Below are 57,671 nucleotides of genomic sequence, written 5' to 3'. Positions count from 1 at the left end.
GGCCCACCAGGCAAGCAGCGCGGTGATGCCCAGGCCGAAGATGGTGCCCAGCAGCGCCGTGGAGGTCCGGGCCGAGAAGCCGTGCGCGAAATACAGCACCCCGATCATGATCACGGTGGAGCCAACCAGGGCCAGCAGGAGCGGGGGCTTGCCCTCCACCAGGCCCGGCAGCATGAAGCTGGCCAGCACGAAATAGGCGCCCACCAGCCCCACCAGCGCACGCAGTCCCCGCCAGCGGGCGACGGCGATCACCACCCCCGCGTACAGCAGGGCCAGCAGGACGATGGGAAGGGTCCGGACGAAGTCCACGAAGATGTAGGCGGGAGAGCCCTGGGCGGAAGCCGCGCCGTGGGCGTTGGAGAGGTTCAGGTAGCGGATCTGGTCGCCGGGTTTGACGCCGTGGGATTTGGCGACGTCAGGGTTGATGACCACTTTGACGGGGCTGCCGCCCTTGTCCGGTTCGGTGAAGGCGAAGGTGCAGTTGGAGCCCTCCGGCTGCTGGCCGCTCCCCTGCGGCGCCGGCTGACCGCTTTGGTCCTGGGTGGCCACGCCCTGCATGCAGCTTTCCGTGGCTACCCGCTGGATGGTGCCGGTATCGAAGGTCACGCCGGGCGCGGCCGAGTAGGGGTTCGCCAGCGAGATGCCCTCCTTGCTCCCGGACGGCCACAGCATGGCCATGCCCGCAAGCGTGAGCAGGGTGATGGGGATCAGGACGGCGGCGAGGATCCGGTTGGCCCTCCGCCGGGCAGCCATCGCCGCGGCTGTCGGCTCCGAATGACCTGTGGAAGCGTGGGAGTGGCCGGCGCCCATCAGCAGAAGAACCTCATACGTTGAACTCTACGTGCGGCACCTTAGGGTTTATAAATGGACCATTCGGACTGGGAGGTACCGGCATGGGCAATGGCGGAACACGGAATACTGACAGCGCACGGACGGGGCAGGCGCCCGCATCCCCGGCGCAGCGCCCTGTACTGAGCGTGCTCGAGGCCTCCGGGCCCACCCTGGGCGTGGCGCTGGTCCTGCACGGCGGCAAGGCCCGGAGCAGGGAACCCGTGGAGGCCCGGCACCTGAGCCCTGCCCGGATGATTCCGTTTGCCCGCCACCTGCACCGTGCCGGACGCAGGCACGGACTTGCCGTGTGGTCGCTGCGCAACAGTGTGCGCGGCTGGAACGGCCCGGACATGTCGCCGCTCCAGGACGCCAAATGGGCGTTGCAGCAGATCGGGCAGGCCCACCCGGGCGTGCCGGTGTTCCTGGTGGGACACTCCATGGGCGGCCTGACCGCCGTCTGCGCCGCCGACCATCCCCAGGTGGAGGCCGTGGTGGCGCTCGCCCCGTGGCTCAGCCCGGAAACCCCGGCCGAACGCGTGGCACGCCGCAAGGTCCTCATTGTGCACGGCACTACCGACCACATGACCAGCCCGCGGCAGTCACTCGCGTTCGCCCGGCGCGCCTCCTCCGACGCCGCCAGCATGCAGTATGTGTCGCTGAAGGGCGTAGGGCATTTCATGCTCCGCAAGATCAGGATCTGGCACACCCTCGCCACAGGCTTCGTCATCCGGGCCTTCGCGGAGAGCACGGGCGCGCCGGTGCGGCCGGCACGGGCCTACGCCCAGCTGCTGCCTGAGGGGTCCGTCCACGTCACCCACTGACCGGATGCCCGGCCCGGCCGGCGTCCACCCACGCCCGGTACCAGCCCCGACCCTCCGAAAGGAGCAGCATGCCCTGGCGGCCGCCGCCCAATGACCGCTTCTACCGGCTGATCGTGCGCACCGGCCTGGCCCTGCGCCGGATGTTCGGCATCAGGGTGATCAGCACGGGCCTGGAGAACCTGCCCGCGCCCGGCCCCCGGGACGGGATCTCCCGGGCCGTGCTCCCGGGTACGGGGGCGGTTTTCGCCATCACCCACTTCGGCTACCTTGATTTCGCCGTTGCCGAACTGCTGCTGTGGAAGCATGCGCGGGCGCAGCTGAGGTTCCTGATCCACCAAGGGGCCGCCGACCACTGGTTTGCCGGCCCGGCCATCAGCGCCAGCGGGCACGTGGTGGTGGGCTACGCGGACCGTTCGGAGGCCTACGGCGAGGCCGTGGCGAAGCTCCGGGCGGGCGAATACCTGGCGGTGTTCCCCGAGGCCGGGGTGAGCCGCAGCTTCACGGTCCGGGAGTGCCGCACCGGTGCCGTGCGGATGGCTGCCGAGGCCGGGGTGCCCATCTTTCCCGTCTCGGTGTGGGGCGCGCACAGGCTGATGACGCGCGGCCATGGCTTCTCCCCCCGCAGGGCCCGGGGCGCCCCTGTCAGAATCCATGTCGGCGCACCGCTGGCGTACACGCCTGATGTGGACGTGGAAACAGCGACCGGATCCCTGCGGCGCGTACTCCAGGACGGCATCGGGAAGTGCATCGTGGATTTCCCGCTCAGCCCCGCCGCAGGCGCCTGGTGGATGCCGGCCCACCTGGGCGGCGGGGCCCCGACGGACGCCGAACGGCAGGCCCTGGACGCGGACGACGCCGCCCGCGGCCGCCGTCGTGGTCCCCGCCGCAGCTGACCAACCGTGGTGCCTGCCCCGGCGGGGACTGGGTCAGTCCGAGACCACCAGGGTTTCCGCGGCGGCAAGCCGGGCCTTGCCGCTGTCCAGCAGGGGTTCGACGGCGGCCCGCAGCGCCGTCATCGAATCGTCAAGTTCGAGCATGACGGGGTGCTGGTACGCGATGAGGGACAGCATGTCGCGGACCGCTTCGGCGGCGTCGTCCGCGGCCAGTGCGGGCTCGTGCCCCACGAAGACGTCCGTGGGCGCCCCGGGCGCGGCTTCGTCCTGCCCGGCCGGGCCCTGCCCGGCGTCGGGGTCTGACGGATCCGCGGCGGCCGGTGCCGCATAGCTGACCGCAAAGGCCCGGATGCGGCCCTTCTTGCTGGGCGCAATGCCCTGGCCGAACGCGGATTCGGGCTGGGCGCGGAGCACGATGGCCCCGTGCGCGCCGGTGAGTTCGTCCAGGAACAGCTTCTGCACCTGCCCCACGGACAGCACGCCCGGCGAATCCCAGCCGTGGATGGCGGTGTAGTACCGGCCCACCACGTCGGTCAGTTCCACGGATCCGGTGGCCAGGTCCATCACGACGTCGGACCCGGCGTTCTCGCCGCTGACGGGCCGGCCGCCGTGGTCCTTGTCCGGGAACACCGGGAGCTTGAGCGCGCCGGGCTCGACGACAACCAGGCGCGAGCGCTGGATCGGCGACAGGCCGGCGGCCTCTGCGAATGCCGCTCCGGGGGTGCCGGGCTCCACCTTGGCCCGGAGCTTCGTCACGCCCGACGGCGCGTGGGAGGCTTCGCGGCGCAGCATGGCCAGGAGCGTGGCACCGATGCCGGAGCGCCGGTGGTCGCGGGCCACCTCGATGTACGTCCAGAGCCGTTCGGGGTGCAGGGAGGCCTCGTAGACGACGCCGGCGGCCACGGGGATGCCGACGCCGTCGATCACGTCCTCGGCCACGATGCAGCGCCGCCACGGGTTGCCGCCGGCACCGTTGGAGGACGGCGCGAGGGCGCCGCGGAACTGGCGGGCCTGCGCTGTTTCGGGGCCGCCCCAGATTTCCAGGAGGGCGAGGTCGTCGCCGTCCCGCCATTCGCGGTATTCGATGGCCATGGCTAGGCGCCGATCAGCCGTGCGGCCAGGTAGCCCTCCACCTTGTCCAAGGAGACGCGTTCCTGGCTCATGGTGTCCCGCTCACGGATGGTCACGGCCTGGTCCTCGAGGGTGTCGAAGTCCACGGTGATGCAGAACGGGGTGCCGATCTCATCCTGGCGGCGGTACCGGCGACCGATCGCGCCGGCGTCGTCGAAGTCGATGTTCCAGTTCTTGCGCAGCTGCGCGCCGAGGTCCTTGGCCTTCGGGGACAGGGCCTCGTTGCGGCTCAGGGGCAGCACGGCGGCCTTGACCGGGGCCAGGCGCGGGTCAAGCTTCAGCACTGTGCGGACGTCCACTCCGCCCTTGGCGTTAGGAGCCTCGTCCTCGGTGTAGGCGTCGATCAGGAACGCCATGAAGGACCGGGTGAGGCCGGCGGCGGGTTCGATCACGTAGGGGGTGTAGCGCTCGTTGGTGGCCTGGTTGAAGTAGCTCAGGTCCGTGCCGGAGGCCTTGGCGTGCGTGGACAAGTCGAAGTCCGTGCGGTTGGCGATGCCTTCCAGCTCGCCCCACTCGGAGCCCTGGAAGCCGAACCGGTACTCGATGTCCGTGGTGCCCTTGGAGTAGTGGCTGAGCTTTTCCTGCGGGTGCTCGAAGAAACGCAGGTTTTCCTCGCGGATGCCCAGGCCGGTGTACCAGGCCATGCGCTCTTTCATCCAGTACTGGTGCCATTCCTCATCGGTGCCGGGCTCGACGAAGAATTCCATCTCCATCTGTTCGAATTCACGGGTGCGGAAGATGAAGTTTCCGGGGGTGATCTCGTTGCGGAAGGACTTGCCGATCTGGCCGATGCCGAACGGCGGCTTCTTCCGGGACGTGGTGAGCACGTTGTTAAAGTTCACGAAGATGCCCTGGGCGGTTTCGGGCCGCAGGTAGTGCAGGCCTTCCTCGCTGGCCACCGGGCCCAGGAAGGTTTTCAGCAGGCCGGAGAACTCCTGCGGTTCGGTCCATTCGCCGCGGGTGCCGCAGTTGGCGCAGGCGATGTCCTTCAGGCCGTTCTCGGCGGGGCGGCCCTTCTTCTCCTCGTACTCTTCCTCGAGGTGGTCTGCGCGGTAACGCTTGTGGCAGGACAGGCACTCCACCAGCGGGTCGGAGAAGACCTCGACGTGGCCGGAGGCTTCCCAGACCTGGCGGGGCAGGATGACGGAGGAGTCCAGGCCCACCACGTCCTCGCGGCCGCGGACCACTGACTGCCACCACTGGCGCTTGATGTTTTCCTTCAGCTCCGCACCGAGCGGCCCGTAGTCCCAGGCAGAACGCGAGCCTCCGTAGATCTCACCGGCCTGGAACACGAAGCCCCTCCGCTTGGAGAGGGAGATGACCTGGTCGAGGACGGATTTTGCTGCCATGGGTGACTCCAATTTCTACAGGGCCGCTGGGTGCGGTCCGCGGTTGTTCTTGCGCCCCGGGCCATGCATGCGGCACGCCCGAAAGGCCTGGGGACGGTTGAGGGAAGATGCGTGAAAAGCTGCGTGTCCTAGCCTACCGGCCGGCGCCCGCGCAGCGCGCCCCGCGGCCACGGCAGCGTTGCCAGGATGATCGCCGCCAGGGTCAGGACGGTGCCGAGGATGGTGGGCAGCGCCACGACGCTGCCCGGTGCGGGGAAGAAAACGTCCAGTGCCAGGGAGCCCAGCAACTGGCCGGCGATCATGCCCAGGCCCGTCACCAGCACTCCGAGGGTCCTGACCAGCAGGGCACCCAGGCCGATGAAGACGCAGCCCATGGGGCCGCCCAGGTAGTACCACCACTCCCCCGGCAAGGGATTGCCGGGCCCGGCCACCGCCACTTTGACGGCGAGCACCACCCACAGGACCATGCAGCCGGCAACGAAGTTGACCAGGGTGGCGGCGATCGGGGTCCCGTAGTGCACGGTGGCGGTACCGTTCATCGCCTGCTGGAAGCTCATGAGGAACCCTGCCGCGACCGGCAGCAGGACCGGCAGGAGCAGGGCGGCAGCACCGCCGTCGGACCCGGTGCCGGACGCCGCGAACCGGGGCGACACGGCCCAGGCGACGGCGGCAATGGTCAAGATGCAGCCGACGACGCGGATCCCGGTGACGGATTTCCGGCCGGCCGGTCCCAGGCCCAGCCTGTCCACCAGCAGGCCGCTCACCGTCTGGCCGGTGACGGTGGCCACGGTGAACAGGGCCACGCCGAGGATCCCCACGGTGAAGGACTGGGCAAAGACGAAGAATGCACCGATGGCACCGGCCAGGACATAGACACGGGGGAAGGCCCGGTTCCTCACGGCGGGGACGATGCGGGCCAGCCCGGCGCGGCCGCGGGGCAGCACGAGGGAAATCAGGACCATGACGGCCAGGCCTGTGCTGAAGCTCACGGCAGCTGCCGCGATCCCGTCTCCCAGCCTGGCACCCAGGGCTCCGTTGATGCGGCCCTGGACGGGAATGGCGAGGCCGGCGCCCACCGCCAGGGGCAGGCCTGCGAGAGCCGGAAGGCGGGAAGGGGTGCTGGTCACTGAATCCACCTTACGTCAGGCATTATTGCCTTATGAGCAACCCCGTTGACGACGTCCCCATCCGCGACAGCATGATCCGCCTTGGCCAGCTGCTCAAGCTGGCCAACCTCGTGGAGGACGGCGTGGAGGCGGCGGACCTGATCAGGAACGGGCTGGTGAAGGTCAACGGCGAGATCGACGACCGGCGCGGACGCCAGTTGCGCAACGGCGACACGGTGACCGTCAACAACCAGACGGTCCGGGTGGTGGCGCCGGAGGACTGACGGTTCCCGGTCAGGCTGCCGGGCCGGGCACCCTGCCGCGGCCCGGCGTCGGACCGGCTACTTCTTGAGGACCTCGTGGGTGAGGAATTCGCCGACGTGGCCGATCTCCTGCTGGTTGATGCCGTGCCACATGCCGGTGTACAGCACCTTGGTGAGCTTGACGTGCCGGCGCACCCAGCCCATGGTGTATTCGATCTTGTCCTGCGTAATCACCGGATCCTGCTGGTCCCTGCCCCAGAACATGGGCACCGTGCCGTCAAGTTCGGCGTCGCGGAAGGTGGGATCGTCCCCGGCGTCCACCACGAAGCCTGAGAGTCCGACGACGGCCGCGAAGTCCGTGGGCCGCTGGCGCAGGAGCGTGGTGGCCATGGCCATTCCCATCGAGAAGCCCAGCAGCGAAACGGACGGGTGGCCGGCCCTGATGGTGTCGATCCAGTCCAGGACGTAGGCGGACGCTTCCTTGACCCGGTCCAGCGAGTAGTCGATCGAGGCCGTCAGCGGGAACCAGGTGAAGCCGGGGCCGGTGGCTATGGGTGCCCGCACCGAGGCGACGGCAAAGTCCCCGGGCAGCATGTCAGCCAGGCTCAGCAGGTCCTGTTCGTTGGCTCCGTAGCCGTGCAGCAGCACCAGCAGCGGCTTGCCGTCGCGCTGGTCTTCCGGGTGGGACCACAGGACAACGGGGGCAGGAAATACTTCGGCTTCAGTCATGGTTTTCATTCTTACAGTTACCGGAAAGTAGCAACCTACGTTCGCGTAGCCAGAGAGGCGAAAGGCAGGATAGGGACGTGACTGACGCAAGTGCCATCCAGACCCCGCCCGCCCGCTCCGGATCCCACCCCTGGACCCGGTACGTGGCCATGGGCGATTCCTTCACCGAGGGCATCGGCGACCCCGAGCCCTCGAGCCCCGGCGGTTACCGCGGCTGGGCCGACCGGGTGGCTGAGGAACTGGGCCGCACCCAGCCGGACTTCGCCTACGCCAACCTCGCCGTCCGCGGCAGGCTGCTGCAGCAGATAGTGGACCAGCAGCTGGCGCCGGCGCTTGAGTTGAAGCCGGACCTCGTGACGCTGTCCGCCGGCGGCAACGACCTCATCCGGCCCGGCGGCGACCCGGACGCGCTGGCCGAAAAGCTGGATTCGGTGGTCCAGATCCTGTCCATGGGCGGCGCCACGGTGGTGCTGTTCAACGGCCCGGACACGGGGTCATCGGTGCTGAGCAGGATCCGCAGCAAGGTGGCCATCTACAACGAGAACCTGCGGACCGTGGCTGCCCGGCACGACGCCGTGATCGCCGACATGTGGTCCCTCCGCCAGCTCAGTGACCCCCAGATGTGGGACCAGGACCGCCTGCATTTCTCCCCGCTGGGCCACCACACCATCGCGTCCATGGTGCTCGATTCACTGAACGTCGAGCACGGGCTGGAACCCCTGCGCCCCAAGCCGCTGCCGCCGAGCACCTGGCGGGAAGCACGGGCCGGGGACCTGGTGTGGGCGCGGGAATACTTTGTGCCGTGGGTGCTCCGGCGCCTGCGCCACCAGTCGTCCGGCGACGGCATCACTGCGAAGCGGCCGACGCCGGGTCCCGTCTTCGGCCCGGGCGTTCCGCTGGGCTCGGGGGAAGGTCCGCTGGGGACCGCCGACGCCGGGCGGCGCCGGATTTCCTGAGCCAGGCACGTGCCGCCCGCCACCGCCTGATACGGTGCGGGCTGTCCGGGCGGAACGGGTGCCGGGCCGTGACCGTTTAAGCTGGAAAGACCCGTTCGAGAGGCGCAGCACCGTGAGCAGCTTGTTTTTCTGGATCATCATCCTGCCCTTTGTGATCCCCATGGCCATGCGCATGTACAGGAAATCCGTGGCGCGGCGGAACAGTGGGCAGTACCCGGGCGGCCCGTTCGGGCCGGGCCGGTTCGGTTCGGGCCAGTACGGCCCGGGCCAGTTTGGTTCGTCCGGCCCGCAAAGCAACCAGCCGCGCGACGGCTACACCCAGCAGGACTACTTTGCCGGCGGATTCCGCCGGATCGGGCAGCAGCAGCCCATGGACACGCCGCCTCCCGCGCCGCACCAGTACGGCCAGCCGCCGATGCCGGGCCAGGGCAGCGGACCGATCGGCCAGGCGCCCTACAGTGACCAGGGATTTGGCGGCCAGGCGCCCTACGGTGGCCAGCCCCAGTCCAGCCAGCCGCAGTACAACCAGCCCCGCATGGAAGAGCCGTCCGCGCCGGCCACTCCCCCGCCGCCATCGGCACCACAGGGGTTCCGCGCCCGGAAGCTGGCGGAGCTGGACCAGAAGTACAGCAACGGCGAGCTGTCCATGGAGGACTACATGGCCCGCCGCGCGGAGATCATGAACGGCTAACCTGGGCCGCCGAATCCCTCAAGCGTCCCGCGGGCGCCATCACAGGGATCATCAATCAGAGGCTTGTTCGCGCACGCTGGCCCTTGAGGTTAGGATCCGCGGACAAGCCTCTGATTCATGCGCAGGCCTTGCTGCTAGGCCAGGAGATCTGACCGGAGCTGCGCTCCCAGCTGGCCGATCTCGGTGAGGAAGCCATCGTGGCCGATGGGTGCCTGGATCAGGTGGACGTCAACGTCCCCGGGCAGGGCCTCGGCCAGCTGCCGGGACTGGGCCGGGAAGTAGAGCCGGTCCGATTCGACGGCGGCCACGAAGAACCGCGCGGTGGTGCGGGCCAGGGTTTCTGCGAGGGTGCCGCGGCCGCGGCAGACGTCGTGGCTCATCAGCGCCTCGGTGAGAGCGATGTAGCTGTTGGCGTCGAAACGCTGGACAAGTTTGCTCCCCTGGTGGTCCAGGTAGCTTTCCACCTGGTAGCGTCCCCGGCCGGCAAGGACCCCGCCCCGCAGCGGCGACTCGGACGCCTGCGCTTCGCGGCCGAAGCGGCTCTCAAGCTCCGCAGCCGACCGGTAGGTGATGTGGGCGATCCGCCGGGCCAGCGCCAGTCCGTCCTCGGGGCAGGGACCGCCGTAGTAGTCGCCGGAGTTGAAGTTCGGGTCCTGGCGGATGGCCAGGGTCTGCGCATGCGCGAACGCGATCTGTTCGGCCGTGCTGGCGGCTCCCACCGCTATGACGGCGCAACGCTGGACGCGTTCCGGGAAAGTGACAGCCCATTCCAGGGCCCGGGCACCGCCCATGGAGCCGCCCAGCACCGCGTACCAGCTGCTGATGCCGAGCTGGTCCGCCAGGCGGGCCTCAGCCTCGGTGCTGTCACGCAGCGTGATGAGCGGGAAGCGCGAGCCCCACGGCTGGCCGTCCGGGGCGGCCGACGACGGCCCGGTGGATCCGTAGCAGCCGCCCACAATGTTGATGGACACCACGAAGAACCGGTCCGTGTCCACGGGTGCGCCCGGGCCGGCAAGGTGTTCCCACCAGCCTTCCTCGTCCGTGTCCCCGCGGGTCACGTGGGTGCTCCCGGTGAGCGCGTGCTCGATCAGGATGGCGTTGCTGCCGTCGGCGTTCAGGGTTCCCCACGTTTCGTACGCCAGGGTGACGTCCGGCAGGAAGCCGCCGGATTCGAGTTCCAGGGAACCAATGGAAGCGTAACGGACAATCCCGTGTTCGGGTGCGGTGGTACGGGTGACGGTAACCGTCATGGCAAGACCTCTTCTACGCGCTTGCCCACCGGGAAATGACCGGCAGGCCAGGTCTTCACCCGGGGCACCCCACCGCGGAAGGAGGGTTGCCGGCCAGCAAGCCGGGGCTGTCACTGGCACTCATGACCTGGTTCGAGTGTACGAAACACCCCCCGCCGATCGCCAAGCGTGTGACCGGTTATGACTTGCCGGGTTGTGGCGGCGCTTGCCGGCTGTTCGGGCGGGGACGGCGGCCGGCGAAGGTGCCGGCCGCCGTCGTGCGCGGTTTCCTACTGGTCCGCGGCGCCCTTGGCGGCGCGGAACCCGGCCTCAAGGTCGGCCAGGATGTCATCGATGTGTTCGATGCCCACCGAGAGCCGAACCAGGCCGGGAGTCACGCCAGCCGCTGCCTGCTGTTCTGCGCCCAGCTGGCTGTGGGTGGTGGACGCCGGGTGGATCACCAGGGAGCGGACGTCGCCGATGTTGGCCACGTGGGAGTGCAGTTCCAGCGCATCCACAAAGCGCTGGCCGGCCTCGGCGCCCCCGGCAAGGTTGAAGGCGACGACGGCACCGGTCCCCCGGGGCCCGTACTTGCGGCCGCGTTCGTACCAGGGGCTGGACGGCAGGCCCGCGTAGGCGACGGATTCGACGTCGTCCCGTCCTTCCAGCCAGGACGCAACCGAAGTGGCGTTGGCGACGTGGCGTTCGACGCGGAGGCTCAGGGTTTCTAGGCCCTGCGCGATGAGGAACGCGTTGAACGGTGACACGGCCGAGCCGAGGTCGCGCAGGAGCTGCACGCGGGCCTTGAGGATGTAGGAGAGGTTGGCGCCAAGGAGTCCGTTCTCGCCGAGGTCGCGCCCGAACACCAGGCCGTTGTAGGTGGGGTCCGGGGTGTTGAATCCGGGGAACCTCTCCGGGTCCTTGCTGAAGTCGAACCTGCCCGAATCGACGATGACGCCGGCGATGGCTGAACCGTGCCCGCCGAGGTACTTCGTGGCGGAGTGGACCACGATGTCCGCGCCCCATTCCAGCGGGCGGATCAGGTACGGGGTGGACAGGGTGTTGTCCACGATCAGGGGAACGCCGGCCTGGTGGGCCACCGCTGAAATACCTTCGATGTCCAGGACGTCCTGGCGCGGGTTGGATACGACTTCGCCGAAGAACAGCTTCGTGTTGGGCTGCACCGCGTCGCGCCACTGGTCAAGGTTGTCCGGGTCCGCCACGAAGGTCACGGAAATGCCGAACTTTTTCAGCGTGTGGGCAAACAGGTTGTACGTCCCGCCGTAAAGGCTGGGGCTGGCCACGATGTGGTCCCCGGCCTCGGCGATGTTCAGGACCGCGAACGTCTCCGCCGCCTGGCCGGAGCTGAGCAGCAACGCGCCGAGCCCTCCTTCGAGGCTGGCGATGCGCTGCTCCACGGCTTCCTGCGTGGGATTGCCGATGCGTGTGTAGATGGGCGCCAGCTCGGACAGGGCGAAGCGGTTGGCTGCGCTTTCGGCGCTGGGGAACACGAAGGACGTGGTCTGGTAGATGGGCAGGGCGCGGGCTCCCGTTGCGCCGTCGGGCTCCTGGCCTGCGTGGATCTGGCGGGTTTCGAAGGACCAACCGTTGGACATTCAAGGCTCCTTTGACATGGGCCCGGCAGGCACTTGGCACCGCGGGCCGCGCTTGCCATCCGGCCCTTTGCCGGACGGCCAGGTCCTCACCCGGGGCACCCCACCGCGGATGGAGGGTTGCCGGCCAGCGAGCCGGGGCTTGGCGCTGGCACTCATGACCTGGGCCAAGTGTAGGAACAGGACGACGGCGGCGGACAGCATTGTGACGAACAAGGTCCTTGGTGCCTGGTCCAGCGCGAAGCCCGGGGCAGCGCCCTGGAGGCGTCTGCGGGAAGCATGAAAATGGAAAAATCGAGTAAGGCAAGCCTAAGCTGAGAGCCTGATCACAAAGTGCCAAGATGATGGCATGCGCATGGATCACGTCTCTTACGCCTGTGAACACGATGGCCTGGCGGCCACCACCGAACGTATTTCTTCTGCCCTCGGCGTTGAGGCAGTGAAAGGCGGGGTCCACCCGCGGTTCGGCACCCGGAATATGATCATCCCGCTCGCGGGACACAAGTACCTCGAAGTGGTGGAGGTCCTGGACCACCCCGCCTCGGACAAGGCACCCTTCGGACAGGCTGTCCGCGCCCGCTCCGCTGCGGGCGGCGGCTGGATGGGCTGGTGCGTCGAAGTTGACGACCTCGCCCCGTTCGAGGAGCGCCTTGGCCGCTCCGCCGTCAACGGCAACCGCAAGTTCCCCGATGGCCGGGAACTGGTGTGGAAGCAGATCGGAATCCTCGGGCTCATTGCCGACCCGCAGGTCCCGTACATGCTGAAGTGGGAAGGCGACCCGTCGCGGCACCCGTCCAATGCCTACGACAGCAGCATCAAGATGAGCTGCCTGACCATCGCCGGTTCCGCGTCGCGGGTTACCGAGTGGCTGGGCGAGCCGGTGGAGAAGCCGCTGGAAGATGTGGCTGTTGAATGGGTAGCCCCGCACGGCACACCCGGCATCCTCTCGGTCACGTTCGAAACCGCCAACGGGGCCGTCACCATCTGACCTCCCTCCCCTGGTCCGGTACAGCCGGAACGGGGAAACCGGGCTTGCCCCAGCCCGGAAAAGCTTCGGCCGCTATCAGCAAGTGACAATGGCGTCACCTGCCGATAGCGGCCGAATCCCTTTCCCGGCGGCTCCTGCAGCCGATGCTGCCCGCCGTTATGCTGGGCGCCTTTGTGCTGGGCGCCCGACGAAAATGTCGGTGCCTCCACCCATGATGTTCCTATGGAAACCGGCGCAGGAACCGCAGCTACCGAAGGCATCTGTGCCACCGTTGCTGCCCTCGCCGCGCTTGATGCCGAGGAAGCTGGCTTGGCAGCTTCCGGCCCGCGCGGCGCTGTTGCCGGGGACAGTGAGGATGTTCTTCACCGGGCCTATGTGATCCGGCTGGAACGGGCAAGCCTTGCAAAGAAACTGGAGGCCCAGGCGGCGGCCGTCAAGGCACGGAGCGTCACCGAGGCCATTGATCTGCAACATGCCATGACACCTCCGGACGCGCCCCTGCACGAGCGGACCTACACCGATATGTCCACGGTGGAAGAGATAGCGGGGGTCCTCACCATCAGTTCGGGGGCCGCGTCCGCGTTCGTGGCCCAGTCCCGGCAGGTGTGTTCGCTGTCGCCGGTCATGGATGCCCTGTCCGCCGGGGCCATGTCCTGGCCGCAGGCGAAAATCTTCGCTGACGAAACCGAGGCCCTGGACCATTCAGCTGCGGCCGCTTTGGTGGAGCATTTCCTGGACCCTCATGCGCCCAACCCGGCCAGGGGGTGCCCCGCGTCGGAGCTGGTGCCCGCCCGATTGCGGGCGAAAGTTCGGGGCTGGCGGGAGCGCCATCATCCGGAATCGATCGAGAAGCGCCACAGCCATCGATTCGCGGACCGGCGCGTGGAATGCACTCCGGACCGGGACGGGATGGCCTGGATCTCCGCCTACCTTGGCGCTGACCAGGCTCTGGCGATCAGCAACGACCTCACCGCAACCGCCCGCAACTTCCAAGGACCTGCCGAACCCCGCACACTCACCCAGCTCAAAACCGACATCTTCGCTGCAATGCTCCTCACACACCGGACAGCCCCCGGCCCCGCAGCCCCTGGCAGCATCCCCACCCGTGAGCTGGACGATGTGATCGGGATCGCCACCTTCGGAGGCCCACATGAACCCGCAGCAGAGTTCAACAGCTTCGATGCCGCCCCACATGGCAGTGACCGTCCGGGAATGGCTGAACCGGTCGTTGGCGGAACCGCCACGGACCCGGCCGCCGGCAAGGTCCGCACGCCCCGCGCCGAGGTTCTCGTGACGGTCCCGGTGTTCGCGCTTTTTGGCCTCACCGATGAACCGGCCGAACTCGACGGCTACGGACCCATCCCCGCCTCCATGGCCCGCGAACTCCTCGCCGGCGGCGCCGAATCCTTCCGCCGAGTCCTGCTCGACCCCCGCGACGGGACACCCCTGGAAATCGGCCGCATCAGCTACCGCCTCACGAAGGCCATGAAAAAGGCGCTGCAGCTGCGGGACGGCAAGTGTGTCTTTCCCGGCTGCAGCAACAACTCCCTCGACAACGACACCGACCACCTCACAGCCTGGCAGCACGGCGGAACCACCGACGTCAGCAATCTGGCACAACTCTGCCCTCGGCACCACCGCCTGAAACACAACAGCAGGTGGACACCGACACCAGCGGCCACGGACGAACCGCCCGGCTGGACCTCACCCACCGGCCGCCACTACACGGCCGAGCAACCCGACCGCGAACCACCGAAGTGGCCAGCAGGTATGGGTGTGGCGCCGCCCGGAGTGGCAGAACCCGCGCAAGGACCGGGTCCCGACCCTGGCGGTCCCGGTTCAGTGCCGGCCGCGACGCCGTGGCCCCGTCCTGAGTGGTTCGATACGGCACCGCCCTTTGTCGAGGCTTCGTGGGAAGAATCCCAGGGCCTGGACCTCACCGATGCCGCCGACTACGAACCCGACGACCCCGGGTGGGAGGCCTTTTACGCCGAACCCTTCATCCTGCCACCCGACCCGCAGCCGGAGCGGCTGTTCGTGTTGGAAGCGGCTGCCCCTAGCCCGAGGGCTTTTATCACCCGAGTCCTACAGCCTTCCCAAAGAGGCTGAACCCGACGAAGGCCACAATGTCGAGCAGTGCGTGTGCAATGACCAGCGGCATGACGCGTTTTGTCCGGGTGTAGATCCACGCGAAGACGATGCCCATCACCACGTTCCCGATGAACGGGCCAAAACCCTGGTACAGGTGGTAACTCCCGCGGAGCACGGAACTGACCGCAATCGCCATCGGGACACTCCAGCCGAACCTGCCGAACCGGTTCAGCAGGTATCCCACCACGATGACTTCCTCCACCACTGCGTGCCGGACCGCGGAAAGGACCAGTACCGGAACCGTCCACCAATACGCGTCCAAAGCACTGGGAATGATGGCGGTGGTAATGCCCAGTGCCCTGCCCGCGGCGTAGAGCCCCAGGGACGGGATGCCAATCAAGGCCGCCAGCCCGAGCCCCTGCACCGCATCTTTTCCGGGACGTGCGAAGTTGAAGCCCAGCTTCCGGAATGCGGACCCCTGGTTGCCGGCATCTCCCGGCGCCTGCCGCTGGTCAGTCAGGAAGTAGAGGACCAGCAGGACCGGGACCAGGGCAAAGATGATATCCAGGAGCTGATAGGTCAGGTCGAAGTATTCCCGGGTGCTCTGCGATCGGTTAAGGGTGGACGTTCCCTCGGCCAGCGGCGCCCTCGTCATCTTGTCCAGCAGTTGAACTACCGAGTACACGGCGGACTGCCCCAGGGACAGGCCCAGGACAATCCAGACTTCGAACGTCAGCCGACGGCGGGAGGGAACCAGCATGTACCCATCTTGCCTGCCGTTTCTGGGCCAGAGCTGATGGCGCCGCTGCCGAAACAGCAGGAATCCTCCACGCGTGGATACCATCTGCTGTGAGAATCATCATTTGAGGCGCCGGCATGCGAGGCCTCACGCTGGCACATGCCCTGCAGGGGCAAGCCGACGTGGTCCTGCTCGAGCAGGATCCCCATGCAGCGGCAGCGGCCGGGTATCGCATCAGCATCAACCATCAGGCCTGCAGGCCACTGAAGGACGCGCGGCAGGCGTTCCCGCCGGCACCCGGTGCGCCTACAGCGCGGGGGCGACGATGACTTCGGTGCCGTTCGCCTCGAAGGCGGCCTTGTCCCAAGCCGAAATGCCGGAATCCGTGATCAGGCGGGTGAAATCGTAGCCGTCCATGGTGGCGAAGGCCCGGACCCCCACCTTGGATGAGTCCGCGATGACGTAGGACACCCGTGCCCGGCTGGCCAGGAGGGCATTCACCGACGCCTCCCCCTCGCCCGTGTTGGTGGGCCCCACCTCTGGATCAATGCCGTTCACTCCGATAAAGGCGATGTCCAGGACCACCTTTTGCATGATGATGTCGGTGTAGGGCCCCACCAGTTCATAGGACCTCGGGTTGAGGATGCCGCCGGTGACCATCACCTTGATGTTGGGGCGGACAGCCAACTGCCCGGCGATGTTGATCGCATTGGTGACCACGGTGAGGGTGGGCTGGTTCGAGGGTGCGTTGAGGTCCTCGCGGGTGGCGAGGATCTGGGCCAGGGCCGTGCTGGTGGTGCCGCCGCAGAGCCCGATCACGGCGCCGGGTCGGATCAGCGCCGAGGCGCAGCGGGCAATCTGTTCCTTGGCCTCCGCGTGGTCGTCCCGGTTGTAGCGGCCGGGCAGGTCGTAGGCAAGGGCGCCGGTGGTGGCGCCGCCGCGGGTGCGGGTCAGGAGCCGCCGCTTGGCCAGGCTGTCAAGGTCCCTGCGCGCGGTGGCCGGTGAGACCCCCAAGGTGCTGACGATTTCGTCGACTTCCACCTGGCCCGTCCTGGCCAGCAGGTCGAGGATGGCTGTCAGGCGGTCGGTGCGGGTCATGCGGGGCCTCTCAGTACAACAGCCACCGTTCCGGTGACGTTTTCTGATCATAACAGAGACAAAATGATCAACTAACGTCAAAAAGCGCGGATGGCCCGCCAGTCCCTACCGCTCGCGGACTCCGGCCCGCCACACAGCGTACGTCAACGGCATGCCCGGGCGGTAAGCGAGGTGCGTGGCGGAGGGCGCGTTCAGCACGTGCAGGTCCGCCCGGTGTCCGACGGCGATGGAACCCACGGCGCGTTCGCCGTCGGCATCGGCCCCCTGGTCTTTGTGCAGTGCCAGGGCCCCGCCATACGTGGCGGCGCGGACGGCTTCGTGCACGCTGAGCCGCATCTGCAGGACCGCGGTGGCGACGCAATAGGCCATGGAACTCGTGTATGAAGTTCCGGGGTTGCAGTTGGATGCCAGGGCCACCTGGACGCCTGTGTCCAGCAGGGCCCGCGCCGGGGCCAGCGGCTGGCGGGTGGACAGGTCGCAGGCCGGCAGGCAGGTGGCCACGGTACCGCGTTCCCCTGTTCCGGACGTGGCGTCCCAGCCGGACCAGGTCCCCGCCAGGGCCTCGACGTCGGCGCCGGAAAGGTGGTTGACGTGGTCAACGCTGGCCGCCCCCAGTTCCACAGCCAGCCGCACCCCAGGGCCCTCGCCCAGTTGGTTGCCGTGCACGCGGAGCCCCAGCCCGGCGTCCCGGCAGGCTGCCAGGACGCGGCGGGACTGCTCCTCTGTGAATGCCCCCGTTTCGCAGAAGACGTCGGCCCACTGCACGAAGGGGCGCACTGCTGCCAGCATCGGACCACAGACGAGGTCGGTGTATTCCCCGGCGTCCATCCCGGCGGGAACCAGGTGGGCGCCGAGGTAGGTAGCCTGGTCCGCGACCGTGGAGGCGATGCGGGCACTGCGGGCTTCCTCCTCCACGGTGAGGCCGTATCCGGTTTTGGTTTCCAGGTAGGTGGTGCCCTGCGAGACCGCCTCGGCAACCCTGCCCAGCGCCAGCCGGGTAAGGTCAAAATCCGACGTTGCCCGGGTGGCGTCCACCGTGACGGCGATTCCGCCCGCCGAATAGGACTCCCCCGCCATCCGTGCCTCGAACTCTGCTGTCCGGTCGCCGGCGAACAGCAGGTGCGTGTGTGAGTCCACCCAACCGGGCAACATGGCGCGGCCGCCTGCGTCAACAGCGTCGTCCGCAGCCGGGGCGGAGGCCGCCGACCCGATCCAGGCGATGCGTTCGCCTTCCACCACCACCGCCGCGTCCTTCAGGACCCGGTGCTCCAGGTCCTGGGTCATCAGCTCGGCGATGTTGGTGATCAGGGTGCTCATGCCACCATTCTTCAGCGCCGCACGGACCAGCGCGTGGCTGCGAGCGCCTGCGCTGTCCGGGATTCCGGATCCGGACCGCCGCTGCCGGACAAGGCGGCCAGGATCTGCCCCGACGCCAGCTCCGCCATGGCGGAGGAGGTCTGGAAGCCGTACCCGCCCTGTCCGGCCAGCCAGTAGAAGCCGGGGGCTTCAGCGTCGAAACCCGCCACCGGGACCCCGTCGGCCGCCTCGGTCCGAAGACCCGTCCAGGCACGGCGGACGCCGGTGATGCCCAGCGTCGTGACGGTGTTCAGCCGCTCCACCAGCCTCTCGATGTCCCCCGGCCGGGGCCGGGCGTCCTCGGCGCCGCTGGGCACATGTTCGGACGGCGAGATGAGCACATCGCCGTCTTCGCGCCGGAAGTAGTACGTGTTGTCGGCCGCCGCCACCATGGGGCTGCCTTCAGGGAGAGGACGCTCGACGGCGGCAACAGCCGCCGTGCGCCGGTAGGGCTGCAGGCCCAGTTTCTCCACACCGCTCAGGACGGCAAGTTCATCCGCCCAGGCTCCCGCAGCGTTGACCATCACGGTTGCGGCAAAGCCTTCGGTGCCGGCGCCGGCCTGCCAGCCCGAGCCGAGGTGCTGGGCCGAATGCACCCTGGCCCCGGTGATGATGTCCGCCCCTGCCTCGACGGCCCGACGGCGGTGGTCCTCCAGGAGCAGTGGCGCATTGCTGCCGAAGGAACCGGTGTCCAGGCCTGCCGCGGCGAAGGAGCCGGGAACCAGCGCAGGGCACAGCTGCAGGGCTTCGTCCACCGTAATGGGCCGCATGGCACCGCTGGCCTCCGCGGCGAGTTCCTCCTCTGTCCCGATGAGCATGAAGCTGCGCGGGGCCAGCACCGGCTCGGGCAGTTCGGCGTCCCTGGCTGAGATCAGTTCCAGGGTGCGGGCCGTCAGTTCCTGCACCACGGGGGGACCGTAGCTGGGAATGAGCTGGCGGGCCGAACGGGAGGACGTGTGGTACGCCAGCTCCTGTTCAGCTTCCACCAGGGCAACAGTGCACCGCCCGGCGAGCGCGGAGGCGAGGGACAGGCCGGCAATGCCGCCGCCGACAATCAGGACATCGTAATGAGCTGCCATGCCATCATCTTTGCAGAGATGCCCCGCCGTGTGGGGGCAGCGTCCGGCCGGTGCGTGGAGCCGTCAGCCTGCGACCTCCGCGCGGCTGGCGACGAAGGCGCTGACGCAGGCTTCGACGTCGTCCGCGGAATGCGCAGCCGACAGCTGCACGCGGATCCGTGCGGCACCCCGCGGGACCACGGGGAAGCTGAACGCGGTGACAAAGACGCCATGCTGCAACATCCGGTCGGCGACCTGGGCGGCCAGGACGGCGTCGCCGAACATGACGGGGACGATCGCGTGCTCGCCGGGCAGGAGGTCAAACCCCTCCTCGGTCATCCGCCGGCGGAACAGGGCGGCGTTCTCAAAGAGCCGGCTCCGCAGGTCCGCCGAGTTTTCCACGAGGTCCAGGGCCTTGATGGTGGCAGCGACGATGGCAGGTGCCAGCGAGTTCGAGAACAGGTAGGGGCGGGCCTTCTGCCGGAGCATGGCCACGATCTCGGCGCGGCCGGAGACGTAGCCGCCGGACGCCCCGCCCAGGGCCTTGCCGAACGTGCCCGTGTAGATGTCCACCCGGCTGGACACACCGGCGTGCTCGGGCGTTCCCGCTCCGGTGGCACCCATGAAGCCGACCGCGTGGGAGTCATCCACCATGACCAGGGCGTCGTACTTGTCGGCGAGGTCGCAGATGGCCTCCAGCGGAGCGAGGAAGCCGTCCATGGAGAACACGCCGTCAGTCACGATGATCTTCCGGCGGGCATCGGAGGCTTCCTGCAGCCGCGCCTCGAGCTCGGCCATGTCCTGGTTGGCGTACCGGTAGCGCCGGGCCTTGCAGAGCCTGATGCCGTCGATGATCGATGCATGGTTCAGGGCATCGGAGATGATGGCATCCTCGGGGCCGAAGAGGGACTCGAAGACGCCGCCGTTGGCGTCGAAGCAGCTGGAGAACAGGATGGTGTCCTCGGCACCTAGGAAGCGTGAGACCCGAGCCTCGAGTTCCAGGTGGAGGTCCTGGGTTCCGCAGATGAAGCGGACACTGGCCATGCCGAACCCGCGCTGGTCCATGGCGTCCTTGGCGGTGCCGATGATCTCTGGGTGGTCGGCAAGGCCCAGGTAGTTGTTGGCGCAGAAGTTCAGGACGTCGGCGCCGGCCGCGCCGATCCTCCCAGCGGTGATGTGGCTGGACTGGGGCGAGCTGATGCTCCGCTCATCCTTGTAGAGCCCGGTGGTGCGGATGTCGTCAAGCTCGCTGCGGAGCTGGTCCTTGATGGAGGTGTACATGGTGTTCCTTAGAGTCGGGTCCAGTCGAGGACTACTTTGCCGCCGCTGCCGCTGCGGGCGATCTCAAAGCCCTTCTCCCAGTCTGTGGCCGGCAGGGTGTCCGTGACCACGGCGGAGATGCCGGCGTGCAGGACGGGGTTGGAGGACAGCATGGCGCTCATGGCGTACCAGGTTTCGTACATTTCCCGGCCGTAGATGCCTTTGAGCGTGAGCATGTGGGTCACCACTTTGCCCCAGTCGATGGTGATGTCCTGGCTGGGCAGGCCCAGCATGGCGATCCGGCCGCCGTGGTTCATGTTGTCGATCATCTCCGGCAGTGCTGACGGGTGGCCGGACATTTCCATGCCGATGTCGAACCCTTCGCGCATGCCCAGTTCGCGCTGGGCGTCGCGGACCCGGGTCGTGGAGACGTCGATGGTGAGGTCGGCGCCGAGCCTGGCGGCCAGTTCAAGGCGGGGGCGTGAGACGTCGGTGATGGCGATCTTGCGGGCTCCGGCGTGCCGGGCGACGGCGATGGCCATCAGCCCGATGGGCCCGGCGCCGGTGATGAGGACGTCCTCGCCCACCAGCGGGAAGCTGAGCGCGGTGTGCACCGCGTTGCCGAAGGGGTCGAAGATCGCGCCGAGTTCGGGGGTGACCGAGGCATCGTGGTGGACCCAGACGTTGGTTTCGGGAATGACCACGTACTCGGCGAAGGCACCCTCCCGCTGGACGCCGACGCTGACGGTGTGGATGCACATTTGGCGGCGGCCGGCGCGGCAGTTGCGGCAGATGCCGCAGACAATGTGCCCCTCGCCGGAGACACGGTCCCCCACCTTCACGTCGCGGACGTCCGCGCCAACCTCCACCACCTCGCCGTAAAACTCGTGCCCGGCGATCAGGGGGGCCTGGATCATGCCCTGCGCCCAGGCGTCCCAGGACTGGATGTGCAGGTCGGTGCCGCAGATACCTGTGGTCATGACGCGAATCTTCACGTCGGCCGGGCCGGCCACGGGTTCGGGCCGATCCACCAGTTCGAATCCGGCCTGCGGGCCCGCCTTGTACAGAGCCTTCATCGGCTTCCTCACTCCTCGTCACGTGCTCGGCAGGATGCTGCCTTCCCCTATTACAGACCTGGCGACGCTTTAGCACAATGGGAATCTTCTCAATCGACGATGTAGCTGCAGCTAATGCATAAACTGGGTTGATGGAGATCCACCAGCTTGAAATCCTCCGCGAACTGGGCGCTTTAGGCAGCGTCAAGGCGGTCGCGGACACCCTGATGGTCACGCCGTCCGCCGTGTCGCAGCAACTGGCACTGCTGCAGCGGTCGGTGGACGTGCCCCTGACCCGGAAGGAAGGCCGGAACCTGGTCCTCACCGAGGCGGGCCAGGTGCTCGCGGACGCCGGGGCCGCCGTCGTCACTGCCATGGCCGATGCCAGGGCGGCGATCGGCAGCTACCACGGGTCCGGCGGCGGGCGGGTCACCGTGAGCGGCTTCCACAGCGCGGGGCAGGCGGTGTTCGCCACGCTGGCCCGGCTGTTGGACGGCCCCGGCCAGCCCCAGCTGGAACTCTCCGACGAGGACGTGGCCCAGCAGGATTTCCCGGCGCTGACCGCACGCTACGACCTGGTGCTGGCCCACCGGATGGACCACAGTCCACGCTGGCCCACCGAACGCGTGACGGTGGTCCCGCTGCTGCACGAGCCGCTGGACGTGGCGCTGCCGGCAGCGCATCCGCTGGCGGGGAAAGCGGCGGTCACCGCGGACGACGTCGGCGGCGAGGCCTGGGTGACCAGCCACGCCGGCTACTCCCCCGCGGACGTGCTGTCCGCCGTCGCGGCCGTCTCCAGCAGGGAACCCAACATCGTGCACCGCATCAACGACTACTCCACCGTGGCGGCGCTGGTGGCCACCGGCGGCGTGGTGGGCCTGCTCCCCCGCTACACCGCAGGCCCGGTCCTGCACCCGGACATCGTCCTGCGGCCGCTCAAGGGCATCAGTACCCGACGGCGGATCGACCTGCTGGCCCGGCCCGAAAACCTGAAGCGGCGCTCGGTCCTGACCGTCTGCGAGGCGCTGCAGGACATCATGGCGGGCCTGGTGAAGCAGGGCTGAGGGCACCGCACCGGGCAGGTCGCCGCTCAGGCACCAGCGCCGGACGACGTGCCGCCGGCGTTGCCGTGGCCGTGCCCACGCCCCAGGCCCTTGCCATGGCCGTTCCCGTGGCCCCGTCCCAGGCCAAGCCCGGGATGTCCTGCCGCACCCTCGACGATCGTCCGGGCGGTGACCCGGCCGCCGTCCTTGATCCCCGAGATCCGGACGACGTCGCCGGCGGCGATGTCCGCGATGGTGCCGTCCGCGGGCCGCAGCCGCCTGCCGTCGTCGTCCGTAGAGCCCTGGTCCCCGGACGCGGGAGGCACTGAACTGATCCTGGTGTCCGCGGTGACCGCGTACTCCTGCGAGAAGCCGTCCTCGCTCTTGACGGTGACGGACGTGCTGCCGGCCGCTTCCACCGTGCCCTGCTGCTGCAGGACGGTCTGGAACGTGCCGTCTGCCTTCCTGACCACGCTTTCGCCATGCTGGAACCGGGGCCGCTCGGCCTTGTCCTGCCTGGATTGCTTCTCCTGCCCCGGCGGAGGGGCCGGGGCTGACGACGAATCGGACGGCGACGGCGACGGCGAGTCCACGGACCAGGCCAGGGCCGCCCCGGTGCCGGTCAGGGCAAGGGCTACCGCACCCGCGATCAGGGCCTTCCGCACTCCGGGGTACTGCGCTGCCATGCCCGCCACGTCCTTCCGCCTGTGGGCCGGGACGCCAGTGCCCCGACGGCTCCAGTGTAGGGCCGCGGAACGCCGGTGAACACGGGTAGTTGGCGCGTTGTGGACGTGAGTACTTAAAGCGCAACCGGGTAGCAGTATGTGCCGTTAATGGGGGCGCAAAACGGCACTTACTGCTACCCGGTTGGGTGGGGGTGTCAGGCGGTGACGCCCAGCTTCTCGAGGATCAGTTCGCGGACACGGCCGGCGTCGGCCTGGCCGCGGGTGGCCTTCATGACCCCGCCCACGATCGCCCCGATGGCCTGGACCTTGCCGCCGCGGATCTTCTCCGCGACGTCGGGCTGCGCGGCGAGTGCGGCGTCGATGGCTTCCAGGAGGGGTCCGTCGTCGGACACGACCGCAAGGCCGCGCTCTTCGACGATCTCCTCCGGGGTGCCTTCGCCGGCGAGGACGCCGTCCAGCACCTGGGAGGCCATCTTGTTGTTGATCTTGCCGTCCTCCACCATTTTCGCGAGTTCCACGATGGTGGCGGGCTGGACGCCCAGCTGGCCCGGATCGACGTCGGCGGCCTTGGCACGGCCCACGATCTCGCCCATCCACCACTTGCGTGCCACGGAGGCCGACGCGCCGGCGGCAATGGTTTCCTCGATCTCGTCCAGGACGCCGGCGTTCACCACGTCGCGGAATTCAAGGTCCGAGTAGCCCCAGTCGGCCTTCAGCCGCTTGCGGCGCTCGGCGGGCGGTTCGGGCAGGGTGGCGCGGAGTTCTTCGACCCATTCACGGGAGGCCACCACCGGGACCAGGTCCGGTTCCGGGAAGTAGCGGTAGTCGTCGGCGTCGGACTTGGCGCGGCCGGACGTGGTGGTGCGGGTGTCCTCGTGCCAGTGCCGGGTCTCCTGGATCACCGGCTCGCCGGAGTCCAGGACGGCGGCGTGGCGCTGGATTTCGTAGCGGACGGCGTGTTCGACGGCGCGCAGCGAGTTCACGTTCTTGGTCTCGGAGCGGATGCCGAAGCGTTCGCGGCCGTGCGGACGCAGGGACACGTTGGCGTCGCAGCGGACGTTGCCGCGTTCCATGCGGGCATCGGAGACGCCGAGGTTCTTCACGATTTCGCGGACGGCCGCCACATAGGCCTTGGCCAGTTCGGGAGCCCGGGACCCGGCGCCCTCGATCGGCTTGGTGACGATTTCCACCAGCGGCACACCGGCGCGGTTGTAGTCCACCAGCGAGAAGTCGGCGCCCTGGATACGGCCCGTGGCGCCGCCCATGTGGGTCAGCTTGCCGGCGTCCTCTTCCATGTGGGCACGTTCGATCTCGACCCGGAACACGGTGCCGTCCTCGAGTTCGATGTCCAGGTAGCCGTCGTACGCGATGGGCTCGTCGTACTGCGAGGTCTGGAAGTTCTTGGGGGTGTCCGGGTAGAAGTACTGCTTCCGGGCGAAGCGGCAGGACTCGGCGATCTTGCAGTTCAGCGCCAGGCCGATCTTGATCGAGGATTCGATGGCCGTCCGGTTCACCACGGGCAGGACGCCGGGCATGCCCAGGTCCACCTCGTTGACGTTGGTGTTCGGCTCGTCACCGAAGACGTTGGGCGCGGAGGAGAACATCTTGGTCTTGGTGTTGAGCTCCACGTGGACCTCGAACCCCAGGACGGGATCGTACTTCTCCATGGCCTCTTCGAAGCTCAGGATGGTGTCGGTGCTCATTATTTTGCCTCCTGGGCTTCAAGGGCCGGCGCAGCGGCGAGGTCGGGGGCCTGGGCCAGGAGCGGGCCGCCCCACTTGGCTTCAAGCAGCGATTCCAGCACGGCACCCACCCGGTAGAGGCGGGCATCTTCGCGGGCCGGGGCCAGCAACTGGATGCCCACGGGCAGTCCGTCCTCGTCGGCGAGGCCGCCGGGCAGCGACAGGCCGGGGACGCCGGCGAGGTTTGCCGGGATGGTGGCGACGTCGTTGAGGTACATGGCCAGGGGGTCGTCCAGCTTTTCCCCGAGGCGGAACGCCGTGGTGGGCGCGGTGGGCGAGATCAGGACGTCGGCCTTTTCGAAGGCGGCCTCGAAGTCGCGCTGGACCAGGGTGCGGACCTTCTGCGCCGATCCGTAGTAGGCGTCGTAGTAGCCGGCGGACAGGGCGTAGGTGCCCAGGATGATGCGGCGCTTGACCTCGTCGCCGAAGCCTGCGGCGCGGGTGGCACCCATGACGCGTTCGATCGTCATGGGGCCCTCTTCGGGGAGGACGCGCAGGCCGTAGCGGACGCCGTCGAACTTTGCCAGGTTGGAGGAGGCCTCTGACGGCATGATCAGGTAGTAGGCGCCCAGGGCGTACTGGAAGTTGGGGCAGGACACCTCGACGATTTCCGCGCCGGCTTCCTTGAGCAGTTCCAGGGACTCGTTGAACCGGTTTTCGACGCCGGCCTGGTAGCCCTCGCCGTGGAGTTCCTTGATGATGCCGATCCGCAGGCCTTCGATGTTGCCGGTCTTCGCGGCGGCAACGAGGTCGGCAAGGGGTTCGGGCAGCGAGGTGGAATCGCGGGGATCGTGTCCGCCGATGACCTGGTGCAGCAGTGCCGAGTCCAGGACGGTGCGGGTCACGGGCCCGATCTGGTCCAGGGAGGAGGCCATGGCGATGGCGCCGTAGCGGGAGACGCTGCCGTAGGTGGGCTTGACGCCCACGGTGCCGGTGACGGCGCCGGGCTGGCGGATGGATCCGCCGGTGTCCGTGCCCAGGGCAAGGGGGGCTTCGAAGGCGGCGACGGCGGCAGCGGACCCGCCGCCTGACCCGCCGGGGATCCGGTCCAGGTCCCAGGGGTTGCGGGTGGGGCCGTACGCGGAGTGCTCGGTGGAGGAGCCCATGGCGAATTCGTCCAGGTTGGTCTTGCCCAGGATGGGCATCTTCGCGGCGCGCAGGCGCTCCACCACGGTGGCGTCGTACGGGCTGTGCCAGCCCTCGAGGATCTTCGAGCCGGCCGTGGTGGGCTGGCCGATGGTGACGATCAGGTCCTTGACGGCGATGGGGACGCCGGCCAGGTAGTGCAGGGCCTCGGCGTCGGCACCGCCGGCGGCGCGGATGGCGTCCACCTCGGCGGCAACGGCGAGCGCTTCCTCGCCGTTGGTGTGCAGGAAGGCGTTGACGCCGCGTTCCCCGCCGTCCACCTGGGCGATCCGGTCCAGGTGGGCCCGGGTGACGTCGACGGCGGTGACCTCGCCGGCGCGCAGCTTCTCGGCGAGCTGGGCGGCGGACAGCCGGATCAGGCTTTCGGCGCTGGTGTTCTGTTCAGTCATGGTTATGCCTCATCCAGGATTGCCGGGACCTTGAAACGGTTGTCATCGGAGTCCGGGGCGCCGGACAGCGCCTGCTCGGCGGTGAAGGTGTGCCCCACGACGTCCTCGCGGAAGACGTTGGTGAGCGGGATGGGGTGCGAAGTGGCGGGAACGTCGTCCCCGGCGGCTTCACTGACGGACTTGACCGAATCAACGATGACGGCGAGTTCCCCGGCCATCCTGTCCAGCTCTTGGGCACTCATCTCAATGTGAGCGAGCCGCGCGAGGTGCGCAACATCGTCACGGTTGATCGCAGCCATGGATCTCCCCTGCAAAAGTTCGGATTGGTTTCCGATCCATTCTAGTGGGGAAACGCAGATGCCCGTCTGACGGCCCCCAGCGGGCGTCAGACGGGCACCTTTCGTTGCCGTTGGCCACCCCGGAGGGTGGCCGCAGGCAGCAACAGACTAACCGATTCCGATGGCTCCGGTCAGCATGCCGATTCCCAGCATGACCAGGGACACCACTGCGGCGCGCCAGAGAACCTTCTTGTGGTGGTCGCCGAGGTCCACCTTGGCGAGGGAGACCAGCAGCAGGATGGCGGGCACCAGCGGGCTCTGCATGTGGAACGGCTGGCCGGTGATGGAGGCGCGGGCCATCTCGGCGGCGCTGATGCCGTAGTGGGCGGCGGTTTCACTCAGGACGGGCAGCACACCGAAGTAGAACGCGTCGTTGCTCATGAAGAACGTCATGGGGATGCTGAGCAGGCCGGTGATGACACCCATGAGCGGGCCCATGCTGGACGGGATGATCTGGACCAGCCAGGCGGACATGGCTTCCACCATGCCGGTGCCGGTCAGCACGCCGGTGAGGACCGACGCTGCCATGACCATGCTGACCACGGCCACGATGGAGGGGGCGTGTGCAACGAGCTGGGCACCCTGGTCCTTGACCTTGGGGAAGTTGACCAGCAGGGCGATGGCGGAGCCAACCATGAAGACGTACGGGAGCGGCACGAGGTCGGCGATGAGCATGCCCATGACGGCCACGGTGAGTGCGAGGTTGAACCAGAACAGCTTGGGGCGCAGGGTGCTGCGGTTGGGGTCCAGGGCGGTGTCCGCCATGGCCGTGTCGTGCTCGTCCACCAGCGTTTCGGTGCGCTCCAGGACAGCTACGGAGCCGTCGCCGGAACCGGCGGGGACTGCCCCGCCGGGTGTGCCGTCCGTGCGTCCACGGCCGGCGGACGCGCCGGTGCCGGAACCCGTGGCCCCACCCGAAGCAGCAGTGCCGCCGTCGAACCCTTCAGCGGTATCCGGCACGCCCCAGATCTCCGGCTGGGTGGCGCGGAGGCGGTTACGTTCCTGCAGGCCGAGGATCCAGGCGAAGGCGAGGACCACCACGATGCCGCCGATCAGCGAAGGGAGCATGGGTACGAAGACGTCGTTGACGTCGATCTTCAGGGCGGTGGCGGCGCGGGCGGTGGGGCCGCCCCAGGGGACGATGTTCATGGTGCCGTTGGCGAGGCCGGCCACGCAGGTAAGGACCACCGGGCTCATTTTCAGGCGCAGGTAGATCGGCAGCATGGCCGCGGTGGTGAGGATGAAGGTGGTGGAACCGTCACCGTCCAGCGAGACGGCGGCGGCCAGCAGTGCCGTGCCCAGGACCACCTTGGCGGGGTCGTTGCCCAGCTTGCGGAGGATGAACTTCACCAGCGGGTCGAACAGCCCGACGTCGATCATCAGGCCGAAGTAGATGATGGCGAACATCAGCAGGGCCGCGGTGGAGGTCATGGACTTCATCGAGTCCAGGACCATGTCACCGATGCCGAGGCCGGCACCTGCAAAAAGACCGAAAACGGTGGGGACGATGATCAGCGCCAGCACTGGCGTCAACTTCTTCGTCATGATCAGCACCATGAACACCGCGATCATGGCGAATCCAAGTATTACCAGCACAGCCGGCTCCTTCTTGTGAACGGCACCACAGCGTTGTGATGCGTGCTACAGACTGTAGGGTGGCGGGCGTCACGGCAGTGCCTTTGGCTCAATTGATTGGCATACTGCTTATTGGGAGCATTTTGCTCATTGTGCTCACGTACTTTGCCGCGTTGATGGCGCGGTCCGGCCATACCCCGCTCAAGGAGGATCATGCAGCGCCCCGTGCCGCGCCCGCCGCTGCGGTTCTCCACCCAGACCCTCCTGCTGCAGGTGGCGGTGGTGCTGCTGGCGGTGCTGCTCAGCGCGGCGGTACATGCGTGGCTGACCTATGACCGGGTGGGCAGCGATGCGGAAAACCAGGCGCTGACGCTGGCCAGGACCGTGGCGTCCGACCCCGATGTGCGTGCCGGCGTGCTGGCCATCAGCGCCGAGGAGGGGACTCCCCCGTCTGCCGAGCTGGTGGGCGGTCCGCTGCAGGCCTCCGCGGAGGCCGCCCGCATCCGCACCGGCGCCCTGTTCGTGGTGATCACTGACGAGCAGGGCATCAGGCTGGCGCACCCCGACCCGCAGCGGCTGGGCGAGAAGGTCAGCACGGACCCCTCGGAGGCTCTCGCCGGACGGGAGGTCACCACCCGCAACACCGGCACGCTGGGACCCTCGGCAGGGGCCAAGGTTCCGGTCTACGCGCCGGACAACGCCACGGTGGTGGGCGAGGTGAGCGTGGGGTACTCGATGGAGACCGTGGGCCAAAGCGTTGCCCGCGACATCGGCCCGGTGGCCCTGACGGCAGCCGGAGCCCTGCTGGCCGGCGTGCTGGGGTCGTTCCTGCTCCGCCGCAGGCTGCAGCGGCTCACGCTGGGCCTGGAGCCGGAGGAGATCAGCACGCTGGTCCACGACCAGGTGGCGGTGCTGCAGGGCGTGGACGACGGCGTCATCGGCATCGCCGCGGACGGCCGCGTCAGTGTCTTCAACGCCGCAGCGCAGCGCATGCTGGGGCTTCCGGATCTTGCCGGGACCCGCTGGGAGGACGCGCCGGTGCCGGAGAGGCTCAAGTCCCTCACCCGGCCTGAGCACGCCGGCGCCGATGCCCTGGAGCTGGTGGCGGACGGGCGGGTCCTGGTGGCCAATGCCCGCAAGGCCCTGCACCGCAGCGAGGACCTGGGGTGGGTGGTGATGCTCCGGGACCGCACCGAATTGCAGGAACTGACCCGGCAGCTGGACGCGGTGGGCACCATGTCCACGGCGCTCCGGGCCCAGCGCCACGAGTTCGCCAACCAGCTGCACACCCTGGCCGGGTTCATGAGCATCGGCCAGCACCGGCAGGCGCAGGACTACCTGGCCACGCTGGCTGCAACGGGGCCGCTGAAGTTCCCGGTGGAACAGGCGGAGCTGCTCCAGGACCCTTACCTCCAGGCGTTCGTCGGCGCCAAGGGCGTGGAAGCGGACGAGCGGGGCGTGTCGCTGCGGATCGGCCCGGAAACGCTGGTCCGGGGCCACGTGACCGAGGCGCAGGACGTGACCACGGTGCTGGGAAACCTGATCGACAATGCGGTCAACGCCGCAGTGGCCGGCTCAGCCGCCGACAAATGGGTTGAGCTTGAGGTGCTGGATGCACCGGGCGACGACGACGGGACGCTCCACGTGGTGGTGGCCGACTCCGGCGACGGGCTGGCGGAAGGAACCCTGACCGAGGCCGTGTTCGCGGAAGGGTTCACCACCGCCACTGACGGCCTGTCCCGGAACCACCGTTCCGGCGGCCAAGGGTTCGGGCTGGCGCTGGCCCGGCAGCTGGCCCGCCGGCGCGGCGGGGACGTGACGGTCCTGGACCGTGGCCGCAGGGGCGGTCCGGGGGCGGTGTTCATGGCTACCCTGCCGCGCACTACGGCCGGCCATGCCGCAAGGACACCGGAGGACAGGACACCGGATGCTGGAAAGGATGGGAATGGCTGACGATTTCCGGGTGCTGATCGTGGATGACGACTTCCACGTGGCCAAACTGCATGCAGCGTACGTGGACTCGGTGGCCGGTTTCATGGCCCTGGCCCCCGTGGGCACGGCGTCCCTGGCGCTGCAGGCCATCCACAGCCTGCGGCCGGACCTGGTGCTGCTGGATGTGTACCTGCCGGATGCGTCCGGGCTGGACCTGCTGCAGCAGCTGGACGTGGATACGGTCATCCTCAGCGCCGCCTCCGACGCCGCGTCGGTCCGGGTGGCGTTCCGCCGCGGCGCCCTGGGTTACCTGTTGAAGCCGTTCACGGCTGACGGGCTGTCCCAGCAGCTGCGGTCCTATGCCCGGTACCGGCGGCTCCTGTCCCAGTCGGGCGCCTTGGACCAGGAGTCGGTGGAGCGGGCCAAGAGGTCGCTCATCCCGGGCGACGTCACGCCGTCGGCAAAGCCCCGCTCCGCCACCGAAGCCGCAGTGCTCGAGTCCCTGGAGCCCGGCCAGCAGTATTCAGCCGCGGAGGTGGCGGCCCGTGTGGGCGTGTCCCGGGCCACGGCGCAACGGTACCTGTCATCCCTGGCGGACGACGGCGCCGTCGACATCCAGCTCCGGTACGGGACGACCGGCAGGCCGGAGCACCGCTACGGCCTGCCGGGAGCCTGACCACGGTCCGGCAGCCCGCCTGACCGGCATCAGGGGACCCGGACCAGGGCGGGCTTAGGCGCTCTTCTGGGCCACCAGTTCGATCTCCACCAGCATCTTCGGGTCCAGGAAGGGCAGGACGTGGACCAGCGACAGGGTGGGGCGGATGTCACCGAAGACCTCGCCGTGGGCGCGGCCGGCTTCCTCCCACTGGCTGATGTCCGTCAGGTAGAGCTTGGACTGCACCACGTCCCCGTAGCCGAATCCGGCGTCGGCCAGGACCTTGCCGAGCTTCTGCAGGATGTACTGGGTCTGGGTGTAGAAGTCCTCGCCCACGATCCCTTCGTCACTGCTGGCTGCCGTGGCGGAGATGTAGAGGGTGTTGTCCACCTGGACGGCGCGGGAGTAGCCGAGGGCCTGTTCCCAGACCGAACCGGTGCCGTAGGTTTTGCGCATAGGGGTGCCTTTCAACGTTTGAAGTCGGGTCGGGCACCACTGTAGGGCGGCTACAGGTCCAGCCGGTAAACCAGCAGTTTTATGTCGGTTCCGGGGACGAGCCAGTCGCGGTCGGGGACCCGGCGGAAACCCGTGGTGCGGTACAGCCCGTGGGCGCTTTCCCACGTCTGGCCGGTGGTGAGGGCCACCGCATTGATGCCGGGGAGGGTGCGTGCGTGCCCGATGATGGCCTCCACCATGGCGCGGCCGGCACCGCTGCGCTGCACGGCCGGGTCCACCACCAGCATCCGGAATTCGAGCTCGTCGTCCAGTGCGATGTCGGCGTAGGGCTCCCCCGCCACGGCCAGCGTCACCGATCCCACCACGGTTCCGCCACGCTCGGCCACCCAGATCACGGCCTGGGCTGCCCGCTGCGCCACGTCCTGGACCTTGACCATGTACGGGTGCGCGGCGTCCTCGAAGTAGCCGGCGGCAAGGTAGGAGTCACGCGTGATGCGGGCCACGGCGTCGTAATCGGAGGCGACGGCGGGGCGGATGGTTATCTGCTGGTGCACCTGTCAATGGTAGTGGCGCCCGCCGCTGCCGGTGCCGCAGCAGGCGCTTTCCGTGATTGAACTATCACTCCGGCCCACCCGGCCGGCGGACGCCCGGCCTGCAGCGTGCGGAGGCAGGCGTGCCGAGGCACGGCGTGCGCCGTCAGAGCGGGAACCGGCCGGAGAGCTCCAGCCCGGCGGCGCAGGTCCAGGCGTCCAGCCGTTCCTGGTCTGAGGGGCCCCCGTCCAGCGGGCTGGTGAGCCGAGGGCGCCGCACCCAGCAGCCTGCTTCTTCGGCGATCAGCGCCCCTGCAGAGAAGTCGTGTTCGTTCAGGCCGCGTTCGCCGTAGGCGTCGTGGGTTCCGTCAGCCACCATGCACAGGTCCAGCGCTGCCGAACCCAGCCGGCGGACGTCGGCAAACCCTTCGGCCAGCTCAGCGAACTGGGCCGCCTGCTGGGACCGGACCAGGGGGTCGTAGCTGAAGCCGGTGGCCAGGATCTGGCCCTTCCGTCCGGGCACGGGCCCGTCCAGCCGGGTGGTCCGGCCGCCTTCCTCCAGCCAGGCGCCGGACCCGCGCGACGCGTAGTAGACGCGGCCCAGGGCCGGTGCATGCACGACGCCGGCCAGCCAGGTGCCGTCGGCGTCGGCCACTGCCACGGAGGTAGCGTAGTAGACGATGTTGCGGATGAAGTTGGTGGTGCCGTCCAGCGGATCGATAGACCAGCGGTAACCGGTGGGTGTTTCGGGCCGGGTGGTGCCGTGTTCCTCTCCGGTGATGCTGTCCCCCGGTCGGGCGGCGGTGATGATGTTCCGCACGGCGTTCTCGGCCGCCACGTCGAACGCGGTGACCCAGTCGCCGGCTTCACCCTTGTTGCTGACGCCGAGGGCGTCGCCGTTGCGGCCGGCCAGGACCTCCGCTCCCGCTGCGGCTGCCCGCTTGGCCACGTCAAGGAGTTCTTCCGGGGCCGTCATGCGTTTTCCCCCACGGCTGCTGCGTTCGCCTCCGCCGGAGCGGCGCTCTCCTCCGGGTCGTCGTCACCGCCGGATCCCGCGGTGTCCCCCACCGCGGCGGGGCCGCCGTCAAGGAGCAGCCGGAACCCGTCTTCGTCGAGCACGGGAATGCCGAGCTGTTCGGCCTTGTCGAGCTTGCTGCCGGCGCTTTCGCCGGCCACCACGTAGCTGGTGTTCTTTGACACGGACCCGGCGGCCTTTCCGCCGCGGACCAGGATGGCTTCCTTGGCCACGTCCCGGCTGAAGTTGGGCAGCGACCCGGTGACCACCACCGTGAGCCCTTCCAGGGTCCTGGGCGTGGACTCGTCCCGTTCGTCCTCCATCCGGACCCCTGCGGCGGCCCACTTGTCCACGATCTGGCTGTGCCAGTCCTCGGCGAACCACTCCTTGAGCGCGGCGGCGATGGTGGGACCGACGCCGTCCACGTGGGCGAGGTCCTCCTCCGAGGCGGCGCGGATGGCCTCCATGCTGCCGAACGCCTGGGCAAGCGCGCGGGAGGCCCGGGGACCGACGTGCCTGATGGACAACGCCACCAGCACACGCCAGAGCGGTTGGCTCTTGGCCTTCTCCAGTTCCTTGAACAGTTTCTCCGTGCTGGCCGTCGGCTTGGACGGGGACTTGGCCGTGCCCTTGCTGTAGAAGTACGGCACCAGTTCGAACTCGCCGGTGCCGACGCCCTTGGAGCGCTTTTCGCGGCGGATCCTCACGTCGGCGAGGTCTTCGCGGGTGAGGTCGAAGAGCGCAGCTTCGGAGGTCAGCGGCGGCACGTCGGGTTCGGCGGGCTGGGTGAGGGCGATGGCAGCTTCCCACCCGAGCGCCTCGATGTCGAACGCTCCCCTGCCTGCCAGGTGGAACACCCGCTCGCGGAGCTGCGACGGGCAGGATTTGCCGTTGGGGCAGCGGATGTCCACGTCCCCTTCCTTGGCCGGCGCGAGCGGCGTGCCGCAGGCGGGGCATTCGGTGGGCATCACGAAGTCGCGGACCGGCGGGTCCTGCTGGTCACGCAGGGCCAGGACGGGGCCGACGATTTCCGGGATGACGTCGCCGGCTTTGCGGAGGACCACGATGTCGCCGATCTTCACGCCTTTGGCTTTGACCACGTCCTGGTTGTGCAGGGTGGCCATCTCCACGGTGGAGCCGGCCACCTTGACCGGTTCCATCATGCCGAAGGGCGTGACCCTGCCGGTGCGGCCCACATTGACCTGGATGTCCAGCAGTTTGGTGTGCACTTCCTCGGGCGGGTACTTGTACGCCACGGCCCAGCGCGGCACGCGCGTGGTGTAGCCCAGCGCCCGCTGGGTGCCGAAGTCGTCCACCTTGATCACGATGCCGTCGATCTCGTGGAGCAGTTTGTGGCGCTGCTCCCCGTATTTGGCGATGAAGGCGAGCACGTCGGCGCGGCTCTCCAGCACCTCGAAGTAGGGGCTGACGGGCAGGCCCCATTCCTTGAGCAGGGCGTAGGTTTCGGACTGGCTGCGTGCCTGCAGGCCTTCGCGGGCGCCGATGCCGTGGACGAACATCTTCAGGGGACGCTTGGCGGTTTCCGCCGGGTCCTTCTGGCGCAGCGATCCCGCCGCGGCGTTGCGCGGGTTGGCCAGGGGGGCCTTCCCGGCTTCGATCAGTGCTTCGTTGAATTCGGCGAATGCCTTGGACGGGATGAAGACCTCGCCCCGGACTTCCATTTCGGCCGGGAATCCGTCCCCGGTGAGCTCCTGGGGGATCTCCTTGATGGTAAGGACGTTGTGGGTGATGTCCTCCCCCGTGGTGCCGTCGCCGCGGGTGGCTGCCCGGACCAGCTTGCCGTCCCGGTACAGCAGGTTGACGGCCAGTCCGTCGATCTTCAGTTCGGTGAGCCAGGCGGCCCGCGCGGTGCCGTTCCCCAGCTTCGCGATCCCGGCCTCGGCCCGGTTGAGCCACGCTTCGAGTTCCTCAAGGGAGAACACGTCCTCGAGGCTGTACATCCGCTGCAGGTGTTCGACGGCGGCGAAGGCCGCGGACACTTCCCCGCCGACCTCCTGCGTGGGCGAGTCGTTGGACACCAGTTCGGGGTGCAGCGCCTCGATTTCCTCGAGCCGGCGGAAGAGGGTGTCGAACTCGGCATCGGAGACCAGGGGCTCGTCCTCCTGGTAGTACGCGAACCGGTACTTCCTGATGAGGTCGGACAGGTTCTCATACTCTTCACGGATGGCGTCGGACGGGATGGTTTCCTGTCCGTCCTGCCCGGTCCCGGTGGCGGTCTGTTCTGCGGTGCCTTCTCCTGTGCTCACAGACCTATCTTGCCCTACGGGTGCGACAGGCAGCGGCGTCAGTGCGAGCGCAGGCGGTTCCTGGCCCACCAGGCGAAAGCTCCGCCGCCGGCGCCGACCAGCAGCACTCCCGCCGCCACTGCCGGCAGGTCGGGCCCGCCCTGCCCGAACATTTCCGCGCGGGATACCGCGGCCGCCTGGGTTGGCCGGGCGGACCGGGTGGCAGGGGTGTCCCAGGCGGAGTCCGACGACGGCGGGCCGGTGGGGCTGCCGGGACCTGGCGGGCCGGCTGCGGGTTCGGCAGGATCCGTGGAGGGCCCGTTGCCGGTGACCGGTCCCGTGCCGGTGGGGGCCGGCCCGGCCGGCGCGGTGCCGGCGGGTGCGCCCCCGGCCGGGTCAGTCGTGGGGGTGCCCGGGGCGGGGTCCGTGGATCCTCCGCCCGGGGTGCCCGGCTGGGCGGGCCGGTCAGGGGTCCTTGTCCTGGTGGGTTTGGCCGTCGAGGGCTGCGGGCTGCCGGATTCCGGGGTTGTCGGTTCGGGGCCGGCGGGGTCCGGGTTTGTGGGGTCGGTGCTGCAGCCCCCGTCGCAGGCAGGGTCCGTGGTGGCGGTTGCCGTCGGTGCCGGTTCGGGCGGGTCGGCCAGGGTGGGTCCCGCAGTGGGGAGGGCGATCGAGGCGGCCAGGACGGCCGATGACGCCGTAGCCAGGACAGCGCGGAGCGCCGGAGAAGAGGGGGGCATTGGTACCTTTCAGTGCCCGCAGTCCCCCGCTGCGGCTTTCTGGTTCCGTTTCAGTCTTCTACAACGCGCCGGAGGGCCGCAAATCCATTCGATGGTGCGGCCCTCCTGCTATGGGTGCGTCAGTCGCGGTTCTCGGGCGGCAGTGCCACCTGGATTTTCCGCGCCTTTCCGCGGCCCACAATGTAGCCGCGGCCGGGAATGAATTCGGGGCTGACGCGGCCCAGCGAGGTGTTCAGCAGGCTGTCGCCCTCGATGTCCCCCGGGTTGAGCAGCAGCCCGCGCCGGCCGGATTTGAAGGGCTGGGCGAGTTGCCAGGCCGAGGACCAGGTAGAGGATTCCGACTCGCCTATCACCCACTGGTCCGCCTTGATGGACGCGGTGACCAGCTGGGCCATGCCGGACTCGGCCATGGTGTCGGTGAACTCGGTGAGGCCCTCGATGAAGATGGCGAGCTGTCCCGGGTTGCCCGAGGAATGCTCCACCAGGTCCTCCACCACATCGGCGAGGTCATCCGGGCCCACCACGGACCTGTTCCACAGCGGCAGTGACGCCACGGCGGAGCGCCGGGCACCGATGTAGATCAGCTCCGTCTGCGGGTTGGAGCGCCGCAGCGCGTAGGCCAGGGTGACCAGCGCCACCGTCCGGCCGGCACCGGGAGGCCCGCCCAGCAGCAGCGGCCCGCGGGCCAAGATCTCCGCCGGTTGCAGCGTCTCGTCGTCCACGCCGATGACGGGCAGGCCCGGGCTGCCGGCCGGCAGGACGTCCAGGTCCACCTGGTCCGGGAGCCGTTCGATGCCCGGTGCGGTGTCCAGCCCCTGCCGAAGCATGGCTTCGCTGAGCTTGTGGACCTCGCGGGCCTGCAGCGCCAGGTTGGAGTTGCCGCCCAGCACGGCCAGCTGGACCTCCAGCCCGTCCAGCAGGCCACGACCCGGCGGGGAGGCGGCGTTCAGGACATCACGGGGCACGTCCATCGAAATGTAGTCGTCCTCGGAGGACATGCGCAGCACCAGCCGGCGCTGGATGGAGGCGAGCAGGGATGCCGGGACGGCGTTCGGCCGGTCGCCGGTGACCACCAGGTGGATCCCGAGCGTGCGGCCATCGGTGGCCAGCTGGAGGAAGATGTCCCACAGGCCGGACAGGCGGCTGTGTTCGTAAGCTTCCCGGAAGGCGGACATGCCGTCCACGAGGACGAAGATCCGCTTCTCGTCTGGCCGGTTGGCGAGCCGGCGGTATTCGACGATGGTGGAGGCGCGGACTTCGGCGAACCGGGCGGAGCGCTGCTCTGCGATGTCACGGAGGAGGCGCAGCAGGCGCCCCACCCGTTCGACGTCGTCGCCGTTGATGACCTCGCCCACATGCGGCAGTTCTTCGAGCATGCTCAGGCCTGAGGAGCCGCAGTCGATGCCGTAGACGTGCACGGGGCCGCCGCGCGGCGTGACGGCGGCGGCGATGGCAATGCCGCGCAGGGCAGCGGACTTGCCGGAGCCGCCGGTGCCGTAAATGGCCATGTTGCCGTCCCGGTCCGGTTCGTAGAACACGGTGGGCTGGTCCTGGCGGGCAGGATCGTCCGCCACGCCCAGCAGCAGCTGCTCGTCGGTGCGGGGGTTGGGCAGCTTGGAGAAATCGTAGGTCTTGGCCAGTTCGTCCAGCCACGGCTTCCGCGGCGGGGCGATGGCCAGGGTGTCGGCGGCCCGGACGATGTTGGCGGTCATCCGGGCAATGTCGTTCGGGCCAGCAGGTTCGGCCGAGACCGGTTTCTCCGGGGCCGGCGCCTCCCAGCTCGCGCCGGAGCCGAACGCCATTTCCACGATGTCGATCTGTGGCCGCTGCGGCTTGTCCGTGGTCCAGCCGCCGGCGTAGCCGGTCTGGAAGCCCTGGATCCGGCCGGGCCCCGTCTTGGCGGCGCCGCGGCCGGGGATGCCCGGGTCGAAGTAGGCGGCATCGGGAACGCCCAGGATGTCGGTGGCGTCGTCCTCATCGGCCATTCGCAGCGCCACCCGGAGGTTGGTGTTGGCGCGCAGGCTGTCCTTGATGACGCCGGCGGGCCGCTGGGTGGCGAGAATCAGGTGCAGGCCCAGGGAACGGCCCCGGGCTGCCACGTCCACCACGCCGTCCACGAATTCGGGCACCTCGTTGGCCAGGGCGGCGAATTCGTCCACGATGATGATCAGGTACGGGGGCGCTTCAGGGTCCGCTTCGCGCTGCAGCGCCAACAGGTCCTTGGCCTTCTTGCGGTTGAGCAGCTGTTCGCGGTGGTGCAGTTCGGCGCGCAGCGATGTCAGGGCACGCCGCACCAGGTGCGGGGACAGGTCGGTGACCAGCCCCACGGTGTGCGGCAGGTTGATGCAGTCCGCGAAGGCGGCGCCGCCCTTGTAGTCCACGAACAGGAAGCTGACCCGGTCCGGGCTGTAGGCGGAGGCCATGCCCATGACCCAGGACTGCAGGAACTCGGACTTGCCGGCACCGGTGGTGCCGCCCACCAAGGCATGCGGGCCCTCGTTCTTCAGGTCCAGGTACAGCGGTTCGACGCCCTTGGACCCCACCAGGGCGCGCAGGGTGCCGTTGTCCTTGCGGTTGGGAACGGCGGTGGAGTGCACTGAGTTGTTCTCGGACCAGCGCTCGGCCACTGCCTGCGGGTTGTCCAGGAAGTCCTTGCCGATCAGCGTCGCGTAGGACACGGCGCGGGGAAGGTCGGAATCGTCGTTGACGGGCTTGCCCACGTCCACCACCGGTGCGAGCATCCGTGCCAGCTGCCCGGCAAGTTCGGCGTCGACGCTTTCGCAGCTGACCGGATAGGTGTGCCGGCCCAGCCGGACCTGGCCGGTGGTGGTGCCGTGGTCCCCGTCCACCACCATGAAGTCGCGGCAGGCGGCAGGGAGCGACTGGATGTCCGTGGCCACCCACAGGACGTGGACGCCCGAGTCCGGTCCGCGTTCGGCGAGCCGGGTGAGGCGCCCGCGGTCAACCGGAGCATCGTCTTCCACGATCAGCAGCACCGCGGGCAGGACGGGCTCTTCGAGTTCGTGCTTGGCCGGGTCCATCTCCTGGCGCAGCTCCGGCGCCCGGCGCTTGACCGCGGCCTCCCGCGCGTCGAGCAGGTCCTCGAGCCGGGCCAGCAGCGAGGAGCCGCCGGCGGAACCTGCCGCCAGGTGGTCGCCAGACAGCGGGCTGTGGCCGGAGCCGACGTGCGGCAGCCACTGGAGCCAGTCCCAGCGTTCCCGGGACTGGGCGGAGGTGATGGCCGTGAGCACCACCTCGGCGGGAGAATGCAGGCCCACCAGCTGGAGGACCATGCCGCGGGCAACGTCATCCACCAGGCCGCGGGCCCCGGCAATGCCGAGGGACCCGGAGGTGCGCAGCTGGGAAACCACCGGGACCCCCTCGATCTCCCGGAACTGCTTCAGGCAGTCCTGGATTTCGCGGGCGTACTGGACCTCGGTGTCGTTGTTGGAGGGCTCTTCAAGCCGGACGCGGGACGGGGCGGTGCCCAGGCCGAACCGCAGCCCCAGGAAGGACTTGTGCTCCGGCCGGTGCGTCCACAGCAGCGGGCCGAGCTTGTAGATGGCGTCCACCGTGTCGTTGACGGACGGCGCCTCCTGCAGCCGGACGGCCCGTTCAACCTTTTGCAGCTCGGTGATGTCCTCCCGGAAGGCAGCCATGGAGGCACGGAAGTGCTTGTGGCCTTCCTTTTGCTGGCGCCGGTTGCGCATCTTTTGGTCCACATAGTGCCCGATGATGAACAGCGGCATCATCATCATGAAGATCACCGAGAGCGGGTTGCGGGTGATGGCAAAAATGACGGCGCCCATCATCAGCGGCGCGATCAGCATGATGTACGGGAAGGGATGGTCCTCGGGCCGCTTGGGGCCGGAGGGCACCACGCGCTTGGGTTCCTCGAAGCGGGGAACGACGCGCGGGGACCGGTTGAAGTCCACCAGGGGCGACGTCGGTGCTGCCGCGCGGTTGTGCCCCAGCGGCACCACCGTGACGGTGGTGTCGCCCAGGGTGACGGTGTCGGACGAGTTCAGCCGGGCGCGGGTGACGGGCAGGCCGTCCATCAGCAGGCCGTTGGCGGAGTTCGTGTCCACGATCTCCACGCCTTCGGCCACCGTGATGCGGGCGTGCCGCTTGGACGTCAGCGGGTCCGTGAGCCGGATGTCCACGTCCCGGTCCCGGCCGATGTAGCTGGTGCCGGTGGGCAGCGAAAATTCCTTGCCGACGTCGGGCCCGGACAACACGCGCAGGGTCGCCGCCGCGGGCCCGCGGTTGCCCCCTGCGTCGTGGAACTGGCTGCTCACCTGGGCGAGCGAGACCACGGAGCCCGGGCGCAGGCCGGATTCCAGGAGGTTGTCCTCGCGGTCCAGGACGTTGCCGCTGATGCCGCCGCCCACGAAGGCTTCGTCGATGCGCAGCGACAGGTTCTCCGGGGCGGGAAGTCCCTTGCGGTCCGGGTCGGCGGCCCACAGCACGGTGGCGATGTCCGCCACGGTGGCGAGTCCGTCCACGGTCACGGCCAGGTCCTTGGCCTCGGCGGGCTCCCGGCGGAGTGTCAGCCGGATCCTCATCCTTCGTCCACGCCCCTCATCTTCTCGAGCAGGTACAGGTCATCGGCGGTCACCAGGTGCGAGGTGACGGCGTGTTCCACGAGCCGGGCGCGCCGGTTGGTGGCGAGCTTGCCGCCGCCGCCGCGCAGCCCCACCACGCCCACGCGGTCCAGCTTGTCGCAGACGTTGTCCAGCTTGCGGTTGAAGCGGGTCAGCGCCCAGCCAAGGGTCTTGGCTGCGGCGGCCGAGGACGGGATGGCGCTGAACCCGGTGCCCTCGCGGCGGAGCATCGGTTCCGCCAAGGCCACGATTAGTGCCTTCTGGGAGTCGGTGAAGACCACCGGGCCGATGGTGGTGTCCCCGTTGCTGTCCCCTTCCCGGGATTCCTGGCGGAAGGACGGGGTCTTCAGGTGGACCGCGAATTCATACGTGGTGGGCCCTGCGGTGAAGATGATGTTGGTGTGGCTGAACACCAGCGGGATGCGGGCTCCGGGAGCCAACCAGGCCTGCATGCCGCCGGAGGCGTCCGCCACGGTGGCGGAGAGCATGCTGCCCACGTTGCTGAGCCACCAGATGCCGTCGTACCGGGCCACCTGCAGGAACTGCCGGTGCAGGTAGGGGTTGTCGTCCACTTCCAGGTCGCCTTCGCGTCCGATGTTGAAGACATCCTCATCCGAGGGCTCGTACCATTCACCACAGAAATCTATTGCTAGATCCCCCATGTTCTGTGCCTCCTCAAGGGCGAAAAGAATGTTGTTGCCGGCATGGCGCCCGGCGCACGGTGTGTCACTGGCCGGTGCAGGCGATGGAACCTTGCTCCAGCGGGGAAAAAGCGCCGTCGCTGCGGACGATCATCACCTGTAAACAGGTCTGGCCGGAGGGGCTGGCCTTGACCTGGACCGGCGGCTGGGCGACGGACTGGAACTCACCGCCGCCGCCAATGGTGTAGACGCGCCACTTGTACGTGTCGCCGTCCTTGGGCTGCGGGTTGGTCCAGGTGAAAGAGACGTTGCCGTCGGTCCCCGCTTTGCCGGCAAGGCCTTCGACGTCGGGGACTGTCCCGTTGTCCAGGGCGTCCGCCGGCGGCTTGGTGACCTGCTGGGTTGCCACGGTCTTGGGTGCCTGTGCCCCGGTGTTGGCCAGGACGATGCCCACTGCCGCGGCGATGGCCAGCACGGTGCCGCCCGCGATGGCCAGCCACAGGTTGCGCTTGCCGTGGTCCTGGGCGGGGGCTTCCCCCTCCTGCTCCACGGCTGCGGGACGGTGGATGGTGGCGTCGGCGGACCCGGTGGGAGCGTCGTCTGCGGCGTCAACGGGAGCCCCGTAGGTGGGTGCCGCCGCGCTGCCGCGCAGCACGGTGGATTGGGCCCACTCATGCCCGGAACCGTCCGAGGCTTCCTTTCCGAACACGCTTCCGGACATGCGCGCCTGGGTTGCGGCGGAGTGGGCGGCATCCGTGGACGGTGGCCAGCTTCCCGCAGCGGGAGGGCTGAAGCGCGACGGCGGCGCCCCGGCCCGGGTGCCGGTGCTGCCGGCGGCGGTGTTGCCTGTTTCGGGGTTCCCGGCGCCGGGTGCCTGCGGCCAGGTCCGTGCCGGAAAGGTGGGGGCGCTGCCGGTCCGTTCAGGGTCGATGGAGGCGATGCTCCGGACCCGGGTCTCCTCCGTGCCCTCGTCAGGGTGGCTCTCCTCCTGGTGAGGTTCTTCGAGGACCTCGAAAGGGGTGACGGAGAGGTTGAGTTCGGCCTGGATGCGCTGCAGGGCAAGGGCAAACGCGTGCGCGGAGGAGTACCGTGACTGCGGTGACTTGGCCATGGCGGTGGCCAGTGCCAGTTCCAGGGATTCGGGCACGTCCGCCCGGCCCAGGCGCGGCAACGGCGTGTTGCTGATCCTGTTGATGAGTTCGCGCTGCGAGTTGTCCGCTCCAGGCATCACGAACGGGGACCGGCCGGCCAGCAGCGTGTAGAGCGTCGCTCCGAGCGCCCAGACATCCACCATGACGCCGTCCACGTTGCCGTCACGGAACTGTTCGGGCGGGGACCAGGGTATGGACATGCCGGAGTCGTCATCGCTGTCCCCGGCCAGGGTCCCGGAGATGCCGAAGTCCGTCAGCGCCGGCCGGTTGTAGTCCGTCACCAGGATGTTGGCGGGTTTGATGTCGCGGTGCGCGATGCCGGCCCGGTGCGCGGTTTCGACGGCGGAAGCCACCTGGATGCCGACGGCCAGGACCTCGTCCACGCTGAAACGCTGGCGGCGGTAGCGGACGTCCAGGCTGGGCCGGGAGCAGTACTCCATGGCGAGGTAGGAGTGCCCGTCGTCGGTGACCTCTGCCTCGAAGATGGTGACGATGTAGGGGTGGGAGGACAACTGGGCCATCAGGTTGGCCTCGGACTCGAAGCGGCGGCGTGCGCCTTCGGTTTTCAGGTCCGAGAGCAGGACCTTGACGGCCACCTTCCGGCGGGGCCGGTCCTGTTCGTAGAGGTAGACGTCGGAGAACCCGCCGGAGCCGAGCAGGCTGATGTAAGTGAACCCCGGGATGCGGGGCGGCGGCGCTACCGGCCGTTTGGAACTCAAGGAATCTCCTCAAAACGCAGCGAGATGTTGTCGCCCAGTTCGGCGATGTCGCCGTCCAGCAGGATGGCCATCTCGTTCTGGGCAAGCCTTCGCGGCGGCTGGCCTTCGCGGACCAGGACTGTGCCGTTGGTTGCCTTCAGGTCGCAGAGCATGACGTGCCAGCCCTCGAGCCGCACCTCCACATGGGACCGGGAGATGTCGCCGCCCGGGCTGGGCACCTGGACCAGGCGGGGCATGACCCCTCCCTGGACCCTGGAAACGGAGGGCTGGCGGCCGATGACCAGGGACTGGTCGAGGTCAAGGAGTTCTCCGGTGGACAGACGCATCCGGCCCAGGCGGGGGCGTGCCACCTGGACGGCATCCTGGGGCAGGGGCGCTCCGCAGGCGGTGCAGGCCGACCGGATGGGCGGGTTGGCGTGACCCTGGGGGCAGACCCGGGCCAGGACAAGCGGTCCGGCGGCCGGGTTGGCCTGCGGTGCGGCGCCGGGACCGGCAGACGGTGCACCCTGCCCGCCGGCTCCGGCAACGCTGCTCTTCATAACGGTCTGCCCGTCGTGGTCGTCGTCGAAGGCCGCAGGTGTTGCGGGAGGCGATGCCGGTGAAGCCGCGGCCGGCGCCTGCGGCGGGGTCGCCGGTGCGGGCGCCGCCGGGGCAGGCGTGAACGGCGGAGGCGAGGGCGTGAACGGGGCAGGCGGTTCCGGGGTGCCGGCCCCTCCCCCGGTACGCCACGGAACGGACTCGATCAGCAGGCCAGTAGCGGGCCGGGCGGCTTCCGGGGCTGGTTCCGCGTCGGCCTCCTGATCCGCCGGCCTACCGTCCGCAGCGTGGTGGTCGGGGGCGGCCACAGCGTCGGCCGCCTCCAGGGCAGCCTGCGGGGCGGGCGCGGCGAGGGCGGGCGCCTCCTGCTGCTGGTCCTCCGGATCTTCGCGGACGGCTGCGTCCTCGATGTTGCGCATGACGGTGCGTTCCCAGAGGTGGTCGTACGAGCTGGTCTGATCAATCGCCGGGGCAGCATCGGCTTCCCCGGGAACGTCCGCGGCCGGAACGCCTGTACCGTGTGTGCCGGTCCCGGCGGCGCGGGAATCAGCTGGCTCCTGGCCGTCGATGCCCGGTGCAGGGGCGCCCGGTTCGGAGGCAGTGGAATCAGCCAAGTCGGAGTCGGACGCCCCGCCGTCCGCTGCGTCCGGCGTGTCCGCACCGGTTGCGGAGCCGGTTCCGGGGCGGCCGGCTCCGGCATCGTTGGAGCCCGGTGGCGTCCCGTCCAGGTATTCGCCGTCCTCGTCGAGAACCGCGTAGACGGTCTCGACGGACACTTCTGCCGGCCCGGGGGCGATGGTTGCTTCGGACGGCTGGTCGGGGACCACCTCGGCCACGCCGGAGGAATCCACGGCAACGGCCGCCACGGGTTCAGCGGCAGCGGGCGCGTCCGCCTGCACCTCCCCGGCGGGCATGTCCGCAGAGGATGCTGTACCGTCCGGGCCGTCGTGGTCGGTCCCACCCTCGTCGGGCACGCTGTCCGCGGGCTCTCTTTCCCCAGGCACGCTGCCGACGGGTGCCGCGGCACCGGCGCCTGCAGCAGGGGCCTCGAGGGCGCCGTGGCCCAGGTCGGCACCCAGGTGCAGCGACTGCAGCAGGACCATGCCCTCAGCCAGCCGCAGCGGCAGCCGGCTGCCGGTACCGGCGCCGGGAATGGACAACGTACCGGCGCCCGGCGCGGCAAAGCTCCGCTCGCTCCAGGTGGTGACGTCGCGGCCGTCCAGGTCTACGGTCCCGTCCGGGGTATCGACGGACAGTTCCAGTGTCCCGCGCAGGAACACCCGCAGGGGGCCGGTGAAATCCAGGATGGCAAACGGCGGGATGCGGGAGAGGTTGCCGCCGGCGCTGCCCGTGATGGCCTGCAGCACTTCGTAGACTTCCGGCTTTCCGGCCAGGAGGTTCCACACTTCTTCCGCCAGGCCGGGTGCCGTGTCCGGGCCGAGGACAACGGCCGTGCGGGACCGGACAATGCCCAGCCAGTCGCCCGGGACGTAGCTGGCGCCGGTCATCGCGGGGCCTCCGTGCTGTCCTCGGAATCCCGGCCGTCCTGTTCCTCTTGGGAAAGGGGCCCGGTGGTGGCCTGGGGGGCCTGGCCGCGGGGAAGTGTCACCTCGTCTTCGGCGGACGCGTCGTGGCGGGGCGCTGTGGTGGCGGCGCCGGCGTCGTTCATGACGTTCCTGGCGTCCACCACGATGACCGTGATGTTGTCCCGGCCACCGCTGCGGAGCGCAGCCTGGATCAGCGCGTCCACGGCGTCCTGCGGGGTACCGGCGGTGCTGAGGATGCGGTGGATGTGTTCGTCCGCCAGCTCCGAGGTCAGCCCGTCCGAGCAGACCAGGACGCGGTCGCCCTCCTCCACGGGCAGCAGCCAGTAGTCCGCCTCGGTCTCGTCCCCGGTTCCCAGCGCGCGCGTAACCACGTGCCGGCGGGGATGCACCGTGGCCTGCTGCTGGGTGATCTCACCGGCGTCGACGAGTTCCTGGACCTCCGAATGGTCCACGCTGATCTGCTCGAACCTGCCCTGGCTCAGGCGGTAGGTGCGGGAGTCGCCGATGTTCATCACCAGCCAGTACGGCATGCCCATCTGTTCCACCACCACCGCGCCGGTGAGGGTGGTGCCGGCACGGGCACCGGTGGCTTCCCTGATGCTGTTGTCAGCGCGCAGCAGGTACTGCTGCAGGACCGCGGCCGTGATGCTCCGGTCCCCCGTGGCGATCTGCGGGATGCCTGCCAGCGCCCTGACGCACATGCCGCTGGCGATCTCGCCTGCCTCATGGCCGCCCATTCCGTCAGCGACGGCGAAGACGGGGTCCGAGGCGATGAAGGAATCCTCGTTGAGCTCGCGGCGGAGTCCCCGGTCCGTTCCGTAACCGCAGCTGAGGCTGAGGCCCGTCCCCTGCTGCGTGGTGGAGGGAACACTGGCGGGCTGTTGGTTCATGCCTGTCCTAGGTAAAAGGTCCGGTCGCCGAAGTGGACGCTGGAGCCTGGGGAAACGAAAGTCGGGACGCCTGCCGCCAAGGGGGTGCGGAGGCCGTCGGGGGTGGTCACGGCGCTGCCGTTGGTTGAATTCCGGTCGGTCACCCAGATGCCCGCGCCATCGGTCAGGAGGTGCAGGTGCGTCTTGGAGATGGACCGTCCGGGATCGTCGACGGCGAGGAGCTGCGCATGCTGTTCGCCCGCCGAGCCCACGGGGTTGCGGCCCACCAGGACGCTGCGGTCGAGCTGGAAGTCGCGGCCGTCGTCGAGCCTGATGCGGAGCACCGCAACCGGAGCAGGTCCGGCGGTGCCCGGACGCACCTGGGTGCGCTCGACGTCGTCGTCCGCGTGGTGCGGGACGGGCTGCCCGTTCGCGGGCGGCACTGCTCCGGCGGGCGGCGCGAAGGAATCCGGCGCCGTGTAGGACATGGTCTGCCCGGGCATCGTCCGCCCCTCGGGTCCTGGGGCCGGGGCCGGCTGCGGAACCACCGGCGCCGGTGCGGCGGGCATCCGGTACTGCTGCTGTCCCGCGACGGCTCCGGGCTGGCCGGGCTGGAAAGGCTGGCCTGACTGGCTTGGCACGGCGGGTGCCTGCGGGGTGATGACCTGCGCGGTACGCGCCCCGGCCACCGGCGACAGCACCGGCTGGACCGGTGGCAGGTCGAGGGGGGCGAAGCTGTACGGACCCTGGATGCCGCCGGTGGTGATGGGGTCCCGGCCGGCCTTGACATCGAAAACGAGGGTCTTGGCGGCCTTGTCATGCCAGCCTCGGAGGCTGCGGTCCTTGTCCCAGGTGTTGGAGACCACCACCAGCACCGCCCAGGCTGCTGCCACGAGCAGCAGCGGTCCCAGAATGAACAGCGCCGCGTCGAACCATTTGAAGACCACCACCAGGACGGCGGCGAGGACGGTCAGCAGGGCCCCTGCCCCGGTGAGCAGGCCGCGCACGAAGACGGCGCCGGCGCCGGGGGCGTAGCCGTCGTTGTCGGCGCTGCGGATGCCCATCAGCAGGTTTCCCGGCGTCTTCCCGGTCCGCGCTTCCAGCCCCAGGAGCACTGCCGCGTACACGAGGCTGATGCCCAGCCCGATGCCGCCGAACAGCACCAGTGACGCCGTGTCGTAGATGATGAACCCGCCGCTGCGGGTGCGGGTGATCCCGGCAAAACCGATGGCGAACGTCACCACCAGCACCGCGACGGGAAACAGCCAGTCAAGGACGGCAGCCCCAAGCCGCTTGCCCGCGGTTGCCGGGACAAGCTGAAGGTTTGATGCCATTCCTGTTCCTCCCCCTGGCGCGGCGGCCGCCCCTGCCGGACCGGCAAGGCTCCCCTGCCCTGCTGCCGCGTTCGCGATGCCCGCGGCACCGGCTGCCGGGGGCATTTGTACTACCGGGATAGTACCGGGAATCGGCGGGCGCTGCGCATCCGCGGGCGTGGCCCGGACCTCGAAACCGGGGTACGGCGCGGGTGCGGGGCCCGGCAGCGGCCCCGGGACGATGCCCGGGACCGCTTCCTGGTTCCGGAGGCTGCGGGCGGCCCTGTTGGCCAGGGGCGCCCCGCATGAGGTGCAGAACGCGGCGCCCGTGCGGATGTCCTGGTGGCAGCGCGGGCATCGCTCGGCGGTGGGGGTCACTGCTGTTGGGATCCTTGCGTCGGGGGTTCTTCCGTTGTACCGGCGGGCCGGGCGCGCCGGCCCGACCGTTCCGCGGTTCCGGCGGGTGTTCCGGTGGAGGTTCCGGTGGAGGTTCCGGCGGGTGTTCCGGCCGGGCCCGGGTTATCCGGGCCTGCAGCCGGGCGGCGGCCCGGCTTGCCGAACAGCGCCGGCAGTGCGAAACGTCCGGTTCCCCCGGAGCCGCTGCGCGCGGCCATGGCGTTGCGGGCGTCCGAGAGGAGCGACCGGGGCGAGAACCTGGCCTGCTGGCGCCGCCAGAAGCCGACCGTGGAGGTCATCTCCTTCAGCGAGCCGTCCACGATGGTCCAGTACTCGCGGACTTCCTCCTCGCTGGGCTGCCCGGCGCCGAAGATCGACGCGTCGGCGCGGCGCGCCAGCATGGTGGTGGTCGACTGGCTGGCGGGGAACGCTTCGGCCAGGACCGCAGCGCTCTCCCGGCGGGTGGCACGAGTGTCGACGGCGGCACCCATGTCCGTTGCCAGGCTCACCACCTCGCTCCATCCTCCGCCGACCCGCTGCGCAGGGTGGCCGGCGCTGAAACGGGCCTTCCGGCGTCGTGATTTCAGCAGGGCGACCAGCAGCAGCGGCAGCGCGAGGATGGACAGCGGGATCAGTGCCACGCCCAGGGCGCTGAGCAGGGCGCCCCAGAACAGCCACGGGTTGTTCTTCTTCTGGTCCGCGTCCAGCGCGTCCGGTGAGGAGTCCGGCGGCAGGTCCGCCGGTTCCTGCGGCGGGGGCGGCGGCTGCAGCACCTGCGGCTTGGGCTTGGACTTGTTTTCCGGATCAGGCGGGATGGGGACGTTGTCCTTGGGCGGCGTGGGGTCGAAGCTGACCCAGCCCACGCGTTCAAACGCCACCTCTACCCACGCGTGCACGTTCTTGCCGGTGATCTTGACTTCGCCGGCGCCGTTCTCGGGGCTGGTGGGGTCAGGGTAGAAGCCCATGACCACGCGGGACGGGATGCCAAGGTGGCGCAGCATCAGTGACATGGCCACCGCGTACTGTTCGTCATCGCCGAGCATCTGCTTGGCCGTGAGCAGGTTGCGGATGCGGGCCGAGCCGTGTCCGGAGACGCTGGGCAGCTGCCCTTCGCTGACCAGGCCGTTGCTGAACGCCCCGGTCTTCTGGAAGTGGGCCTCGATCTGGCGGACCCGGTCGATGGCGGTGGGCGCGTCGGCCGAGAGGTCGTTGGCCTGCGAACCGACCACGGGCGGGACCTCCAGCGGATCCGGAAGGGACACCTGGGCGAAGTCGTACTGCGTCAGCTGCCCATGCTCGAGCTTGACGGGATCGGAGACCTGCACGCTGTAGGAATCTCCGCGGGTCAGCCCGTTGGTGGTGACCGCGGTGTCCGTTCCGGAGTTGAAGTACAGGCCGGACGCCGCGGCGGAACCGGCCTGGTCGAAACTGATACCGGTGGTCTTGCGGCCGCCGGGGACGAAGAACCCCTGGTAGTCCTCGATGCTGATGTCGATGGAGTAGTCGTTCGTGGGGACCACGCTGGAGGTGTCCGCCAGGGTGTTGATGGACTCGGCGTCGCCGACCTTGCTGAAGTTGCCCGAGCCGTTGGGATCCATGTTGTAGTTGGTCCCGTTGAAGGCGTCCAACGCACCAAGCCGTACCCTGCCGTCCCGGGGCAACCCCTTGACGACGAACAGGGTGTCGTCCTTCTTGTCCTTGACATAGGTGCGGAAGCTGGCCAGCGGGGTGATGTAGTCCTTGGGATCAAACGGCGGGACCACCACGTTGCGCAGCACCTTCCGTTCATTCCCCGCAGTGACCAGGGGTGCGGACACGGCGGTAATCCCCACGCTGACGGCGATGACGCCGGCTGCCATGCCGAGCCTGCGGAGCGTGGCGCGCCGTGCCGTGGCGGAGTCCGCCTGGGGGCTGTTGACGGCCACCCTGCGGGTGGAGCTGGTGCGCAGCGCGTCGCGGCGGAACGTTGCCCAGGCGATGCCCAGCACGGTCAGGCCGATGCCCCGCTCCACGGTCAGGAAGGAAGCGTTGGTGCTGAATGCGATGCCGGTCAGGAACAGCACCAGGACAGGAAGCAGCGGAAGGTAGGGGCTGCGCACCCGCCAGGTCAGGACGGCTGCCACGAGGGCCATGATCATGGAACTGAGGAACGGCACAATCAGGACACCGCCGGCCGAACCCACCGGCACCCCCACGGTGAGCATGTCCTTCCAGGCGAAGACGATGCCCAGCAGGAGGGTGCGGAGCGAGTCGAGGGTGGGGACGAACCCGGCGATGGCGGCATCCGGAACAGCCAGCAGCGTGCCGAACACCAGGTAGGCGCCCAGTGCCAGCGCGGCGGTGGGGAGCAGGCCAAGGCGGAGGTGGGCGTTCAGGACGCCGATGGCCAGGCCGAGCAGGATGCCGCCGAACCCGGAGAGCAGGTAGTAGGGGTCGCCGCCGAAGCTCAGGCCGAAGCCCAGCAGGCCCAGCCCCAGCAGGACGGTGAGGGCCCCGGCGTCGAGGAAGAAGTGCCAGAGCGGCTGCCCGCCGGTGAAGGGTCCGGAGGCGCCGCCCCGGGTGCGGGATGCGGTCCGGGCGGATCCGCTCCTGGGGCGGAGGCCTGGTGCGGAGGTCATGCTGCCGCCTTTCGGAGGACGATGCCGAGGTCGGCGAGGTCGCCGACCGTCAGCACGGTGAGGTCTGCGATGTTCGCCCTGCTGGACGCTGCCCCGGCCTCGATCCGCACGGCGAGGCTGCGGACGCCCGGCGGGACGGATGCCGCCGCGGACCGCAGCTGGGTGGCGGTCACGTTGCTGCCCACCACGAAGAACACCACGGATGCGTTGGGAACGGCGTCGGCCAGGGTACGGGCAAGGTCGACGGCGGTGCGCCGCATGGGCGCGCCGACGATCCTGGTCATGTCATCGAGCATGTTGCGGCCGGTTTCGCAGCGCAGCGGGCCCTTTTGCGTGAGGATGTCCAGCTCGCGCTGCTCGCGGATGGCCTGCCGGCCGATTGAGGCCGCCGCGGAGATGGCCATCTCGAACTCGTCTTCGGAGGCGTACTCCTCCGTGTTGATGGACAGTGCTATGGCCAGGTGGGCGCGGCGGGTTTCCTCGAACTGGCGGACCATGAGTTTGTTGGTCCGTGCGGTGGTCTTCCAGTGGATGTGCCGCCGGTCATCGCCCGGGACGTAGTCGCGCAGGGCGTGGAAGGAAACGTCCGCGCTGGACAGTTCCGTGGTGGGCATGCCCTCAAGGTCGCGGATGAATCCTGCGGCCGAGCCGCCCAAGGCCACGGTGCGCGGGTGGACGAAGAGGTCCTCCGGCTCGGTCCACAGGACCTGCCGGCGCAGCAGGTGCAGCGGATCGGCCCGTACCGACCGGACGGGCCCGACGACGATCACGGCACGCCTGGCGGTGGGGATGGTGAACAGGTCCTCGTGGACCTGCTGGGGTTTCATCCTGGGCAGGTGGAAGACGGCGGTGACCCCTCCTACGGGCAGTTCAACCGAGGCGGGCAGCAACGGGCGGCTGGAGGTGTTGGTGACCGCGATGCTTCCCACCGCGCTGTCCCCCACCGCTACCCGTGTCCGGGCCAGGTCCAGGACCACCCCGTACGTGGAGCGGCCCAGGATGAAGCCCACGGCGATGAGGAACATGACGAAGGCCGCCACGGCGGCGGCCTTCGCTTCCTGCCAGCCGTAGGCGGACCCTGCCCACCACAGCAGGATGGTGGCGGCAAGGACCGACCAGCCCAGGACGCTGACCACGGAGAGCACCGGCCAGGCGTACGTGAGCCACGCCATGCGTACGGTACGCCACGCCGGTTGCAGGGCAATGCCGGCGGTGGAAGTCGCCTCGGCCCACACCGCCGACGGGTGCAGGCGGGTGGGCCTGCCGTCGCGGTGGAAGGGTTGCTTGAGACGCTCCGTGAGCCGGGTCAACGGGGTGCCGGTGGACATATGTGTGCCTTCGTTGTTGCGGTGGACTGTGGCGCCTGGCTGGTCAGGCGTTGGTGCGCTGCTGCGGGGCTGCGACGTCGGCCAGGATGCGGGCCAGGACGGCCTCGGGCGTTGCGCCGGAGAACTCGGCTTCGGGGTCCATCACGAAGCGGTGGGTCCACACCACCGGCGCGAGTTCCTTGATGTCGTCCGGCAGGACGAAGTTGCGGCCCTGGGAGGCAGCCCACACCTTCGCGGCGCGGACCATGGCCAGGGCGCCGCGGACTGAGACGCCCAGCCGGGTTTCCGGCGCGTTCCGGGTTTCTTCGCAGAGCCGTGAAATGTATTCGAGCACCGCGGTGTCCACGTGGCCGGTGGCCGCCAGGTCCGCCATGTCGGCGACGGCCTGGGTGGTGATGACGGCGGAGAGTTCCTTGGAACGGTCCTTGACGTTGGAGCCGCCCAGCAGCCGGACCGTGGAAGCGTGGTCCGGGTAGCCGATGGAGGTCTTGATCAGGAAGCGGTCCAGCTGGGCTTCCGGCAGCCGGTAGGTGCCGGCCTGCTCAATGGGGTTCTGGGTGGCCATGACCATGAAGGGCCGGCCCGCGGAATAGGTCACGCCGTCCACGGTGACCCTGGACTCCTCCATCACCTCAAGCAGCGCGGACTGGGTCTTGGGCGACGCACGGTTGATTTCGTCGGCGAGGACGATGTTGTTGAAGATCGGGCCCTTGTGGAACTCGAACTTCTGGGTCTTCTGGTCGTAGATGGTGACGCCCGTGACGTCCGAGGGCAGGAGGTCAGGGGTGAACTGGATGCGGTTGTTGGAGCCCTGCACGGTGGCGGCGAGGGCACGCGCCAGCGAGGTCTTGCCGGTGCCGGGAGCGTCCTCAAAAAGGACGTGCCCCTCGGCCAGCATGGCGGTGAACGTCAGCCGAATGACGTTTTCCTTACCCAGCACGGCCTGACCCACGTTGGCAACGAGTTTTTCGAAGGTGTCAGCAAACCACGCGGCCTGCTCGCTGGTCATGGTCATGGGGTGGTTCTTCCTTCTGCTCAGGTGAGGTGGTGCTTGGGTGGTGGCAGGACCCGGGTGGACCGGGCCCTGCCTGGGTGCAGCGGTACTGCGCTAGCGGTTGGGCATCCCGTTGGGCGGGTTGCAGCCGATGTTGGACGTGTCGCAGCGGAGCCAGTTGCCCGACGCCATGCCGGACGTCAGGTGGTACCAAATGCCGCTGGGGTTGTTCGACGTCTTGTACCAGACCTGGTAGCGGTCCGCCGTGGCGGGCGCGCCGGCGTCGAGCCACTTGCCGCTGCCGGTGCACTGCGACGGGTTGCCGGCGATGAAGCTGTCGGTTCCCTTGCGGGGTTCGGTGCAGCTGCGGGTCGGGCTGGCCGTGAGGTTCCACGAGGTGGGCGGCGGCGGGGTCGGGTCGTCACCGGACTTCGACGTTGCGGAGCCGGCTGGACCGGCCACCACCGTAACCGCGCGGACCCTGAGTTGACGGGACTGGTTCCAGCCTCCGGCGGAACGGTCGTAGCGGTTGGCCTTGCCCACGTTGATCCAGCCTCCACCTTCGTAGCTGACCTCGTAATGGCTCAGTGCACGTCCGTTCGTGGCGGGATCATTCCACGTCCAGTGGACATCCCCGTCGCCCTTGGCCGACGTCCTGCCGTCCACGTTCGGGGCGTTGGGAGGCCCGTAGGGGTTTCCACTGCCGATGGCTTTGGCATCGCCCGCCATGTTGTTCTTGGTTGACCTGGCGATGATCGTGACAGTGATGTCCCTGCCGTTCGTCATGCCGGTGATGGTTCCTCCCCCGGCATTGATTGCCCCGCTCCTGCCATCGGCGTTGTAGGAGTAGGTGATCTCGGATGCGGTGGATCCGTTGCGCTGCGTGTCAGTCAGCGGAGTAAACGTGACCTCAAGCTGGCCGCTGGTTCCCGTCGCCTTCACGGATCCGCCGTTGACCTGCCCGGGCTTCCCTGCAGCGCGGACCGCCGCCGACTGGGCGCTGGTTGCGCTTGTCCCGGCTTTGTTGGTTGCGGAGACGGTGAAGGTGTAGTTGGTCTCGGAGTTGTCCACGGTCACGTTCTGCGAGGTGCCGGCCACCTGCTGGGTGGCCACCACTGCGCCGCCCCGAAGGGTGGTGAGCGTGTACGCGGAAATGGCGTCGCCGTTGTTGTTCGGCGCCGTCCAGGAGACCTTCATCTGGCTTTGGTTGCCGAGTGGCTGCGCCTGCACTGCAGAGGGTGCCGCCGGGGTGGCCGGCACGCCTGCCGGTACCTCGGCAGCCGAGTAGGGGCTCCACTCGGACGGTTCCTTGGCGTCGTTCCTGGCCAGGACGCGGACCTTGTAGGACACGCCGTTCTGCAGGCCCTTCCAGACGTAGCTCACTGCCGTCAGGTTCTGGATCTGGGCGTTCTGCCCGGCCGGCGGCGGTGAGATCTCAAGGTCGTAGGACTTGACGGGGGAACCCTTGCTGGCCGGTGCAGTCCAGTTAATGGACAGTTCCTTGTCGCCGAACTTCAGCGACGGCGCCAGCGGGGTATCCGGCTTGACGTCCGGCCGGACCTCGGCGGAGGCCGGCGACCTGTCGGATTCGCCGAACTCGTTGGTGGCGGAGACCTGGAAGTGGTACTTCGTGTTGTTGGTCAGGCCGTTCAGCGTGCAGGTGTTGGCCGGGCAGTCCTGCGTGAACCCGCCCTCGCCGTACACCGTGTACTTGGTGATGGGTGAGCCGCGGTCAGCAGGCGCCGTCCAGTTCAGCAGCGCGGTCCTGTCCCCCACGCTCTGGGCCTGCGGCGTGGTGGGAGCCGCAGGCTTGTCCTTGACGGTGAGCCGGACACGGGCAGTGGCGTGCCGCGACGGCTCGCCGGTCTTGTCCTCGACGGTGTAGGTGACCACCATGGTGCCGGTGAATCCGGGGGCCGGAGTCACAGTCACTGAATCACCGCTGACCTCCACGTTGCCGCTGCCGGTCTCGGTGTTGGCGGCAATGATCTTCAACGGGGTTTCCGGGAACGGGTTGGAGTCATTGGCCAGCACGTTGATGGTCACCGGTTTGCCGGCGGCCGCGTTGGCCTCCACGTCATCATTGGCCACCGGTTTGGGCCGGTTGGAGGCCGTCACGGAAAGCTGGTACGTGGCCGTGGCTTCCAACCCGCGAGGGTCCGTTGCCTTGACCTGCACAGCCCCGGCCGTTCCCGGCCGGCTCGAATCGGCGGCAGAGACCTTGAGGTTCCTGCCGTCGATGGAAGCGTTGAACCCCGCGGGCGTCCCGCCCACCAGTTCGTACTTCATCCTCTCGACGTCGTCGCCATCCGGGTCCGAGGTGAGCTTCCCCAGGTCCGTGCTTGCCGAGTCGCCCATCGGAACCTCGACGGTGGCGCCCAGGAGTTCAGGCGGGTTGTTCTTGTTGGGGTCCGGCAGCACCTTGGTGCGGATGCTCAGCGTGGACTTGAGTCCGTCAGGGTCGTCGGGACCGGTTCCGTCAGTGACCTCGAAGGTGAGCGAGCCGGGTCCGACGTAGTCCGTACCTGCCGTGTACTTGAGCCCTGTGCCGTCGCCGGTGACGGGATCGCCGCCGTCGGCTCCGATGAGCTTGATCCGGTCAGCCTGCGTCAGCCGCGGGGAACGGCCCTCGCGGACCTTGACCCATTCGTCCAGGTCCACGTTGACGGACTGGCCGGCCACCACCTCGAGGACCTCGTCCTTGGCGAGGGTGGGCACCTGCTGGCCGAGGCCCGGTACCCAGATGATGGCAGTGGACCGCTGGCCGTCCACGTCCTCCACGGTGTAAGGGATCAGCTGTGGCTGTTCGGTGAGGTCGACAATCATGTTGCCCTCCGCGCCCGGCCGGGCCGTGGTGGCCTCGGTGCTGATCTTCAGGTTCTCGCCGACGCCGTCGGGGTCCTCGTCGTTTTTCAGGACGGGAACGTCGACGGCCGTCTTGCCCATGGTCTGGGCGGAGGTTACCCGGTCGTCGCGGGCGATCGGTGCCTTCAGCGGCACCTCGGGATCAACCACCACGCGGATGGTCGCCTGGGCCCTGGCGTCGCGGTCGTCGGCTACCGTGTAGCGCACGTTGACCGTTCCGGCTTCGTTGGGCGCCAGCAGGATCACGCGGCCGCTCGTCTTGCTGACGGTGGCCTGCAGGGCAGGATCGGCCTCGATGCCATCAGTGAGGATACGGATCTGGTCACCGTCGGGATCGGTGTCATTGCCCGTGGCATCCACGGCGATCTGCCGGCCCGGGCGGACCCGGACCTCGTCATCCACGGGTGTGGGCTTCTGGTTGATTTCGCCGCGCGGAGCAATGCCCACCGTCACGGTTCCAGTGTTGACCGCACCCTGGCGGTCCACCACCTTGTACCGGAACGTGTCCGTTCCTGCGCCGTCGCCGGCGGCCGTGAAGTCAATGAAGTTGCTGCCCACGGTGGCGGTACCCATGGAGGGCGTGCTGTCGATGCCGGTGAGCTGGACCGAGTCGCCGTCGGGGTCGATCCCGTCCAGCGGAACCGGAATCCGGACGGTTCCGGAAGCGACCACACGGGCCGTGAGGTTCCGCGGCTGGGGCCTGGAGTTCTCCGCCCCCTCAAGCGGCAGGATGTGGATGGTCACCGCGGCGGCGCTCTTCTGGCCCTGCGGGTCCACAGCGTTGTAGATGGCGCGGACCGTCTTGGGCTGGCTGCCGGCAATGAACCGGAGGGTGTTTTCGGAGACGAAGCTCTTGCCGTCGGCCGGGTCAACCCCCTGCGGCAGTACAGGATCGACCGTCAGCTCCTGGCCCTGCGGGTGTGTGTCGTTGTCCAGCACGGGAATGGTGACCACGTCGTTGACGCGGACGTTCACCTCATCCGGCTTCGGCTGGGGCGCCTCCACCACGGCCGGTGCGGGCACGGGAACCACTGAGACGCTGCCCGTGGCCGACTTCCTGCCGTTGGACATGGTGTATTCGAACAGGATCGGGTCCTTGGTCCCCAGGATGTCCGTGATCCGCAGGACGCTGTGGTTGATCACGCTGACCGAAACGGTGGCGTCCTCCGGGAGCTTCACGGACTGCAGGACCAGTACGCCGCCGGACGGATCGGAATCGTTGGCCAACGGGTCCAGCAGGACGCTGCCGCCCGTCGGCATCAGGGCAACGTCATGCACGGCAACGGGATCGCCGGTATCGTCACCCGATTCGACGTCAACGCGGATCAGGCCCTGGCTGCTTTGCGGCCCGTTGCTGGCGATGTAGGTGAGGTAGACGGGGCCGGGCGTCGTGCTCCGGAACGTGAAGGTGCCGCCGTCGGTGACGGGTCCGAGCTCTGCCGGGCCGTTGGCTTCCACCTGGGCCAGCCGGAGGGCGCCGCCATTCGGGTCGACATCGTTCTTAAGGGGCGAGACCACCAAATCCTGGCCGACCACGGCGGTGACATGGTCGGCGTTGACCACAGGCGCCAGTGCTCCCGGCGGCTGGACGTTGATGACCACCCTGCCGGTCACCGTGTCGCGCCCGTCCCAGATGCTGACCTCGACGTTCTTCTTGCCCGCCGTCGCGCCGGAGTCCTGGAAGGTGAGCAGGCCGTCACGGCGGACCTTGACCTGGTCCTGGTCGTTGTCGGCCTTTGCGTCCAGGAGGACCAGGTCGTCGCCGTCGGGGTCAATCCAGTCCGTGAGGATGTTCTGGCTCACGGTCTTGCCCTGTTCCACCAGCATGGTGGTGTTGTCGCCGCGCTTGAACTGCGGCGGCTTGTTCTGGTCCGGGCCCACCACGTTGAGGGTGACCTGTCCGGTGGCGGACAGGCCCCGTCCGTCCGACGCGGAGTAACTGAACGTCTCCGTGCCGGGTTTCGCGTCCGCGGGGACGGAAATCTGGAAGGCGGTCCCGCCGTAGATGTTCTCCAGCGTACCGGCCTTGGGCGGGTTGCCCTGGAGCGCGGCGGTGAGGACGTCGCCGTCGGGGTCCGAGTCGTTGTCCAGCACGCTGAGGATGGTGGTGCGGCCAGGACGGACGCCGACGACGTCGGGCTTGGTTTCCGGGGGCCGGTTCGGCTTGGTGCGGTCCGGCAGCACGTTGATGGTGTTGTTGTCCGCCGATTCCTGGTCCTGCTCATCGGATTCGTTCTTGGGCGGGACGACGTCGTCCCAGTTGTTCACCAGCTGCATGTTCTGGTTCACCAGCCACACATTGCCCGAGTTCACATCATTAAGGACCACCAGGTCCCGGTTCA

The 57,671-nt window shown here is 68.7% G+C and carries 43 protein-coding genes, 1 pseudogene and 2 riboswitches (1 of these 46 running past the window's edge); of the genes and pseudogenes, 10 read left to right on the top strand and 34 right to left on the bottom strand.

The genetic code is table 11. The features are described from left to right. Positions 1 to 753, bottom strand: the 5' end (the start) of a protein-coding gene (locus AS031_RS15655) for a YibE/F family protein (protein WP_058269095.1). It extends 777 nt beyond the left edge of the window; the window shows 753 of its 1,530 coding nt (coding positions 1–753); the start codon lies at positions 751 to 753; the stop codon falls past the left edge of the window. A gap of 140 nt (positions 754 to 893) precedes the next feature. Here AS031_RS15655 and AS031_RS15650 point away from each other — a divergent pair, with 140 nt between their 5' ends. Together AS031_RS15650 and AS031_RS15645 are read left to right on the top strand one after the other, a co-directional pair. Continuing rightward, positions 894 to 1,652: an alpha/beta hydrolase gene (locus AS031_RS15650; RefSeq protein ID WP_058269094.1), complete on the top strand. Its 759-nt coding sequence runs from the start codon at positions 894 to 896 to the stop codon at positions 1,650 to 1,652. 68 nt (positions 1,653 to 1,720) lie between these two features. Next, positions 1,721 to 2,545 (top strand): lysophospholipid acyltransferase family protein, encoded by an 825-nt coding sequence (locus tag AS031_RS15645; RefSeq protein ID WP_058269093.1) that lies wholly within the window; start codon positions 1,721 to 1,723, stop codon positions 2,543 to 2,545. A gap of 33 nt (positions 2,546 to 2,578) precedes the next feature. Here the strand turns inward: AS031_RS15645 and AS031_RS15640 are convergent, their stop codons facing one another. From AS031_RS15640 to AS031_RS15630, 3 genes are all read right to left on the bottom strand, one after another. Then, positions 2,579 to 3,637, bottom strand: coding sequence for a GNAT family N-acetyltransferase (locus tag AS031_RS15640; RefSeq protein WP_058269092.1), 1,059 nt, complete (start codon positions 3,635 to 3,637; stop codon positions 2,579 to 2,581). A gap of 2 nt (positions 3,638 to 3,639) precedes the next feature. Next, positions 3,640 to 5,025 carry a glycine--tRNA ligase gene (locus tag AS031_RS15635; protein ID WP_058269091.1) on the bottom strand — a complete coding sequence of 462 codons (1,386 nt, stop codon included), beginning with the start codon at positions 5,023 to 5,025 and terminating at the stop codon, positions 3,640 to 3,642. A 128-nt stretch (positions 5,026 to 5,153) separates the two neighbouring features. Beyond that, on the bottom strand, positions 5,154 to 6,152 hold the full coding sequence (locus AS031_RS15630; protein WP_058269090.1) for a DMT family transporter: 999 nt from the start codon (positions 6,150 to 6,152) through the stop codon (positions 5,154 to 5,156). A gap of 32 nt (positions 6,153 to 6,184) precedes the next feature. Here AS031_RS15630 and AS031_RS15625 point away from each other — a divergent pair, with 32 nt between their 5' ends. Then, positions 6,185 to 6,415: an RNA-binding S4 domain-containing protein gene (locus tag AS031_RS15625; protein WP_058269089.1), complete on the top strand. Its 231-nt coding sequence runs from the start codon at positions 6,185 to 6,187 to the stop codon at positions 6,413 to 6,415. A 57-nt stretch (positions 6,416 to 6,472) separates the two neighbouring features. Here AS031_RS15625 and AS031_RS15620 read toward each other — a convergent pair whose 3' ends face one another. Beyond that, positions 6,473 to 7,123 (bottom strand): alpha/beta hydrolase, encoded by a 651-nt coding sequence (locus tag AS031_RS15620; RefSeq protein ID WP_058269088.1) that lies wholly within the window; start codon positions 7,121 to 7,123, stop codon positions 6,473 to 6,475. 77 nt (positions 7,124 to 7,200) lie between these two features. On the opposite strand from AS031_RS15620, the gene AS031_RS15615 reads away from it, so the two are divergent. Next, positions 7,201 to 8,079, top strand: a complete 879-nt coding sequence (locus AS031_RS15615; protein WP_058269087.1) for an SGNH/GDSL hydrolase family protein — start codon at positions 7,201 to 7,203, stop codon at positions 8,077 to 8,079. 112 nt (positions 8,080 to 8,191) lie between these two features. Further along, positions 8,192 to 8,770: a hypothetical protein gene (locus tag AS031_RS15610; protein WP_058269086.1), complete on the top strand. Its 579-nt coding sequence runs from the start codon at positions 8,192 to 8,194 to the stop codon at positions 8,768 to 8,770. Between the two features lie 134 nt (positions 8,771 to 8,904). On the opposite strand, the gene metX is transcribed toward AS031_RS15610, so the two are convergent. Further along, positions 8,905 to 10,020, bottom strand: a complete 1,116-nt coding sequence (metX, locus tag AS031_RS15605) for a homoserine O-acetyltransferase MetX (protein ID WP_058269085.1) — start codon at positions 10,018 to 10,020, stop codon at positions 8,905 to 8,907. A 12-nt stretch (positions 10,021 to 10,032) separates the two neighbouring features. Then, positions 10,033 to 10,148: riboswitch (SAM riboswitch) on the bottom strand. Positions 10,149 to 10,289: 141 nt separating this feature from the next. Next, complete coding sequence (locus tag AS031_RS15600; RefSeq protein WP_058269084.1) at positions 10,290 to 11,615, bottom strand: bifunctional o-acetylhomoserine/o-acetylserine sulfhydrylase; 1,326 nt, start codon at positions 11,613 to 11,615, stop codon at positions 10,290 to 10,292. A gap of 43 nt (positions 11,616 to 11,658) precedes the next feature. After that, positions 11,659 to 11,775: riboswitch (SAM riboswitch) on the bottom strand. Positions 11,776 to 11,961: 186 nt separating this feature from the next. On the opposite strand from AS031_RS15600, the gene AS031_RS15590 reads away from it, so the two are divergent. Continuing rightward, positions 11,962 to 12,600 (top strand): VOC family protein, encoded by a 639-nt coding sequence (locus AS031_RS15590; RefSeq protein WP_058269082.1) that lies wholly within the window; start codon positions 11,962 to 11,964, stop codon positions 12,598 to 12,600. 222 nt (positions 12,601 to 12,822) lie between these two features. After that, on the top strand, positions 12,823 to 14,709 hold the full coding sequence (locus AS031_RS15585) for an HNH endonuclease signature motif containing protein (protein WP_074447001.1): 1,887 nt from the start codon (positions 12,823 to 12,825) through the stop codon (positions 14,707 to 14,709). Here the strand turns inward: AS031_RS15585 and AS031_RS15580 are convergent. The 6 genes from AS031_RS15580 to tdh form a co-directional block, all read right to left on the bottom strand. Beyond that, positions 14,675 to 15,451, bottom strand: coding sequence for a CPBP family intramembrane glutamic endopeptidase (locus AS031_RS15580; RefSeq protein WP_058269081.1), 777 nt, complete (start codon positions 15,449 to 15,451; stop codon positions 14,675 to 14,677). The two genes, AS031_RS15585 and AS031_RS15580, sit on opposite strands and share 35 nt — an antisense overlap. A 285-nt stretch (positions 15,452 to 15,736) precedes the next feature. After that, positions 15,737 to 16,528 (bottom strand): DeoR/GlpR family DNA-binding transcription regulator, encoded by a 792-nt coding sequence (locus AS031_RS15575; RefSeq protein WP_058269080.1) that lies wholly within the window; start codon positions 16,526 to 16,528, stop codon positions 15,737 to 15,739. 105 nt (positions 16,529 to 16,633) lie between these two features. Next, positions 16,634 to 17,845: an imidazolonepropionase gene (gene hutI, locus AS031_RS15570; RefSeq protein ID WP_058269079.1), complete on the bottom strand. Its 1,212-nt coding sequence runs from the start codon at positions 17,843 to 17,845 to the stop codon at positions 16,634 to 16,636. Positions 17,846 to 17,856: 11 nt separating this feature from the next. Next, entirely contained in the window at positions 17,857 to 18,963 is a 1,107-nt protein-coding gene (locus tag AS031_RS15565) for an NAD(P)/FAD-dependent oxidoreductase (RefSeq protein ID WP_058269078.1), read from the bottom strand. 63 nt (positions 18,964 to 19,026) lie between these two features. Next, positions 19,027 to 20,223: a glycine C-acetyltransferase gene (locus AS031_RS15560; protein ID WP_058269077.1), complete on the bottom strand. Its 1,197-nt coding sequence runs from the start codon at positions 20,221 to 20,223 to the stop codon at positions 19,027 to 19,029. 8 nt (positions 20,224 to 20,231) lie between these two features. Further along, positions 20,232 to 21,278: an L-threonine 3-dehydrogenase gene (gene tdh / locus AS031_RS15555; RefSeq protein ID WP_058269076.1), complete on the bottom strand. Its 1,047-nt coding sequence runs from the start codon at positions 21,276 to 21,278 to the stop codon at positions 20,232 to 20,234. Positions 21,279 to 21,409: 131 nt separating this feature from the next. Between tdh and AS031_RS15550 the strand changes: the two genes are divergently transcribed. Further along, the gene (locus AS031_RS15550; protein ID WP_058269075.1) at positions 21,410 to 22,321 is read left to right on the top strand and encodes a LysR family transcriptional regulator; all 912 of its coding nucleotides are present in this window, start codon (positions 21,410 to 21,412) and stop codon (positions 22,319 to 22,321) included. A gap of 26 nt (positions 22,322 to 22,347) precedes the next feature. Here AS031_RS15550 and AS031_RS15545 read toward each other — a convergent pair whose 3' ends face one another. From AS031_RS15545 to AS031_RS15525, 5 genes are all read right to left on the bottom strand, one after another. Beyond that, positions 22,348 to 22,986 (bottom strand): hypothetical protein, encoded by a 639-nt coding sequence (locus AS031_RS15545; protein WP_058269074.1) that lies wholly within the window; start codon positions 22,984 to 22,986, stop codon positions 22,348 to 22,350. A gap of 194 nt (positions 22,987 to 23,180) precedes the next feature. Continuing rightward, positions 23,181 to 24,689, bottom strand: a complete 1,509-nt coding sequence (gene gatB, locus AS031_RS15540; protein WP_058269073.1) for an Asp-tRNA(Asn)/Glu-tRNA(Gln) amidotransferase subunit GatB — start codon at positions 24,687 to 24,689, stop codon at positions 23,181 to 23,183. Continuing rightward, complete coding sequence (gatA, locus tag AS031_RS15535) at positions 24,689 to 26,263, bottom strand: Asp-tRNA(Asn)/Glu-tRNA(Gln) amidotransferase subunit GatA (RefSeq protein WP_058269072.1); 1,575 nt, start codon at positions 26,261 to 26,263, stop codon at positions 24,689 to 24,691. The genes gatB and gatA overlap by 1 nt, the downstream gene beginning before the upstream one ends. Positions 26,264 to 26,265: 2 nt before the next feature. Then, a complete protein-coding gene (gene gatC, locus AS031_RS15530) occupies positions 26,266 to 26,562 on the bottom strand; it encodes an Asp-tRNA(Asn)/Glu-tRNA(Gln) amidotransferase subunit GatC (RefSeq protein ID WP_013600429.1) in 297 nt (98 codons plus the stop codon). Between the two features lie 147 nt (positions 26,563 to 26,709). After that, positions 26,710 to 28,197, bottom strand: coding sequence for a CitMHS family transporter (locus AS031_RS15525; protein WP_058269071.1), 1,488 nt, complete (start codon positions 28,195 to 28,197; stop codon positions 26,710 to 26,712). Positions 28,198 to 28,389: 192 nt separating this feature from the next. On the opposite strand from AS031_RS15525, the gene AS031_RS15520 reads away from it, so the two are divergent. Together AS031_RS15520 and AS031_RS15515 are read left to right on the top strand one after the other, a co-directional pair. After that, on the top strand, positions 28,390 to 30,129 hold the full coding sequence (locus AS031_RS15520) for a sensor histidine kinase (protein ID WP_141688851.1): 1,740 nt from the start codon (positions 28,390 to 28,392) through the stop codon (positions 30,127 to 30,129). Beyond that, positions 30,122 to 30,784: a response regulator gene (locus AS031_RS15515; protein WP_058269070.1), complete on the top strand. Its 663-nt coding sequence runs from the start codon at positions 30,122 to 30,124 to the stop codon at positions 30,782 to 30,784. The genes AS031_RS15520 and AS031_RS15515 overlap by 8 nt, the downstream gene beginning before the upstream one ends. Before the next feature lie 54 nt (positions 30,785 to 30,838). On the opposite strand, the gene AS031_RS15510 is transcribed toward AS031_RS15515, so the two are convergent. The 16 genes and pseudogenes from AS031_RS15510 to AS031_RS15440 form a co-directional block, all read right to left on the bottom strand. Then, entirely contained in the window at positions 30,839 to 31,219 is a 381-nt protein-coding gene (locus AS031_RS15510) for a RidA family protein (RefSeq protein ID WP_058269069.1), read from the bottom strand. Between the two features lie 50 nt (positions 31,220 to 31,269). Then, complete coding sequence (locus AS031_RS15505) at positions 31,270 to 31,773, bottom strand: GNAT family N-acetyltransferase (RefSeq protein WP_058269068.1); 504 nt, start codon at positions 31,771 to 31,773, stop codon at positions 31,270 to 31,272. A 142-nt stretch (positions 31,774 to 31,915) separates the two neighbouring features. Next, complete coding sequence (locus AS031_RS15500) at positions 31,916 to 32,725, bottom strand: inositol monophosphatase family protein (protein WP_058269067.1); 810 nt, start codon at positions 32,723 to 32,725, stop codon at positions 31,916 to 31,918. Then, positions 32,722 to 35,031 (bottom strand): NAD-dependent DNA ligase LigA, encoded by a 2,310-nt coding sequence (ligA, locus tag AS031_RS15495; RefSeq protein WP_058269066.1) that lies wholly within the window; start codon positions 35,029 to 35,031, stop codon positions 32,722 to 32,724. Before ligA ends, AS031_RS15500 begins: the two co-directional genes overlap by 4 nt. Before the next feature lie 38 nt (positions 35,032 to 35,069). Then, entirely contained in the window at positions 35,070 to 35,747 is a 678-nt protein-coding gene (locus tag AS031_RS15490; RefSeq protein ID WP_058269065.1) for a hypothetical protein, read from the bottom strand. 119 nt (positions 35,748 to 35,866) lie between these two features. After that, complete coding sequence (locus AS031_RS15485) at positions 35,867 to 40,312, bottom strand: FtsK/SpoIIIE domain-containing protein (protein ID WP_058269064.1); 4,446 nt, start codon at positions 40,310 to 40,312, stop codon at positions 35,867 to 35,869. Further along, complete coding sequence (locus AS031_RS15480; RefSeq protein ID WP_058269063.1) at positions 40,309 to 41,013, bottom strand: hypothetical protein; 705 nt, start codon at positions 41,011 to 41,013, stop codon at positions 40,309 to 40,311. Before AS031_RS15480 ends, AS031_RS15485 begins: the two co-directional genes overlap by 4 nt. Positions 41,014 to 41,077: 64 nt before the next feature. After that, complete coding sequence (locus AS031_RS15475) at positions 41,078 to 42,862, bottom strand: serine/threonine-protein kinase (protein WP_058269062.1); 1,785 nt, start codon at positions 42,860 to 42,862, stop codon at positions 41,078 to 41,080. Beyond that, positions 42,859 to 44,907, bottom strand: a complete 2,049-nt coding sequence (locus AS031_RS15470; protein ID WP_058269061.1) for an FHA domain-containing protein — start codon at positions 44,905 to 44,907, stop codon at positions 42,859 to 42,861. Before AS031_RS15470 ends, AS031_RS15475 begins: the two co-directional genes overlap by 4 nt. Then, complete coding sequence (locus AS031_RS15465) at positions 44,904 to 45,836, bottom strand: PP2C family protein-serine/threonine phosphatase (protein WP_058269060.1); 933 nt, start codon at positions 45,834 to 45,836, stop codon at positions 44,904 to 44,906. The genes AS031_RS15470 and AS031_RS15465 overlap by 4 nt, the downstream gene beginning before the upstream one ends. Beyond that, a complete protein-coding gene (locus AS031_RS15460; protein ID WP_058269059.1) occupies positions 45,833 to 47,149 on the bottom strand; it encodes an RDD family protein in 1,317 nt (438 codons plus the stop codon). Before AS031_RS15460 ends, AS031_RS15465 begins: the two co-directional genes overlap by 4 nt. Before the next feature lie 276 nt (positions 47,150 to 47,425). Next, positions 47,426 to 47,506, bottom strand: a pseudogene (locus AS031_RS20215) (zinc-ribbon domain-containing protein); the annotation flags it as partial. Beyond that, complete coding sequence (locus AS031_RS15455) at positions 47,503 to 50,142, bottom strand: transglutaminase-like domain-containing protein (protein WP_074446999.1); 2,640 nt, start codon at positions 50,140 to 50,142, stop codon at positions 47,503 to 47,505. The gene AS031_RS15455 and the pseudogene AS031_RS20215, both read right to left, overlap by 4 nt. Further along, on the bottom strand, positions 50,139 to 51,470 hold the full coding sequence (locus AS031_RS15450; protein ID WP_058269058.1) for a DUF58 domain-containing protein: 1,332 nt from the start codon (positions 51,468 to 51,470) through the stop codon (positions 50,139 to 50,141). Before AS031_RS15450 ends, AS031_RS15455 begins: the two co-directional genes overlap by 4 nt. Positions 51,471 to 51,513: 43 nt before the next feature. Further along, complete coding sequence (locus AS031_RS15445; RefSeq protein WP_058269057.1) at positions 51,514 to 52,485, bottom strand: AAA family ATPase; 972 nt, start codon at positions 52,483 to 52,485, stop codon at positions 51,514 to 51,516. Between the two features lie 93 nt (positions 52,486 to 52,578). Then, positions 52,579 to 57,671 (bottom strand): Ig-like domain-containing protein (locus AS031_RS15440; RefSeq protein WP_058269056.1); only part of this gene is annotated, 5,093 nt, incomplete at its 5' end.

The organism is Pseudarthrobacter enclensis (assembly GCF_001457025.1).
GTDB classification, from domain to species: Bacteria; Actinomycetota; Actinomycetes; order Actinomycetales; family Micrococcaceae; genus Arthrobacter; species Arthrobacter enclensis.
Note: the sequence above shows the minus strand (reverse complement) of the source record. Positions and strands in the feature narration are given on the sequence as shown.

Excerpts from the sequence above, each read along its gene's own strand:
- AS031_RS15650 (WP_058269094.1), top strand. The coding sequence starts at position 894 with ATGGGCAATGGCGGAACACGGAATACTGACAGCGCACGGACGGGGCAG.
- AS031_RS15645 (WP_058269093.1), top strand. The coding sequence starts at position 1,721 with ATGCCCTGGCGGCCGCCGCCCAATGACCGCTTCTACCGGCTGATCGTG.
- AS031_RS15640 (WP_058269092.1), bottom strand. The coding sequence starts at position 3,637 with ATGGCCATCGAATACCGCGAATGGCGGGACGGCGACGACCTCGCCCTC.
- AS031_RS15635 (WP_058269091.1), bottom strand. The coding sequence starts at position 5,025 with ATGGCAGCAAAATCCGTCCTCGACCAGGTCATCTCCCTCTCCAAGCGG.
- AS031_RS15625 (WP_058269089.1), top strand. The coding sequence starts at position 6,185 with ATGAGCAACCCCGTTGACGACGTCCCCATCCGCGACAGCATGATCCGC.
- AS031_RS15620 (WP_058269088.1), bottom strand. The coding sequence starts at position 7,123 with ATGACTGAAGCCGAAGTATTTCCTGCCCCCGTTGTCCTGTGGTCCCAC.
- metX (WP_058269085.1), bottom strand. The coding sequence starts at position 10,020 with ATGACGGTTACCGTCACCCGTACCACCGCACCCGAACACGGGATTGTC.
- AS031_RS15600 (WP_058269084.1), bottom strand. The coding sequence starts at position 11,615 with ATGTCCAACGGTTGGTCCTTCGAAACCCGCCAGATCCACGCAGGCCAG.
- AS031_RS15590 (WP_058269082.1), top strand. The coding sequence starts at position 11,962 with ATGCGCATGGATCACGTCTCTTACGCCTGTGAACACGATGGCCTGGCG.
- AS031_RS15585 (WP_074447001.1), top strand. The coding sequence starts at position 12,823 with ATGGAAACCGGCGCAGGAACCGCAGCTACCGAAGGCATCTGTGCCACC.
- AS031_RS15580 (WP_058269081.1), bottom strand. The coding sequence starts at position 15,451 with ATGCTGGTTCCCTCCCGCCGTCGGCTGACGTTCGAAGTCTGGATTGTC.
- AS031_RS15575 (WP_058269080.1), bottom strand. The coding sequence starts at position 16,528 with ATGACCCGCACCGACCGCCTGACAGCCATCCTCGACCTGCTGGCCAGG.
- hutI (WP_058269079.1), bottom strand. The coding sequence starts at position 17,845 with ATGAGCACCCTGATCACCAACATCGCCGAGCTGATGACCCAGGACCTG.
- AS031_RS15565 (WP_058269078.1), bottom strand. The coding sequence starts at position 18,963 with ATGGCAGCTCATTACGATGTCCTGATTGTCGGCGGCGGCATTGCCGGC.
- AS031_RS15560 (WP_058269077.1), bottom strand. The coding sequence starts at position 20,223 with ATGTACACCTCCATCAAGGACCAGCTCCGCAGCGAGCTTGACGACATC.
- tdh (WP_058269076.1), bottom strand. The coding sequence starts at position 21,278 with ATGAAGGCTCTGTACAAGGCGGGCCCGCAGGCCGGATTCGAACTGGTG.
- AS031_RS15550 (WP_058269075.1), top strand. The coding sequence starts at position 21,410 with ATGGAGATCCACCAGCTTGAAATCCTCCGCGAACTGGGCGCTTTAGGC.
- AS031_RS15545 (WP_058269074.1), bottom strand. The coding sequence starts at position 22,986 with ATGGCAGCGCAGTACCCCGGAGTGCGGAAGGCCCTGATCGCGGGTGCG.
- gatB (WP_058269073.1), bottom strand. The coding sequence starts at position 24,689 with ATGAGCACCGACACCATCCTGAGCTTCGAAGAGGCCATGGAGAAGTAC.
- gatA (WP_058269072.1), bottom strand. The coding sequence starts at position 26,263 with ATGACTGAACAGAACACCAGCGCCGAAAGCCTGATCCGGCTGTCCGCC.
- gatC (WP_013600429.1), bottom strand. The coding sequence starts at position 26,562 with ATGGCTGCGATCAACCGTGACGATGTTGCGCACCTCGCGCGGCTCGCT.
- AS031_RS15520 (WP_141688851.1), top strand. The coding sequence starts at position 28,390 with ATGCAGCGCCCCGTGCCGCGCCCGCCGCTGCGGTTCTCCACCCAGACC.
- AS031_RS15515 (WP_058269070.1), top strand. The coding sequence starts at position 30,122 with ATGGCTGACGATTTCCGGGTGCTGATCGTGGATGACGACTTCCACGTG.
- AS031_RS15510 (WP_058269069.1), bottom strand. The coding sequence starts at position 31,219 with ATGCGCAAAACCTACGGCACCGGTTCGGTCTGGGAACAGGCCCTCGGC.
- AS031_RS15500 (WP_058269067.1), bottom strand. The coding sequence starts at position 32,725 with ATGACGGCCCCGGAAGAACTCCTTGACGTGGCCAAGCGGGCAGCCGCA.
- AS031_RS15490 (WP_058269065.1), bottom strand. The coding sequence starts at position 35,747 with ATGCCCCCCTCTTCTCCGGCGCTCCGCGCTGTCCTGGCTACGGCGTCA.
- AS031_RS15485 (WP_058269064.1), bottom strand. The coding sequence starts at position 40,312 with ATGAGGATCCGGCTGACACTCCGCCGGGAGCCCGCCGAGGCCAAGGAC.
- AS031_RS15480 (WP_058269063.1), bottom strand. The coding sequence starts at position 41,013 with ATGGGGGATCTAGCAATAGATTTCTGTGGTGAATGGTACGAGCCCTCG.
- AS031_RS15470 (WP_058269061.1), bottom strand. The coding sequence starts at position 44,907 with ATGACCGGCGCCAGCTACGTCCCGGGCGACTGGCTGGGCATTGTCCGG.
- AS031_RS15465 (WP_058269060.1), bottom strand. The coding sequence starts at position 45,836 with ATGAACCAACAGCCCGCCAGTGTTCCCTCCACCACGCAGCAGGGGACG.
- AS031_RS15460 (WP_058269059.1), bottom strand. The coding sequence starts at position 47,149 with ATGGCATCAAACCTTCAGCTTGTCCCGGCAACCGCGGGCAAGCGGCTT.
- AS031_RS15455 (WP_074446999.1), bottom strand. The coding sequence starts at position 50,142 with ATGACCTCCGCACCAGGCCTCCGCCCCAGGAGCGGATCCGCCCGGACC.
- AS031_RS15450 (WP_058269058.1), bottom strand. The coding sequence starts at position 51,470 with ATGTCCACCGGCACCCCGTTGACCCGGCTCACGGAGCGTCTCAAGCAA.
- AS031_RS15445 (WP_058269057.1), bottom strand. The coding sequence starts at position 52,485 with ATGACCATGACCAGCGAGCAGGCCGCGTGGTTTGCTGACACCTTCGAA.